Below are 56,295 nucleotides of genomic sequence, written 5' to 3'. Positions count from 1 at the left end.
ATCGAGGTCAGCCAGGCTGAAGTCGAGCTGGCACCAGCTGTGCGCCGCATCTACGATCACGTCGATACCCTTCGCCCGCGCCAGCGCGGCGATCTCGCGGACCGGAAGGACCAGCCCGGTGCGGTGGCTGAGATGGGTGAGCAGGATCAGGCGCAGGCGCGGATTGGCGGCCATCGCTTCGGCATAGGCCGCGACCAGCGTCTCGTGAGTCGCCGCCTCGGGAAGCGCGAGCCGCACGATCTCGACGCCGCGGCGGCCGCGCAGGCTCTCCATGCAATGCTGCATGCTGTCATAATCGAGATCGGCATAGAGCACCGCGTCGCCCGGCCGGAGCCGATTATAGCCGAGGATCAGCGTTTCCAGCGCCTCGGTCGCGTTGCGGGTAAAGGCGAGTTCCTGGGGCTTGACGCCCATCGCCGCGGCGACCTGATCGCGCACCGCGATCAGGTCGCGGGTCATGCCCCGGCGGGCATAATAGCTGGTATCGCGGTTCACACGCGCGACCGTCCCCTGATAGGCTTGGAGCACTGGCCGAGGCATCATCCCCCAATTGCCATTCTCCAGCTGAACGATACCCTCGGGCGGACCATATTCTGCGGCGATCGATCGCCAGAACGCCTCGCCGTCCCTATCCGCCGGAACCGTCGCGCGGGCGGTTGCGGCGACCGCGGGCAGCGCAAGGCCGCCCGCGAGCACCGACCGGCGATCGATGCCGGCCATCAGAAGCGCAGTCCGATGCGCGCGTAATACTGACCGCCGTCGGTATCGTAGGGGGCGTTGCGCGAATAGATCAGGCCCCGAATGGCCTGGTTGGTTGCTTCGTCGGGATAGCTGTCGAAGATATTCTCGGCTCCCACGCGCAACGACAGGTTCTCGCTGAATTTGTACGCAAGCGACGCATCGAACAGCACCGTTGACCCGAAGCGCTGGAAAAGCTCGCCCGTGGCATTGCCGGTCACGTCGGTCCACGATCCGTAATAACGACCACGGAGCATCAGTCCGAGCGCACCGATATCGTAGCCCAAAGTCCCGGTGGCGTTGTGCTGGGGCAGGCGTTCCTCGAAGATGCGCCGCTGGGTGACGTTGGGGATCGCAGCGGTGTTGCCGCTGCGGACGCGCGTCTGGTTATAATTATAGGCCAGACTCAGATTGGCCCGGCCGGCGCCGAGCGCCCGAACATAGCCGAGCACCACGTCGATGCCGCGGGTACGGGTGTCGAAATCATTGGTGAAATAACTGACCGAGGTGAACCGGTCCGGGTTCGGAAAGGCCGCCGGAACGGTGAAGGTCGCCGACTGGCCGAAGCGATCGCTCAGGTCGATCTGATACAGATCCACGCTGGCGCTGAGGCCGAAGTCGGTCTGCGCGGTCAAACCCGCGGTGAGCGTGCGCGATTCCTCGGGAGTGAGCGGCTTGGCACCCAGCGCGATCGCGATCGGGTCATTGGGTGAGAGGCGTCCCTGATTGAATATCTGCAGCGTGCGGGTGTCGAGGCCCTGAGTCACCTGGCGGGTGTTGAGCTGCGCTGGCGTGGGCGCGCGGAAACCGGTGGAATAGGTGACGCGCGCCGCGAGACCATGGACCGGCTCGACGCGGCCGGCGAACTTGTAGGTGAAAGTGTCGCCGAACTCCGAAAAATCCTCGTAGCGGCCCGCAGCGCCCAGCGTCAGCATCTCCACCGGCTTCCATTCGAGATCGACATAGCCGGCATAGCTGCGCTGACCCCACTCGCCCGATTGCGCCGGGCCGAAGCCGGGAAAGCCGTTCGAATTGGGGGCCAGTCCGGTCGCCGCGCCCGGGCCGACGGCATAGGAGGCAGGATCGCCCGGCGAGACTGCATAGGTCTCGACGCGGCGTTCGGCGCCGAACGCGACATTCACCGGCTCCGCCGTGCCTACTGGCAGGCGATAGACGAAATCGGCGTTGAGGTTGAATTCGCGCTGCTCGAGCCGGCCGAGATAGAAGCTTGTCGGGCTGTTGGGCCCAAGCGACGCGTTGAGGCTCTCGCCCAGCGTATATTCGATCCGGCTGCGGCCGAGCGAGGCGCTCAGATCGTAGTGGAAGCGATCGCTCAGATCGCCGCGCAGTCCGCTTACCGTCTGATAATCACTGAACTTGGTGCCGAAGCGCGGCGTGAAGCCGGTCGGATAGAGCGTGTTGAACGAGAAGCCCGGAAACCCGGCGCTCGCGCCATAGACGCTGGCCGTGCCTGCCGGGTTGCGCCAGTTGAAGTCGGTGACGCCTTCGCCCTGCTGGAGCGTGCCGAACACATAGAAGGTCGCTGCGTCTGCCAAATCGTAATGGCCATTTACCGCGCCGCTCACGCGCTCCTGGTCGGGCTGACCCCAGCGCTGCACCGGATCGGGGACGCGGAGCTGCGGATTGGCGGCCTGGAAGGCGATGGCGTCGGGCCGCTGACGCGTGCGCGACGTCGCTTCCTGACGATCGAACTGGCCCGTAAAGGCGATGGCGCCCCGGTCTCCAAGCGCGATCCCGGCACGCATGCCCCACTGATATTCGGTGCCGTCCTTGACATAATAACGCGAGACCTGGCCGAAGGCGTCCATCCCCGGTGCTTCGTCGAGGAGGATGTTGATCACCCCGGCAATGGCGTCCGAGCCGTATTGCGCCGAGGCGCCGTCGCGCAGCACTTCGACGCGACCGATGCCGGCGGTGGGGATGCTGGCGAGATCGGGTGCCTGCGCGCCGCGCGAGCCGAGCAGGGCGGAGCGATGATAGCGCTTGCCATTCAGCAGTACGAGCGTCTGATCGGCCGAGAGCCCGCGAAGTGTAGCGGGGCGGACAAAGGCCTGGCCGTCGGCCGCTGGAAGACGCTGGACGTTGAACGAAGGAAGCAGCTGAGCAAGCACATCGTCGAGATCGCCGGAGACGCTGGATGCCACCGCCGCCTTCGACAGCACATCGACCGGCGCCAGGGTATCGAACTGGGTGCGCGCGCGATCGCGGGTGCCGGTGACGACGATCGGGCCCTCATCGCCGGAAGCCTGACTTTCCTGCGCATCGACGGTCTCGTTCTGCGCCCAGGCGACCGTTGCGCACGCGAATTGCAGCGCGATCATCGCGCTACCGAACAAAAGCTTCATGGATACCCCTATGGAGTTTGTGGCGACCCGACTGGCGGACAGGGTGCGGCTAGGCGCGCCGCATGACGCGTGCGTTACGACTTGGCGTAAGCGGTATAAATTCCGGCGCAGAGCTCAGGACGCTAAACGGCAGGAAATGATTTGTGGGCGGCTGCTTTCAGGTACCAGCGCCCAGCTAGAACAAGCAGCGAACATCGTTCAGGCCCGTCTGGTTCCCGGATGGTGTCCGGGACCATCGTCGAGGTCTACCGGCCTCCACGCGCAAGTGCATCGCGATGGCCGGTGCTCGGTCCGCTAATGGGCCGGATTTCTGGATTGGCGCGCCGTGGAGAAACATTGTGGCCAGCCGCGTTGCGTCGTATGAACCGAGGACCAAAGGAGGCCGATATGCGATTTATGGAAGACGTCCCCGGCGGCTGATCGTCCGGTCCTGAAATCGGGCTGTTGACCTTTGGCTACTGCGCAGGCTGCCTGTCCCGCTATTCCAGACCGCAACTGGTGCGGCACTTTCGGCGCGCCGTGGCAAAGGCCTGGCTTGGCGGCTGCACCGTCCACGGCTTTGCGACACCGCGAATGAACACATTGTGTCAGCCCGGGCGGCGCGTCACGGGCGGCGCGCGCATACTCTGGATTAGCGTCGCAGAAGTTCGAGTCGTCAGCGCGAGTCAAAGTGGCGCGCCCGGTTCGGCGAACGCCGGCAGGTTCGCCACCTAGGCGGCAATCGCCGCAGGAGCGATCCGCGCCTCGGCCGCCACTAACCGTGCCTGCGCCCAGTCGACCGTTGCGGCCAGCGGGCTTGCTTCGACCGGATTGGGCGTTCGCCTCGTTCTGAGCAAGCTGACAAGCATAGCCGCCATTGCGCTCTGTCGGCTCGAAGTGGCCACCGGCCGCCGTCTGCACACAGCGGTACCCGGCGGAACCGCGGACATGGCCACGAAGGCCGGCGGTGCCGGCACGAGGTCAATCGGAACCTGCCTTCCTCCCTGGCCAGCTGACGGAGTCTCGTCCGGTTTCCACGCGGCCGGAAAGCCGGCGTGAGAATGGCGAGCCGTCGAAACAGTCGAGCCTGAGATCATACCAACCACCGGCTGCACCGATCCGGACCGTCCAGTTTGCCCCTTCCGGCAGCACCAGTAGACGAAACTCCCCAGCCCCGCCGAGCAGGTCGCAACACCGCAGCGCGATCGTCTCTGCCCCACGGTTGATCAGCTCGATCGCCAGCGCGTCGTCGTCCAGAGCGCGGCAGCGTACCGATAGCGGATCCGTCGCCCTGCCGCGCAGCTCGCGAAACCAGAGATTGGGGCCGCGCACGTCCAGGCGATAGCCCTGCTCGCGCACGGCCCATTCGTCGCTCAGCGTCTTGCCGGGCTCGACCGTGTAGTGGCGTGGCAGCGCGTCGAGATCATCGAGATCACGCACCTGATAGACCAGCCCGGCCTTTCCGGCATTGCCGAAGCGGAGCCGCAGAGTGCCGTCCGCGATCGCCTCTTCGAGAACCGGCGCATAGGGCAGAGCCCGCGCCGGGCGGATGCCAGGTTCCTGGGCCGGGAGCGTGCCCTGGGCAGGCGGCAGCGGCTTGGGCAGCTTGAGCGCAGCCTGCACCCGCGCGAGCGCATCGCTCGTGTCCGGAAGCGTCGCGCGCCACTTCTGCGGCCGGGAAAAGTCGAACGCCGAGGTCAGGTCGCCGCAGACCGCACGGCGCCACGGGGTGATGTTAGGCTCCTTCACGCCGAAGCGCGCCTCGACGAAACGGATCACCGATGTGTGGTCGAACACCTGCGAGTTCACCCAGCCGCCGGTACTCCACGGCGAGATCACCGTCATCGGTACCCGCACGCTGAGGCCATAGGGAAGCTTGTCGCTGTGGATGTCGTCGGTCGTGTCGACGGTGGACGCGCCGGCGCGGCTGCCGTCGGGATTGAAGGCAGGCGGCGAGGGCGGCGGGACATGGTCGAAGAAGCCGTCATTCTCGTCGAAAGTGAGGAACAATACCGTCCTCGACCATACTTCCGGATTAGCCGTGAGCGCGTCGAGCACCCGGGCGGTGAAGTTCGCGCCCTCGATCGGGCTCGATCCTTCCGGATGTTCGCTGTCCGATTGCGAGCAGGTGATCCACACCACCTGCGGTAGCCGGTCCGCGAGCACGTCGGCGCGCAGGTCGTCGATCGTCCAGCGCGACATCGCCTTGTCGTGGAGCGGCTCGCCCGGTCTCGCGTCGTTATAGGCCTGGAACGCGACCGCCGGGTTGGTGAGCCCCCAGAAATTGTCCTTGGGGTCCTGATAGACCTTCCAGCGGATCCCGGCCTGCTCGAGCCGTTCGGGATATGTGGTGTAGCGGTAGCGCGGACCTTTGCCGTAATTCGCCATGACTGCGGGATCGATGTTGTGGCGCTTCGCCGCCTCGGCCATTTCCGGCGTGAGCTCGATGCGCGTATCCAGCGCCACGCCCGAGCTGTTTGCCACTACGGGGCCGCCGCCGGTTCCGCGTGGATCGTTGCCGCCGGCCCAGATGAACAGACGGTTTGGATTGGTCTGGCCGTGAACCGAGCAATGATAGGCGTCACAGATCGTGAACGCCTCGGCCAGCTCGAACTGGAACGGAATATCCTCGCGCCGGTAGTGCCCCATGGTGAGCTGGGTCTTCGACGGGATCCATCCGTCCCACCGGCCCTGGCGCGAAGCGCCGTTGGCATCCTCCCAGCCGTGCGGCAGATCGGCCACCTTGAGCGCGGCGGTCGCTCTGGTGTCGAGATGGAAGGGCAGGATTGTCCGTCCTTCCTTGTCGCGCTGCTCCCATACCCGCCGCCCGCCGGGCAGCGGCACCGGATGCGGGTCGCCGAAGCCCTGCACCCCGCGCAGCGTGCCGTAATAATGGTCGAACGACCGGTTCTCCTGCATCAGGATGACGATGTGCCCGACGTCCTTGATCGTGCCGGTGCGACGGTGTGCGGGGATGGCAAGCGCGCGGGCGATGCTGGGATGCAACAGCGACCCCGCGGCGGCCACGCCGGCCCCCCGGAGGAAGCGGCGACGACTGGGCTGATTGGTCATGACGGGCGTTCCCTTCAGAAGTTCTGCGTGAAGCGCAGGCCGGCGATGCGCGGCTCGCCGCGGATCGCAGTGGGCAGGCCGAAGGATTTGCCGGTATTGCCGAGATCGAGCAGATATTCCTGGTCGAACAGATTGTTGACGTAAGCCTCGACGCTCCAGCCGCTCGCGCCCGAAAGGCCGATGCCGATATTGGTGAGCGCATAGCCGCCTTGTGATTCATAGGGCAGGTTGTCGGCGTTGAAGAAGGTCTCGGACTGATAGAATTCGGTCACGCGTGCCGTGAGGTTCAGCGTCTCGGTGACCGGACGCTCGTAAGCGAGGCCGAGCGAAGCCTTGTGCTCGGGCGACAGCCGGAAGCGATTGCCCGACAGATTCCTGCCCGACGCGTCGAAGAACAAGGTGTAGCCGGCATCGGTATAGGCATAGCTGGTGATCAGGTTCAGCCCGGGAACGACTTCGCCGCGCAGCGAGGCCTCGAAGCCTTTGCCCTCGGCCTTGCCGGCATTGGTGAGGCTGCCGAGGATGGTGCTCGGATCGCGTACCTGCAGGTTGGTATAATCATATTTGAAGAAGGTCAGGTCGGCGTTCATTGGGCCGAACTTCCACTTGATGCCGGCCTCGTAGTTCATCACCTCCTCGGGCTGGACGATGTTGAAGCTCGCGAGCGAGATCGCGGTGCGGCTCCAGGTCGCGTCGACCACCCCCGAGCGCAGGCCGCGGGCGACGCCGGCATAAACATTGAGGTCTGGCAGGATCTTGAACGAGACCGCGGCGCGCGGCGTCCAGAAGCTGAACTTGTTGTTCCTGCTGGCGAACACGCCGTTCGAATTGCCGAACAGGCCGAAGGGAAGCGCGATCGGCGCGACGCCGTCGAACGACTGGCGGATCGACGCGGCGTCCGTGGTCGCATCGTCCCGCGTATAGCGCAGCCCCGCATCAATGGTCAGGCGGTCGAAGAAGGTCTTCGAAACGTTGACATAGGCCGAGAGGCTGGTGCGGTCGTTGTTCCGCATCTGGGCGTTGTAATTCATCACTGTCACCGGGCGGCCGCCGAGACTGGCGACGGCGGTGATCGGCCTGGTCGGCGCGGCGATCGTTGGGAAGCTGCCGAGCATGTACTGCTCGTTGAGGCCGAGCGCGATCGTGTCCTCGACCTTCTCGTGGAACCAGCTGCCGCCGCCCGTGATGGTGAAGCCCGGATCGGGCTGCCAGGTGAGGCGCAGTTCCTCGCTATACTGTTTCTGCAGAGTGAACTGATTGCCGATTATGTAGGCGTAGGCCGTGCCGTCGCCGTCCCAGCGCTCGGCGGCCTTGACCCGGCGGAAGCCGGTGAACGAGCGCAGCGAAAGATCGTCTGCCAGCTCGATCCGGTTGTCCCAGGTCAGGCCCCACACGGTCCGGTCGATGCCTGCATCGGGACGATCCTGCGCGGCGGGAGTGAAGGGGCTCACGTCGCCGCCTGCCGGCGGCACCACGATCGACTTGAACTGTGTCGCCGGCGGATGATCTTCCTGATAGGTGAAGATCAGATCCGAGGTGATCCGGTCCGTCGGAGTGAAGCGGATCGTGCTGCGCCCGTAGAAGGTGTCGATGCCGTTGAGCCGGCCGCCGGGGATGGCGGTATTCTCGACCACGCCGTCGCGCTTCTTGAAGCGCACCGCGGCGCGAACCGCCAGCTTGTCGTCGACCAGCGGCGCATTGACGATGCCGGTGATGTTGAACAGGTCATATTCGCCGACCTCCGCCGATATCGAGCCGGAGAATTCGTTGGTCGGCCGCTGCGTCTCGATCGCGAGCACGCCGATCACCGAGCCCCGGCCGAACAGCGTGCCCTGGGGACCGCGGATTACCTGAATGTTGTTGACGTCGAGCAGTTCGGAGACGGCGCCCGCCTGGCGGCTATTGTCGATCCCGTCGACGAAGATCGAGATGCTGGGCTCGGAGACCGGGCTCGAATCATCCTGGGTCAGGCCGCGCAGGTTGAAGCCCGAGCGCTGCACGCTCTGCTCCTGAACCAGCAGGCCGGGCGTGTATAGCGAAAGCTCGCCCATGCCCTGGATCCTGAACGTGTCCAGCAACTCGCCGGACATCTGCGTCACCGGCACCGGCACGTCGACGAGCCGCTGCTCGCGCTGCTGCGCGGTGACGACGATCTCGTTCTCGTCGCGCTGCTCCGGCGGCTGGACTTGGCTGGCCGGCGTATCGCCTTCGGCGCGCTCGGCCTGGGCGTAAGCGGCGGGAGTGCTGAACAAAAGTCCAGCGGTGGCGACGCTGGACAAAAAGGCAATTGCACTCGGTAACGGCTTCATGGCTGCCTCCTTCTTGGGGTTGATGGAGCAGCTACCGGACGAATGTACAGTTTTTGTGACAGCAGAAGCAAAAGTTCAGGCCGCCGCACCTGCGGCGACCGCACCGGACTTTTCCCAGATTTTATAGAGTTATACGTCCCGGGCCTTGCAGTCCCTCTCGCTGACGCGCTGCTCTCGATTCGAATTCGAACAGATGTTCAGTCGATGTCCAGCAGGCTCGCGGCGGCGAGGCGCGCCTGCGACTCGAAGTCGTAGAGCGCCGATTCGCCGATCGCGGCGGCGGTCAGGAACGCTGCCGAGGACCAGAGCGCATGTGAGGCGGCGCGGGTGCGGGTGACGCCGCTGCGCACGCCGCGGCCGAGGCTCGCATGGGTGATGGTGCCGCGCTGCCGCCGCATCGCGATGCCGAGTGACTCGAGCGCGACGCTGCGCGCCGCTGCCAGCGAGATCTCCGCCATCCCGCGGCTGCGCAGCCGCTCGACTCCCGAAGGCTGGGATCGCCTGCGGACGCGCTCGATAATCGCCGCCGCTTCCGGCGCGTTGTCGGCATTGCGGACAAAGCCGGCGTTCACCTTCTCGAACACGCGCAGGATCCCGGCAAAGGCCAGTTCGGTCACGGACCTGAAATGATAGGTGGTGAGCGCGAGCGACACGCCTGCGCGCTCGGCCACGGCGCGATTGGTGACGGCGGCCAGCCCCTCCTCCTCGATGATCGATGCCGCGGCATCGACGATCCGCGCACGGCTCTCCGCCCCACGGCCCGCTTTGGCTTCGGGTTCGCCTGCCCTACCGTTTTCGGGATCTGCGAAGAACCGCGCCGCCAGCGCCGACACGCCCGACGATGCCTCGGCGCTGCCCAGTCGCGCGACGCGCGCCATCGCTTCGATGAAGCCCGCGCGCGCGAGCAGCCGCCAGGCGGCCGAGCCGTGGCAGCTCACGGCGAAGCTGCTCTCCGAGAGCAGGTGCAGGCCGAGGATATCGAACGCGAGCGGATCCGCACCGAACAGGCGGGCAAATGCGCGGAAAGCATCGCGCCGGACGCGCAGCCATGCATGGCAGATCTCGGAGAAGCGTGGCGTGACGGTGGCCGAGAGCCACAACTCGATCAGCACCAGCATGTCGGTACGCCGCTCGCCGCACGCCTCGTCGCACAATGTCCACAGGAACGGCCCGGCAAGCGTCGGCTCGATCGCCATCGCCTCGGCTTCCGCCGCCAGCGCTGCGAGCCGCACGCGATCGCGTTCGACTGCGAGGGTGAAGCATTCGGCGATCAGCCCATCCTTGTTGCCGAACATATAGGCGATGCTCGCGACGCCCGCGCCACAGCGGGCGGCGACATCGCGCAAGGTGGCACCGCGGATGCCGGCCGCAGCCACGAGCGTGGTCGCCTCCTCGACGATGCGCTGGCGCGTGGAATCGTCGTCGGATCCGGGCGAGGCGATTGTCGAAGCCATGGTGCTTGTTACGGGCGTCGTCCGCGGATCGCCAGTGGCGCGATCAGGAGATCGCCTCGCGCGGGGCGACCGGCGTCGCTGCGGGCACCGCAGTCTCCGGCGTCGCGCGCATCAGGATCACGAGGCCGAGCAGCCCGGCCAGGCACGGCGGCAGCGCATAGACCCATCGGATCGCCGTCACCACGGCCCCGGTTGCCGGCGAGCCGGGCACGAACCCCTTCCAGGCGAGCACCGACAGCGCCGCGCCGACGCCGAGCGCCGCGGCGAGCTTCAGCGTGACGTTGAACATCGCATAGTAGCTGCCCGATTTGCGCTCGCCGCTGACCTCCGCATCGCGCCCGGAGACGTCGGCGACCAGCGCCCGCAGCAGCATATAGTCGGCGCCCCAGGAGAAATTGCGGACGATGAGGAACAGTACGAGCGGCACCATCTCGCCGGCAGGCAGCAGCAGTGCGACGGGCGACAGCGCGGCATGCCAGGCGAACACCCCGGCGAGCGCGCGGCGCTTGCCGAACCGCCGGCTCACCGCCGCCCACACTGGAATCGAGACCAAAGCCACCAGCGCCTGGATCAGCATGAGACCGCTGGCGCCCCGCCCCAGAGCGAGCCCCTGCTCGACGAAGAATATGAAGGTGCCGGCGCTGGCGGCATCGGCCAGGCCGAGCAGCGCGTAGAGCATGAGAATCGTCAGCAGCGTCCGATCACGCAGCATCGTCCTGAACTGGCGCAGCGGATGCGCGGTGCGGCGTGCCGCATCCCGGTCGACCGGCGGCTCGGGGATATAGCGGAGCACCAGCGCCACCGACAGGGGCGTGATCAGGATCAGCATCCATCCCATCGCCGCCACCTGCCCGGCACGGCCGTCCCGGCCGAAATACTCGAGGATCGTCGGTAGCAGCAGGACGAACGGCATGCCCGCGGCGGCGAACCACACCTTGGCGCCCATGATCCGGGTGCGCTCGTGATAGTCTCCGGAGACCTCCAGCCCCCAGCCTCCATGCGGCACCAGCAGCAGCGTGTAGCCGAGGTGCATCGCTAGGCACCACAAAGCGAGCGTCCAGAGGCCGATGCCGGGTGCCGCAAAGAAGGTCTGCCACGTGCCGAGAAGGATCAGCGGCACGCTCGCGACCATCCAGGGACGCCTGAGGCCGATCGGTGTGGCAAAGCGGTCGCTGGCCCAGCCCACCACCGGATCGACGACCATGTCGAACAGGCGGATCCACATCATCAATGCCGCCACCGCAGCGAGTTGCAGCCCCAGTGTCTCCGAAAAGAATACCGGCAAGAACACCCGCCACGGCAGCTCCAGCGCCTGGAAGACCAGCACGGGCGACGAGAAGATGGCGAGCTGAACCATGTTCAGCCGCTCGGCACCGGAGCGGGACATGCGCAATTCCCTACGAGTGTACAGAAGGCGATTCTTGAGCAGCGAAAGTGCATATCCGCCCAAAGCATGACATTTGAATGACATGCTTGAACGGATGTACAGGAAGTGGGAAGAGCGATTCGACCACTGGAGAATCGCCATGCTCATCGTCCAGCTCACCGACACCCATGTCGTCGCCCGCGGGAAAGGCGCCTATCGGGACCAGATCGACACCAACGGAATGATCGCGAGCGCAATCGACCGCGTGAACGCGCTGCGTCCGCGACCCGACTGCGTGATCATCACCGGCGACCTCACCGATCACGGCACGCTGGACGAATATGCCGAACTCGTCCGCCAGCTCGAGCGGCTGGAGCTGCCCTTCTACCTGGTGATCGGTAACCACGACCATCGCGACACGATGCTGGCGGCGCTCGACTATCCGCATCTCACGGGCGTCGGTCCCTTCGTCCAGTACACGGTCGAGCATCATCCGGTGCGGCTGATCATGCTCGATTCGACCAGCGACGTGCACCACATGGGCGCGTTCTGCGAAGCGCGCCGGGCCTGGCTCGAGGCGCGGCTGGCCGAGGCTCCCGAGCGGCCGACGGTCGTCGCACTTCATCATCCGCCGTTCGACACCGGCATCACGTTGATGGACGCCGCCGGCCCGGCCTGGGCGCAGGGGCTTGTCGAGACCCTGGCACGCCATCCCAATATCGAGCGGGTGCTGTGCGGGCATATCCACCGCTCGATCCAGACGTTGGTGGGCGGACGGCTGGTCAGCGTCTGCCCCTCGACTGCCCACCAGGTGACGCTCGACCTCGGCGCCGAGCCCCAGGAGGGCGGCTTCTTCGAGATGGAGCCGCCGGGCTTCCAGATCCATCTGTGGCAGGACGGGCGCATGATCACGCATACCGCGCTGGTCGAGCGCTATCCGGAGGTGTTCCCGCTCTCGGCCGAGATGCTGGCGCGGATTCGCGAAATGACGCCGGGTCAGATGATGTTGAAGAAAGACCTCGCATTTTGATGCCAGCCAGCTGGACGGAACTCTGCGCGGCGGCCGGTCGCGCGGAGGCTGTGCTCTGCGACTGGGACGGCTGCCTCGCGCTGGGCAGTCGGCTTCACCCCGGAGCCGTCGCCTTTCTCCGCCGCGTCGGGCGGATCGCGATCGTCTCGAACAATTCGACCATGACGCGCGCCGAGTGCCGCGGTCAGCTCGTTGCTGCCGGGATAGCGGTCGCGTCCGACGACATCCATCTCGCCGGCGACGTCCTGCTGCGTGAGGCCGCGCGCCAGTTCGCGGGGCGGCCGGTCACGCTCGTCGCCGGCCCGGCCATGCGGCGCGAAGCGGAACGTCTCGGCCTGTGCCTGCAGGGTCGCGACGCTGCGGCGGTGCTGGTGCTGCGCGACCCCGGGTTCGATTTCGCCACTCTGTGCCGCGCCGCCAACCAGGTGCGCGACGGTGCCGCCTACTGGATCGCCAATCCGGACAATATGCACCCCGTGGCAAACGGCATCGCGCCCGAGACGGGAGCGCTTGCCGCCTCGATCACGGCGGCGGCCGGTCGGCGGCCGGACCGGATTATTGGCAAGCCCCATGCGCTGCTTTTCAACCGGGCAATGACAGGGCTCGACCTGCAGCCGGAAGCCCTTCTGATGATTGGCGACAATCCGGATACGGATGTGAAGGGAGCGAACGCGCTCGCGATCCACGCCCTCCTTGTCGGCCGGACGACATGGAAACAGTCTCCAGGTGCCCGCCTGTGCGATCGGGACGCAGAGACAGGATGATTCGCTGCCCGCGGGTGTCGGCACTTATTTAGAAGTGTCAGGACCTATTTAACAGTGTCAGAACTTACTTGTAATTTACCAAGTCGGAAAACCGAAACCGTCGCGCTATTCGACCGTAACCGATTTGGCGAGGTTGCGCGGCTGATCGACATCCGTGCCTTTCGCCACCGCGACATGGTAAGCGAGCAATTGCACCGGCACCGCATAAACGAGCGGCGCGATGAGCGGATGGACGCTGGGCATCTCGATCGTCGCGATCGCATCCTCGCCGGCCTGGGCCAGCCCCTCGGCGTCCGAGATCAGCACCACCCGGGCGCCGCGCGCCTTGGCTTCCTGCATGTTCGAGACGGTCTTGTCGAAGAGCGGACCCGACGGCGCGAGGACGATCAGCGGGACATGCTCGTCGATCAGCGCGATCGGGCCGTGCTTCATCTCGCCCGAGGCATAGCCTTCGGCGTGGATGTAGCTGATCTCCTTCAGCTTGAGCGCCCCTTCGAGTGCGAGCGGGTAATCGGGGCCGCGCCCGAGATAGAGCACGTCGCGCGCCGCGGCGATGGTGTGTGCCATCGCCTCGATCTCGGCATCGTGCGCCAGCGCAGCGTTGATCGCAGCGGGGGCCTCGAGCAAATGGCGGACGATCTCGCGCTCCTCGTCTTCGGCGAGCTTGCCCTTGGCGCGGGCGAGGTTGACCGCGAGCGCCGCCATCACCGCGAGCTGGCAGGTGAACGCCTTGGTCGACGCGACGCCGATCTCTGGGCCGGCATGCGTCGAGAGCAAAAGATCGACTTCGCGCGCCATCGAGCTGGTCGGCACGTTGATGATGCCCGCGGTGGTGACCCCGTTCGCCTTCATGTGGCGGAGCGCCGCGAGCGTGTCGGCGGTCTCGCCCGACTGGCTGACGACGACGCCCAGCGTGTTCGGCAGCAGGATCGGATCGCGGTAGCGGAATTCGGACGCGACATCGACTTCGACCGGCAGCCGCGCGAAACGCTCGATCCAATATTTGCCGATCATCCCGACATAGGACGCCGTGCCGCACGCGACGATCGCGACGCGCTCGATCTTGCTCAGGTCGAAGCTCATGTCGGGGAGCGCGACCTTCTGCTCGACCGGGCGGATGTACGACGCCAGCGTCTGCGCGACCACCACCGGCTGCTCGTAAATCTCCTTGAGCATGAAGTGGCGGTGATTGCCCTTGTCGATCAGCGCGGGAGATACGCCCGAGGCGACGATCGGGCGCGCGACGGGATTATTGTCGCGATCGAAGATCTCGATCCGGTCGCGGGCGACGGCGGCCCAGTCGCCTTCCTCGAGATAGGCGATGCGCTGGGTGAGCCCGGCGAGCGCATGCGCGTCGGAACCGAGATAATTCTCGCCTTCGCCATAGCCGACCGTCAGCGGCGCACCGAGCCGGGCGCAGATCAGCAGATCGGGCTCGTTGCGGAACAGAAAGGCGACCGCGAAGGCGCCGTGGAGCTGGGGGAGCACCGCAGCAACCGCTTCGCGCGGGGTCTTGCCGCGCTCGAGCTCGCGGCTGACCAGATGCGCGACGACTTCGGTGTCGGTCTGGCTCTTGAACTCGCGGCCTTCGGCGATCAGCGCGTCGCGCAGCGGCTTGAAATTCTCGATGATGCCGTTGTGGACGATCGAGACGTCGCCGACAATGTGGGGATGGGCATTGTCCTCGGTCGGCGCGCCGTGCGTGGCCCAGCGGGTATGGGCGATGCCGATCGTACCGGGCAGCGGGCTCTCCGCCAGTCGCTTGCCGAGATTGAGCAGCTTGCCCTCGGCGCGGCGGCGGTCGATCTCGTCGTCGTGCAGCGTGGCGATACCCGCCGAATCATAGCCGCGATATTCGAGGCGCTTGAGCCCTTCGAACAGCCGCTCAGCAACGCTGTCGGTACCGACGATTCCAACGATTCCGCACATATTGCTTCGAATTCCCGTGATGGCCGGCGATCAGCCGACGATTTCGATCTGGCTGGCGAGGTCGACGTCGATCCGCGTCTGGTGATAGCTGGTGCCGTCGCGCCGCGGGATCGGCACGCGCCGCGCCACGCCTTTTATCCGGATGTGCTTGCCGGCGAGCAGTTCGCGCGCCTCGCCGCCCAGCCGGGCTTTGAGCTCGGCGAGCGCCCCCGGATGCAGCTCGACCGAGAGATTGGCGGCATCGCGATAATCGGCGCTCGAGTTGAGATAGACGTTGAAGCCGGACTCGCCGACCGAGGCGACGTGCATCTCGAACACGCCTTCCACCGTGCCGGAACCGGCGGCAGCGGTCGCAGCGATCGCCTGGGCGGGGTTCATTGCGCGTCCGGTCTGCGCCAGCGCCGGTACGGCGGCCGTCAAGATCAGCGCCGCGGCTGCAATAATGTATCGCTTCATTCGGGCTTCTCTCCTCGTTTACGCGCCGCCATCGCCTCGCGGAAGCGCGTGCCCCAGCCGGGCCGAGCTTCCTGCCGGGCGCGTCCCAGCGCGAGCGCGCCGGGCTCGACATCCCGGGTCACCACCGAGCCCGCGGCCACGGTGGCATCCTTGCCGATCGTCACCGGCGCGACCAGCGCGCTGTTCGATCCGATGAACGCGCCTTCGCCGATGTTCGTACGATATTTAAAGAAGCCGTCGTAATTGCAGGTGATCGTGCCCGCGCCGATATTCGCCCCCGCCCCGACTTCGGCATCGCCGAGATAGGTCAGATGGTTGGCCTTGGCGCCTTTGCCGAGCACCGCCTTCTTGGTCTCGACGAAATTGCCGACCTTGGCGTCCTCGCCGAGCACCGTGCCGGGCCGCAGCCGCGCATAGGGACCGACCACCGCGCCGCTGGCGATCTGCGCGCCCTCGATATGGCTGAACGCGTGGATGGTGACGCGGTCGGCGACATCGACACCGGGGCCGAAAACCACATTCGGCTCGATCAGCACATCGCGGCCCAACCTTGTGTCCCAAGCAAACCAAACCGTCTCGGGCGCGATCAACGTGGCGCCGTCAGCCATCGCGCGGGCACGGCGCGCCTGCTGCCACGATACCTCCAGCGCGGCGAGTTCGCCGCGGCTGTTCACGCCTTCGACTTCATCCGCGGCCGCTTCGATCACTGCAGCGAGACGCCCGCTGCTCACTGCGAGACCGACCACGTCGGTGAGGTAATATTCACCGGCGGCATTGTCGTCCGTGACTTGCCCCAGCAATGCGAACAAGTCCCGCGCCCGGGCGGCCATCAGACCCGAATTGCACAGGGTCTCGGCGCGCTCCAGCTCCGATGCGTCCTTGAACTCGACGATCTTGACGAGGCTGCCGTCGGGATTGGCGATCACGCGCCCATAAGCGCCCGGTTCGGCGGGTCGGAAGCCCAGCACGACCAGTGCGGGTTCGCCGTCGCCATGGAGACGATCCAGCATCCGCTTCATCGTCGCGGTCGGCACCAGCGGCACGTCGCCATAGAGGATCAGCACGTCGCCGTCGAAGCCGGCGAGCGCCGCCTCCGCCATCCGCACCGCATGGCCGGTGCCGCGCTGCTCAGCCTGGTGCACCGTCTCGGCGCCGTACGGATGGACCGCCGCCTCGACCTGCTCGCGCCCCGCGCCGACCACGACGATCGTGCGCGCCGGATCGAGCGCCGCGGCGCTGTCGATCAGGTGCAGCAGCATCGGTCGCCCGGCGAGCGGGTGGAGCACCTTGTGCGTATCGGATTTCATCCGCGTGCCCTTGCCCGCAGCAAGGATGATCGCGGCTATCGGCGCTGTCATGAATACCCTCCGCGGAGACCCCTGCCATGACAAGCTTGCCAATTCCATAGCGTTGCTGGCAGCAGGCGCGCGATGACCAACTTCCCCTTCGACATAATCGGCTTCGACCTCGACGGCACTTTATTCGATACCAGCGAGGACCTGACCGATGCACTGAACCACGCGCTGGGCCTGCTGGAGCGTCCGCCGCTGAGCGTCGCGGCGGTCAGGCCGATGATCGGGCGCGGCGGCAAATATATGCTGCAACAGGGGCTGGAGGCCTCGGGCGGCTGCGACCCGGAAGTGCTCGAGCGCACCTATCCCGAACTGCTCGCTTATTATGGCGACAACATCGCGCGGGCGACGCACGCGTTTCCGGGGCTTGGGGCGGCGATGGACGCGCTCGATGCGCGCGGCGCGAAAATCGCGATCGTCACCAACAAGTCCGAGAGCCTGGCGGTGAAGCTGGTAGCGGAACTGGCGCTCGATCACCGCTTCGCCTGCGTGATCGGCGGCGACACGATGGGGCCGGACAGCCGCAAACCCTCCCCCGCGGGGATCCGCGAAATGATCCGGCGCTGCGGCGGCGGGCGCGCGGCGTTCGTCGGCGATTCGATCTTCGACATTCAGGCGGCGAAGAATGCCGGCATCCCTTCGATCGCAGTCAGCTTCGGCTTTCTGATGCAGCCGGTTGAGGAACTGGTGGCCGATGCAGTGATCGACCATTTCGACGAACTGGTCCCGAGGTTGGAAATGCTTGGGGGAAAGCCCGGCGCGTGAACGACGGTTCGTCGCTCGGGCTCGCGATAGAGACCTTCGCGGTCTCGGTCGCGCAGAGCGCGGCGCGGCCGGTGCGGCGTCCGCCCTGTGATTCACCTGACTACGCGGGGGTCTTGCATTTCTCGTACATCCGACCGAGCATATGGACGGGGAAAAAGCGTGAATCGCTTCGAGGGGATGTTGTTGCGGGGGTCAGATCAAGCCTCTCGGGTGGCGGATGACGGCCTGAATCCGGCTGGCGCAGTCGCTTCCGCCAGACTGGCCGAGCTCGTCCAGCTCACCCTGGCGGCCGACGGCGCCATCATCGATCTTCGCGCTTATGCCGAGCGCCAGCGCGCGCTGGGCGCGCCCGAGCGGCTGAAGACCGCCGGCATCTTGCTGGCCGGTGGAGAGGCCGAGCTTTCGGAAACACTGCTCTGGCGGATCGCCGATCCGGTCGAGGCCGGGGCGAGCGGCTTTCAATCCTATGCCTGCGTTCCGCTCCACGATCTGGACGGCGCGCCGCTGGGACGCATCGTCGCGATCCAGCGCGGACAGCGCCTGTTCGACGGGCATGATCTCAAGATCCTGCGCACCGTGGCCGATATCGTCGCGGATCTGACCCGCCAGCCTCAGCTCGCCAGCTGATGCGGCATCATCGGCGGATGGATCCGCGTCGACAATAAGGCGCGACCGCGCGCAGTGAGCGTCGCGTCGACGACCTGCGGACCACCCGGCCCGACCACGAACGCTTCGTAGCTGATCAGGCCGGCATCGCTGAGATCCTGGAAGTTGCGGATGAAATCAGTCATCCGGTCGGGGCTGACCATTCCGATATCGGCGGCACGCAGCGTCACGACGATAGGCCAGTTCGACCACAATGCATCGACGATCGTCTTAGCGTCGGCGGATTCCAAAGCCTGCGCGGGTGCGTCGATCACAAAAGCCTCACTGCCTTGAACTACATCAATCTGCGCCCCTTGCCGTTTGCCCCGATTGTTCCGGTCGCAAGTTAACTTTCGCTTGGGAAAGGTTAACAAACCGCTAACGCGGAACCCCCGCCCCCCGCCGGCGCTGGTGCGCCGAAAGGTTGTTTCGCCCGAAGTTGATTATTTTTCGGGCATAACCCGAGCGCATGTAATAGCCGACCAGCACACCTTCAACTGAAAATGGCAGCATGGGGCACGTGCCGTCAGAATAGATAGGCGGATTTTTACTAGCTATCCGCCCATAATTGGCGAACCATTCACACAACAACTATGATTAATAGTTTATTCAATTCTGATCTTTGCGCCATTTCTTGAACAAATGTTGTGCAAGCAACACGGGCGGCATCCGTAGCCAATGGCTGCGCACATAGAAGCCCAGGCGCGTGAACTTGCGGGCAGGCCGGCCCCAGCCGTCACGCGCCAGCAAGCGCCGCAGATACCATTGGTCCTTGCCCGCCGCCCCGCTGGCATGGTTGCCGGTACCGTAGAGCCGCCCGGCGAGGCGCAGCGCACGCTCGACGGCCGCCGTCAGGCCGTGAAGCGCGGCGCGTTCGGCGAGGCCTGCGGTGCCGCACTCCTCGACGAGACAATGGATGTCCCAGAGGTTGCGCAGCCCGCCGGCGAGATCGCCATCGGCGATCAGATGGGCGGCGGCATGGCAGATCCTGTCCGCGGACGCGAGAATGCGAAGACCATTTCCCAGTGCCACGCTGTCTGCGATCAGCGCATCCGCGTCGGGGGTGATGCGCGCAGTGAGCGGGAGGATGGTGTGGTGGACGTCGATCATCCGATCGCGATCGCGGTGGATCAGCGGCGGCAGCTCGTGCATCCAGCGGCGATAATAGAGATCGTCATAGGGATCGGGCTTCACCCATTCCCAGCCGGTGGCGAGCAAGGCAGCCTCGGCCGCGTCGAGCTGCGCGCGCGGGACGAGGATGTCGAGATCGCCGATCGAACGGCCGGCGCTGGCGGCGAACCCGGCCGCGGCATAGGCAGTGCCCTTGAGCAGGATCACGTCGATGCCGAGGGGGGCGAGCGCCCGGCGCGCCATTTCCGCTTCCCACAAAGCGGCGATCCGGCCCTGCTCCGCGGAGGCGCGCGCGTCCGAAAGAATGCGCGCCGCGGCGCCGGGCATCGGCAGGCCGTCGAGCCGATGCGAGAGGGTGCCGATCAGTTGCTCGGCGCGGGCGATGGCGAGCAATGCGGTCCAGCCCTCCGGGTCGAGGCGCGCGACCGTTGCCGGGTCGCGCAGCGCTTCGGTGAGGATGCGCGCGTCGGTCATGCCGCGTTCCACAACCGCTCGACCGCCGCGAGCGCGGTTACCGTATCGGGATAATCGAGCGCGCGCGCCGGGGTCTTGCGGACAAGATCGGTCAGCGCGTCGAAGCCCCGCTCGGCAAGCGCGACATAATTGGTCGAGGCCTGGGTCAGGCGGACGAAGGTCTCGCTCGGCAGCACTTCGCGCTCGGCGGCGGCGAATCCATAGCTGGGGAACAGGACCAAATGCGGCGCGGCGGGCTCGGCCATCGTAGCGATGGCATGCGCATCCGGGACGAGATGGCGAATACTGCCCTTCGGCGTGCCTTCGAGCAGCGGGCCGAAACGGGCGTGCGGCAATGCTGCTTCCATGACTGCGATCGCCTCGTTCTTGAGGCTGATCAGCCGCGGAAAGCCATGGATCAGCCCGGTCGCGGGATCGAGCAGCGCGAACTCGTCCCCTATCAGCCGCCAGCCCTTGGCCATCAGCAAGGCGGCGAGCGTCGATTTGCCCGCGCCCGACATGCCGGTCATCAGCAGCGCCTTGCCGTCGCGCTCGACCGCCGAGGCATGGAGCAGCAAATAGCGGCGCTGGCCGAGCGCCATTTGCAGGTTCATCCCCATCTCCGCGGCGAGCAGCCCCTGCGCGAGCGGCAACGGGGCAGCGTCGGGAATGACGAAGTCGCCGCCGATATGGACCGAGGGGCGCAGAAAGCGACGCCACGGCCGCGCGGCGAAGAGATGGACGTTGAAGTCGGGGATGCCGTCCTCGGGCGCCGGATAGTCGCGGTAGAGATCTTCGAGCACGGCGATCGGCGCACGCCAGTCGCTGCCGACACGGAAGCCGACCGGGCCGATGCGGAGTCGGGTCAGATGGCGCACAGCCGCTCCACGAGGCCGACCGCCGCGAGTTCGTCGAGCCGGGCGGCCAGCGCTTCGGCGTCGGCGTCCACCAGATCGAACCGCTCGCCGAGCCGCGCGAGCAAATCGGGCACCGCCAGCGATTCGGCAGCGAGCGCCTCGAGGATCTCGGGTACCGGGCTGTCGACGATATGGGTGATGCCCGAGGACCGATGATAGATCAGCGTCAGCGCATCGAGCGGCAGGATGCGCAGCGTCTCGGGGGCCGCAGCGCGGTACAGCGGGATCTCCACGGCCTCAGCCGCGCGGCATCTGCAGCGAGGCGAAGCAAGTGAAGCCGCTGGTGCCCGATTGCAGGCGGCGGATGTAATTGGTGTAGGCGCGGCTGCGCTCGTAATCGGTGCCCGGCAGCGTCCCGCCCGTAAGCGCGCGCTTGACGTCCTCGGCCTTGAAGGCGGTTCCCGCCGGCGGATAGGCGCCGGGGGTGCCGGCGGGCACCAGCGTGCCGTCAGCCGCAATGTAGCTGCCCGCGCGCGCCGGATCGGGGACCGGAATCTCGCAATTCATCACCGACGCGCTGGTCTGCGCGAGCGCCGGACGGATCGAGACGATCGCCGACGCACCCGCAGCGCCGAGCATCAATGCGCGGCGGCGCGAAGCGATGGGTCCGGAGCTTTCATCAGCCATGATGCCTTGTCATGCGCCCACGCGGCTTTCGCAATCGTAAATCCATGCCTAGAACGGGACATATGCATTCCTTTCTCGGGGTCCGGACAGCGTTGGCGCTCGTCGTCGCGGCAATCGCCGCGGGCGCTAGCCTGTTGCTCAATGGGGATGCGCAAGCGAGCCTCGTCGTTCTGGTCTGCGCGGCGGCGGCGGTGCTGATCGCGGCGAGCGGAAGCGACCACGCCCCTGCCTCGCCGATATCCGCCATGCCGTCCGCGGACAGCGAGCCGGCGATCGCGGAAGTGATCGAGGCGATCGGCGAGCCGCTGCTGGTGATTGCCGACAGCCGGGTCGAGGCGGCCAATCAGGGCGCGCGCGAGCTGCTGGGCGAGCATGTGCTAGGCGAGGACGTCCGCGTCGCGATCCGGCACCCGGCGGCCGCCGAGCGACTGATGCGTCCTGACGACGCCAACCCCGGCGCGCCGATCCATCTGGTCGGCCTCGGCACCCGCGACCAGCGCTGGGAGATGCGCGTGCGCACGCTCGGCGACGGGCGGCGTGTGGTCCATCTGATCGACCGCACCGGCAGCTATGCCGCCGAGCGGATGCGCGTCGATTTCGTCGCCAATGCCAGCCACGAGCTGCGCACTCCCCTCGCCTCGCTGCTCGGCTATGTCGAGACGCTGCGCGAGGACGCCGGCGACGATCCGGGGACCCGCGCCCGCTTCCTCAAGATCGTGTTCGGCGAGGCCCAGCGGATGCAGCGGCTGATCGAGGATCTGATCTCGCTGAGCCGGATCGAAGCCGAGAAATATCGCGCGCCCGACAAGGCAGTGAACCTTCCCGAGCTGATCGGGCAAGTAACGACGGAGCTTTCGGGCAGCCCGCGCGCTGCTGATCTGGTGACCCATATCGCCGACGTGGCGCCGGTCGCGGGTGATCCGACCCAGCTCAGCCAATTGCTCCACAACGTCATCGGCAATGCGATGAAATATGGCCGCGAGGGCACCCCGGTGACGATTCTGCTCCAGCCGGAGGGCGAGGCGATGGTGCGCCTCACCGTCTCCGACGAAGGCGAAGGCATCCCGCCGCAGCATATTCCGCGGCTGACCGAACGCTTTTATCGTGTCGATTCGGGACGCAGCCGCTCGCTGGGCGGCACCGGACTGGGGCTGGCGATCGTCAAGCACATCGTCGAGCGCCACCGCGGCCGGCTCGATATCGCGAGCGTCGTCGGCAAGGGCACGACCGTGACGATGGTGCTGCCGGTCCGGCGAGTGTCATAAAGACGTAACCGTGCTGAAAGACATGCGGCCTGCGTGCCGACGTGCACGACTCGGGGTTTTCGGGAGTTCGCGACATTTTCGGCAGGTTTGGCCTGATTGCAGCGGCGGCGCTCACGCTCGCCGGTTGCGACAGCAACACGGCGCGCGAGATCCGCGTCGTCGGCTCGTCGACGGTCTATCCGTTCACCACCGCGGTCGCCGAGACGTTCGTCAACCAGGGCGGCGGGCGCAAGGCGCCGGTGGTCGAATCGATCGGCACCGGCGCGGGGCTCAAGCGCTTTTGCGAAGGCGTGGGCTGGGAATTCCCCGACATCGCCAATGCCAGCCGGCGAATCAAGAAATCCGAATATCAGCTCTGCCAGACCAACCAGGTCGGCGAGATCATCGAAGTCCAGATCGGCGTCGACGGCGTGGCGCTGGCCGAGGCGAACAACGGCCCCAGGCTCGCGCTGAGCAAGCAGGACGTCTATCTGGCGCTCGCCGCCAATCCGCTGGGCAAGCCCAACACCGCGCGGACATGGCGCGACGTCAATCCGGCGCTTCCCGCGCTGCCGATCCAGGTAATGGGTCCGCCCGCGACCAGCGGCACGCGCGACGCACTGGTCGAACTGGTGCTAGAGCCGGGCTGCGCCAAGGCCGATCCGCAAGCCAAGGCGCTCAAGGCCGCCAAGGACACCGCGCCCTATGACAGCCGCTGCAAGCGGATCCGCGACGACGGACCCTATATCGACAAGGGCGAGAACGACAATCTGATCGTCCAGGGCCTTGCGGCGAACCCCAACGCGCTCGGCGTGTTCGGCTATTCGTATCTCGAGGAAAATATCGACCGGCTGCACGGCGTGCCGATCGAGGGAGTCGCGCCAAGCTATGCGACGATCGCCGACGGCACTTATCCGGGCGCGCGGCCGCTGTTCCTCTATGTGAAGAAGCGCCATCTGCGCGCGGTGCCGGGGCTGTCCGACTTCGTCGCGCTCTACGCGACGATGTGGAACCCCAAGGGCAAACTCACCCAGCGCGGGCTGATCGCGGCGCCCGATGCACTGCGCACGCATTCGGCGCAGGTGGTGGCGCAGCGCACCGCACTCGATCCGGCCGGGCTGCACTGATGAACGCCTTCGCACTTCTCTTCCTGATCGCCGGGCTCGGCCTGATCGGCTGGCTCACTGCCCGCGCCCGCGCCAACCGGTTCGACCGGGGGGGCGCCAAGCGGCTGCATTCGCTGCCGGGCCAGCACGGCATGTACGTCGCGATGTGGACCATCTTGCCCGCCTTGCTGTTCGTGGCGGTGTGGAGCGCGTTGAGCCCGGGGCTGATCAAACAGGCGGTGCTCGAGCATCCGGCGGCGGCTCAGCTCCCGCAATTCGCGTTCGAGCGCGATGCGCTGCTCGCGGAGGCCAAGCGCGTCGCCAGCGAACACGCCGCCACTGCGTTCGATCCCGTGGCCGAGCAGCTCGTCGCCCCCACCCGTTCGGCGCAGACCTATTATGGCTGGATGGGCACCGGTGTGGCGATCCTGCTCGCCTTTGCCGGCGCGGCCTTCGCGCTGACTCGCGTGGGCGCGCACTTCAAGGCGCGCAGCCAGGTCGAGCGCGGCGTGATGGTGCTGTTGCTGGTCGCATCGCTGATCGCGATCCTGACCACGCTCGGGATCTTCCTGTCGCTATTGTGGGAATCGCTGCGTTTCTTCCAGCAAGTGCCGATCACCGACTTCCTGTTCGGCACGCATTGGAGCCCGCAGGTGATCGACGCCGCCGATCCGGGCAAGTCGCTGGGCGCGGTGCCCCTGTTCTGGGGGACCTTCTTCATCGGTGCGGTGATCGCGATGATCGTCGCGATCCCGTTCGGGTTGATGAGCGCGATCTACCTCACCCAATATGCCGCGCCGCGCGTGCGCCGCTGGATGAAGCCGACCCTCGAGATGCTCGCCGGCGTGCCGACCGTGGTCTATGGCTATTTCGCCGCATTGACCGTGGCGCCCGCGGTGCGCGATCTCGCGGTGTCGTTCGGCTATACCTATGCGTCGTCGGAGAGCGCGCTGGCCGCGGGCCTGGTGATGGGGGTGATGATCATCCCGTTCGTCTCGTCGATGGCCGACGATTCGATCGCCGCGGTGCCGACCGCGATGCGCGACGGCAGCCTCGCGATGGGCGCGACGACCAGCGAGACGATCTCGCGGGTGCTGATCCCCGCCGCATTGCCCGGCGTGGTCGCAGGCGTGCTACTCGCGGTGAGCCGCGCGATCGGCGAGACGATGATCGTGGTGATGGCCGCATCGGGTGCCGCGAACATCACGCTCAATCCGTTCGAGAGCGCGACAACCGTCACCAAGCAGATCGTCGACCTGCTCACGGGCGAAAGCGAGTTCGACAGCCCCAAGACGCTCGCCGCCTTCGCGCTGGGGCTCACCTTGTTCGTGATCACGCTGCTGCTCAACATCGTCGCGCTCCGCGTGGTGAAGAAATATCGGGAAGCCTATGAATAGCGCCCCCACCCTCCGTGCGCCGACGGACTGGAACGCAACGACGATGCAGAAGCGCATCCGCCGGCGCTATGCCCGCGAGCGGCGCTTCCGCCTCTTCGGGCTGGCGGCGGTGACGCTGTCGGCGGCGTTCCTCGCCTTTTTGCTGATCACCATGGTCGCGAATGGCTGGCGCGGCTTCACGCGCACCGACGTGGCGCTGACGATCGATTTCCCGGCGTCGGGGATGGTGGTCGAGCGCACGCAGCTCGCCACGCCCGGCGCCGATCTCGCGCTGGCGGGTGCCGGGCTGGAGAATACCGTCAAGGGCGCTGCGGCGACAGCGTTCGGCGCGGGCGGCGAGGAGTTCATCTCGGAGAGCGCCTGGTTGCGCGTACGCGAGGCGATCAAGCACGATCCCTCCGTGCTCGACCGCAAGGTCACTCTCGACGTGCCCGCCTCGACCGAGATCGACCAGGCGGTGCGCGGCGACGGCAATGCCGAGGTGAAGGCCGCGGCGGCGAAGCTGCAACAAGCGGGTGCGCTGTCGCGGCACTTCAACATGGATTTCCTGTACGAATCCGACTCCACCGATCCGGTGGCGGTCGGCATCTGGGGGGCTCTCAAGGGCTCGCTGCTGACCATGGCGGTGACCTTCCTGATCGCCTTCCCGGTCGGCGTGCTCTCGGCGATCTATCTCGAGGAATATGCGCCGAAGAACCGCTGGACCGACCTGATCGAGGTTTCGATCAACAATCTCGCGGCGGTGCCCTCGATCATCTTCGGCCTGCTCGGGCTCGCGGTGTTCCTCGGCAGCTGGAGCCTGTTCGGCTATCAATTCGGCCCGCTGCTACCGCGCTCGGCGGCACTGGTCGGCGGGCTCACGCTTGCACTGATGATCATGCCGGTGATCGTCATCGCCAGCCGCAACGCAATCAAATCGGTGCCCCCCTCGATCCGTGACGCGGCGCTGGGCATCGGCGCGAGCCCGATCCAGGTGGTGTTCCACCATGTCCTGCCGCTGGCGATGCCCGGCATCCTGACCGGCACGATCATCGGCATGGCGCGCGCATTGGGCGAGACCGCGCCGCTGCTGCTGATCGGGATGCGCGCGTTCATCGTCACCCCGCCGGGCGGTTTCACCGATCCCGCCACGGTGCTGCCGGTGCAGATCTTCCTGTGGTCCGACGAAGTCAGCCGCGGCTTCGTCGAGAAGACCAGCGCCGCGATTATCGTGCTGCTGGTGTTCCTGCTCGCCATGAACGGGCTCGCAATCTATCTTCGCAACAAATTCGAGACCCGCTGGTGATGACCGACGTTACACATAAAATGTCCGCCCGCGGCGTGAGCGTCTTCTATGGCGACAAGCAGGCCGTTAAGGACGTGTCGATCGACATCGACATGGACAAGGTCACTGCGTTCATCGGCCCTTCGGGCTGCGGCAAATCGACCTTCCTGCGCACGCTCAACCGGATGAACGACACGATCGCCAGCGCGCGCGTGACCGGCGACATCATGCTGGACGGCGAGAACATCTATTCGTCGGCGATGGACGTGGTGCAGCTGCGCGCGCGCGTCGGCATGGTGTTCCAGAAGCCCAACCCCTTCCCCAAATCGATCTTCGAGAACGTCGCCTACGGCCCGCGCATCCACGGGCTGGCTGCGTCGAAGAGCGAGCTGGAGGCAGTCGTCGAGCGCTCGCTCAAGCGCGCCGGGCTGTGGGAAGAAGTGAAGGACCGGCTGCAGGACAGCGGCACCGCGCTTTCGGGCGGCCAGCAGCAACGGCTGTGCATCGCCCGCGCGATCGCAGTCGATCCCGAAGTGATCCTGATGGACGAGCCCGCATCGGCGCTCGATCCGATCGCCACCGCCAAGATCGAGGAACTGATCCACGAACTGCGCGGGCGCTATGCGATCGCGATCGTCACGCACAATATGCAACAGGCTGCGCGGGTCAGCCAGCGCACCGCCTTCTTCCATCTCGGCACGCTGGTGGAATATGGCGAAACCGACCAGATCTTCACGACGCCGCGCGAAGAGCGCACGAAAGATTATATTACCGGAAGGTACGGCTGATGGGCACGGGGCAGGAACATACCGTCAAGGCGTTCGACCAGGACATCAAGCAGCTCCGCGCGCTGATCAGCCAGATGGGCGGGCTCGCTGAACAGGCGATCCACGACGCGATGAAGGCGCTCCAGCGCGGCGATACCGCGCTCGCCGAGGAGGTCCGCAAGAAGGACAAGCAGATCGACGCGATCGAAGGCGAGGTCGAGAAGCTCGTCGTCCGGGTGATCGCGCTGCGCGCGCCGATGGCCGACGATCTGCGCGAAGTGATCGCGGCACTCAAGATCGCCGCGGTGGTCGAGCGGATCGGCGACTATGCCAAGAACGTCGCCAAGCGGGTGCCGCTGATCCACACCGCCGGCGAGGACCGGATCGAGGCGCTGTCGCTGCTGCCCGCAATGGCGCAGATGGCGAGCGACATGGTCCACGACGTGCTCGACGCGTTCGCCTCGCGCAACGCCGAGGTCGCCGCCGAGATCTGCGTGCGCGACAGCGCGCTCGATGATTTCTACGATTCGATCTTCCGCACTTTGGTGACCTTCATGGTCGAGAATCCGCGCACGGTGAGCCAGGTGGCGCATTTGCTGTTCGTCGCCAAGAACATCGAACGCATCGGCGACCATGCCACCAACGTGGCCGAGATGGTATATTTCGCCGCGACCGGCCGCTATCTGGCCGACGAAGCGGCAACCGCATGAGGACGCGTACATGGCCCGGGTAAAGATGCTTCTCGTCGAGGACGACGCCGCGATCGCCGAGCTGGTGACGTGGCACTTCAAGCGTGAGGATTACGAAGTCAAGCACACCCCTGACGGCGAGGAAGCCCTGCTGCTCGCCAAGGAAGCGACACCCGACATCGTATTGCTCGACTGGATGGTCGAGGGGCTTTCGGGGATCGAGGTGTGCCGGCGGCTCCGCCGCATGCCCGAGACCGCCAATATTCCGATCATCATGCTCACCGCCCGCGGCGAGGAAGAGGATCGGGTGCGCGGGCTCGAGACCGGGGCGGACGATTACGTCACCAAGCCCTTCTCCCCGCGCGAGCTGGTGGCACGGGTCGGCGCGGTGCTGCGGCGGGTGCGCCCGGCGCTGGCGGGCGAGGCACTGAGCTACTCGGACATCGAGATGGACACGGTGGGGCACAAGGTGCGTCGCGGCGGCGAAGTAGTGTCGCTGGGGCCGACCGAATTCCGCCTGCTCAAGCATTTCCTCGAGCATCCGGGCTGGGTTTTCTCGCGCGAGCGGCTGCTCGATGCGGTGTGGGGACATGACAGCGACATCGAATCGCGCACGGTCGACGTCCACATCCGGCGGCTGCGCAAGGCGATCAACAATGGCGACCGCCCGGACATCATCCGCACCGTTCGTTCGGCGGGCTATGCCCTGGACGCGGGGAACTGAGGAGCTAACCGGCTTTCTCCGGCGTTAATAATCCCGGACGCGCATGCTGCGTCCGAGGATTAATTCAGGAGAAGCTTTGATGAAGCTTATCGCATTGGCGGCCGCTCTCGCCGCTATCGGCGGCACGGCCGTCGCCCAAGAGACCCCGCAGCAGACCACTCCGCCTGCCACTACCACGGCACCGGAATCGCCTACGACGACCACGCCGGATGCCAATACGCCTCCCGCCGACCCGACGACCGGCACCACCGGTTCGGGCACGACGACCACCGACGCTGCCGCCGCACCCGACGCGACGGCCTCTCCCGATGCGACCGCCGCGCCGGCTGTGCCGCCGGCCGATGCGGCAGCTCCGGCGCCCGATACGACGACGGCCGCCGCCGCTCCCGCGCCGACGGCCGCGCCGAATGCCTATCCGCCGTGCTCGAAAACGGTGAAGGATCAGTGCCGCCAGCGCGGCGGGCGCTGAGGGCGAACCGCAGGCTGTTCAGCCTGAGATGAATAGGTCTAGGAAGCATTCCAGAGCATAGGGAGCGCTTCCGATGACCATTAGTTTCGACAATCGCGTCGCCATCGTCACAGGCGCGGGTGGCGGTCTCGGCCGCGCTTATGCGCTCGAGCTGGCGCGGCGCGGCGCGAAAGTGGTGGTCAACGATCTCGGCGGCGCGCGCGACGGCACCGGCCATTCGGACGCCGCCCTCGCGGTGGTTCAGGAGATCGAAACCGCGGGCGGCGAGGCATTTTCGAACGGCGGCAGCGTCACCGAATATGACCAGATGGTCGCGATGGTCGAGGCGGCGAAGGCGCGCTGGGGCCGGATCGACATATTGATCAACAATGCCGGGGTGCTCCGCGACCGCAGCTTCGCCAAGATGGAGCCCGAGGATTTCCGCTTCGTCGTCGACGTCCATCTCAATGGCTCCGCCAATTGCACCAAAGCGGTGTGGGACACGATGCGCGACCAGAATTACGGGCGGATCCTGATGACCGCCTCGTCGACCGGGCTGTTCGGCAATTTCGGGCAGGCCAATTATGGCGCTGCCAAGCTCGGGCTGGCCGGCCTCGCCAAGACGCTGCACCTCGAAGGCGCCAAATACGGGATCAAGGTCAACACGATCGCGCCGGTTGCCGGCACGCGGATGACCGAGGACATCTTCCCCGAAGCGGCATTCAAAGCCTTCGCGCCCGAGAAGGTCGCCCCCGCCGCGCTGTTCCTCGTCTCCGAAGACGCCCCCACCAACATGATCATCGGCGCCGGCGCGGGCGTGGTCCAGGCGGCGTATGTCACGCTGACCCCCGGCGCCAGACTGGCCGAACTGACACCAGAAAGCGTCGCCGTGCAGTGGAACGAAATTATCGACCGCAAAGGCGAGATCGTGCCCAATTCGGGGGCCGAACAGACGATGTCGATCATGTCGCAGCTGCAATAGCGCCTCACCGTATTGTTTCACTAATACACTTATGCTAGGCAGACCTCACAACAGGAGGATTGCCCATGTACAGCGAAAGCGACCTGGCAGGCGCGGTGGAGGCGGGAGCGATCTCGCAAGATGCCGCGGCGGCCCTGAGGAACCATGTTGCGGCAAGTCGATCGACGCCCACTGTCGACGAAGAGAGCTTCCGGCTGCTGACCGGCTTCAACGACATCTTCGTCGGTATCGCGGCGATCCTGATCCTCGTCGCGGTCGGGTGGATCGGCTTCTATATCGGCGCGCAGATCATGGATCTCGATGCGAACGAGGGGCCGCGTCAGGTCGGCGTCGCTGCGGCATTCGGCGGGTTTGCGGTATCGATCACCAGCTGGTTGCTCGCCGAATATTTCACCCGGCAGCGCCGCATGGCGCTTCCCAGCATTCTGTTGTTGCTCGGCTTCGCCGGCGGCATCTTCGCGGGGTTCGGGGCGATCTGGGGCGCGAACGCGCCTTGGCTCTCGGAGCAATTCGGCCTCACCACCGAACTCCAGCATCGCCAGCTCGCCGGCGCGATCGGGATCGTCACCGGGATCGTCACCGCGGGGGCGACCTGGCTGCACTGGCGGCGCTTCATGGTGCCGATCACCGTGGCGGTGGGCGCGCTCGCCCTCGTCGCGGTCGCAGTCGGCGCGATCACTGCATTCGTTCCCGCTTCGCAGGACTCGCTCAATCTGATGCTGCTGATCGCCGGCCTGCTCGTCTTCGGCTTCGCGATGCGCTGGGACATGTCGGACCGCGAGCGCCGCACCCGCCGCTCCGACGTCGCCTTCTGGCTTCATCTCGCCGCGGCGCCGCTGATCGCCCACCCGGTCTTCCACATGCTCGGCGTGTTCGACGGCGACATCGCCGCCCCGATGGCCGGCGTGGTGCTCGCGCTCTACATCGTCTTCGCCGCGGTGGCGCTGGCGGTCGACCGGCGCGCGCTGCTCGTCTCGAGCCTCGTCTATGTGCTCTGGGCGATGTATGCGCTGTTCGAGCAGAGCGGTGCTGTCGAGCTTGCCGCGGCGCTCACCGCATTGGTGATCGGATCGGCACTGCTCACGCTCTCGGCTTTCTGGCAGCCGATGCGGCGCAGCGTGATCGGTCTGCTCGGCAACGCGCTGGAGAGCCGACTGCCTCCCACTCAGCAGGTAGCGATCGCCTGAGATCGAAACCCGCTTGACGAGGGCCCGGGAGGCGACTCCCGGGCCTTTGGCAATGAATGGAGAAGGAAGAGGTCACGACGCAATATTCCGGCCCTGCGACGCGCGCTTTTGCCTTGGCTTCCTGGCGGTGCGATCGAGCGGCACATGGAAGCTCGCCTCGGCGCAATACACCCCCGAGCGGCCGAAGCCGGCCACGCCGGCGAAATAGCGGCTACTCGCCCACCAATTTCATCAGCCGGCGCTCGACCGGCGCGAGCACCGGGCCTAGTTCATGCCCGCGCTTGAGGATCATCCCGGCTTCGTTGACCAAAGCCCACATGCCCTGCCGATTGCGCAGCGCCGGGCGCTTTTCGATCCGATATTCGGGGCGCTCCGCCGCGCGGCGGAAGGCGGCGAACATCGCGGCCTCGCCATCGAACTGGATCGCGTAATCCTTCCAATGCCCCGCGGCGACCATCCGGCCGTAGAGATCGAGGATCCGCGTCAGCTCGATACGCTCGAAACCGACCTGCGAGGGGCGGCCGATCGGAAGTGGCGTCACGGTTCCCATCAGGCGCGGTCGCGACGCCCTGTCTTGCTGTCCGTCGCACCGGATTCGATCATCGCGTCGAGCCGCTTGCGCAGCGTCTCGAGTTCGCAGCGCATGATCTCGAGCTTCTGCGTGGCGGGATCGAACGTCTCGCTGCACGGCGTGCCATAAGGCACGAAATCCTTTTGCCATGTCGCCGCCTCGACGAGCATCGGCTTGGCCGGAATGCCGACCATCACTGCGCCTTCGGGCACGTCGCGGGTCACGACGGCATTGGCGCCGATCCGCGAGCGCTCGCCGACGGTGATCGGCCCAAGCACCTGCGCGCCCGAGCCGATGATGACGCCGTCGAGGATCGTCGGATGGCGCTTGCCGACAACGCCGTTGTCGGGGCTGGTGCCGCCCAAAGTGACGCATTGATAGATCGTCACATTGTCGCCGATCTCGGCGGTCTCGCCGATCACGACGAAGCCATGGTCGATGAAGAAGTTGCGGCCAATCGTCGCGCCGGGGTGGATGTCGATCGCAGTCATCCAGCGCGACCAGTGATTGACTGCGCGGGCGAGGAAGAACCAGCCACGCTTGAACAGCCGGTGCGCGATGCGATGATAGAAGACCGCCCATATTCCCGGGTAGAGCAGGATTTCGGCACGGCTACGCGGCGCGGGATCGCGCGCATGGATCGAATCGAGATAGGCCTTCAGACGACGGAACATGGCCGGGTTCCCCTTTGTCGCGTTCATTTAATGCACGTTGCGCCGAATTTCCAGAACGGCCCGTCTTCGCGCTTGTCCCGCCTAAACACGATGTATCTTGTAGGAATTCGATCGACGCGGCATTCCTGCGCGTCCAACAGGTGGATGCAGGGGCGCGGATGATCTTCGGAATTGACCTCACGGCGCTGCTTCCCTTCATCGCCGTGGGCTTTGCCGCGCAGATGGTCGATGGCGCGCTGGGCATGGCGTTCGGCGTCATTTCGAACACCTTGCTGCTGAGCCTCGGCGTGCCGCCCGCGATGGCATCGGCGGGCGTCCACACCGTCGAGACCTTCACCACTGCGGTCTCCGGGGTCAGCCACGCGCTCCACAAGAACGTCAACTGGAAGCTGTTCCTGCGGATCGCGATCCCCGGCGTGATCGGTGGGGCGCTGGGCGCCTATGTGCTCTCGAACATCGACGCGGCCACCGCCAAACCGTTCATCCTCGCTTATCTGACCGCGATCGGGCTGTACCTGCTCTGGCGCGCGCAGCATTATCCGCCGCAGGAGCGCAGCCCGAAGATCGTCGAGCCTCTCGGCCTCGCCGGCGGGTTCCTCGACGCTGCGGGCGGCGGCGGCTGGGGTCCGGTGGTGACTTCGAACCTGCTCGTCCAGGGATCGAGCCCGCGCATGACGATCGGCACGGTCAATACCGCCGAGTTCTTCGTGACGACGACCATCTCGGCGACCTTCATCACCCAATTGGGATGGGAGGCGTTCACGCTTGCCACGATCGGCCTGCTGATCGGCGGCGTGATCGCGGCACCGTTCGGGGCATTGCTGGCGAAGCGAGTCGAGCCCAAGCGACTGATGCTGATGGTCGGCGTGGTGCTCACGCTGACCAGCGTGTACAATCTTTATCTTGCGGTGCGGTAAGAAGCGGCCCGCTCCTAGTTTCCGTCATCCGGCAAACGCTGGGATCCAGAGTTGCCTTTCACAGACAGTCCTGCTTGGCTCTGGGCCCCCGCTTTCGCCGGGGTGACGGACGAGAGGCCTGTTCGATCAATTGCCCGCCATTGATCGCCTTACTCGATCAAAGCGAGTGAAGGTTCCCATTAGCATTGCGGTGCAGCGCGCCTATATCCCGCATTGCAACACAACGCCTTTGGAGGAAAATTCGCATGGCGCTTATCGGAAGCATGATTCTGCCTTTCACCGCACAGGCCTATAAGGAAGGCAAGTTCGTCGAGGTTACCGACGCCGACACCCGCGGCAAATGGGCCGTGTTCTTCTTCTATCCGGCGGACTTCACCTTCGTGTGCCCGACCGAGCTCGAGGACCTCGCCGACATCTATCCGCAGCTCCAGAAGATGGGCGTCGAAGTCTATTCGGTGTCGACCGACACGCATTTCAGCCACAAGGCGTGGCACGATACCTCGCCGGCGATCGGCAAGATCAATTACTATATGCTCGGCGACCAGAACCACAATCTCAGCACCAATTTCCAGGTGCTGCGTGAAGGTCAGGGCCTCGCCGACCGCGGCACCTTCGTGGTCGATCCCGAGGGCGTGATCCAGCTGGTCGAGATCACGTCGGAAGGCGTCGGCCGCAACGCCGCCGAACTGCTCCGCAAGATCAAGGCCGCGCAGTATATCGCCGCGCATCCGGGCGAAGTCTGCCCGGCCAAGTGGGAAGAGGGCGAAGCGACGCTCGCGCCTTCGCTCGACCTCGTCGGCAAGATCTAACCCCCAAGGCGCCCCTCCCTCCCCCCTTGTGGGGGCGCCCATGCGGCCCGGGGTGGATTTCGGTTCATCCCGGGTCGTTTTGTTTCAAGTTTCGGAGTTCGCCATGCTCGACGCCAATCTGACGCAACAGCTCAAGACCTATCTGGTCAACATCAAGCAGCCGATCGAGCTGGTCGCCAGCTTGGGCGACGATGCCAAGTCGGGCGAGCTCGAGCGACTGTTGAACGACATCGCGGCGCTGTCGGACGACATTAGCGTCGTTCGCAAGGACGATGCGCGCAAGCCCAGCTTCATGATCCGCCGCGCCGGCACCGATATCGGGGTGCGCTTCGCGGGCCTGCCGATGGGGCATGAATTCACTTCGCTGGTACTAGCGCTGCTGCAGGTCGGCGGGCATCCGTCGCGCGCAGCGCAGGAACTGATCGATCAGGTCAAGGACCTCGATGGCGACTTCGCATTCGAGACCTATTTCTCGCTGTCGTGCCAGAACTGCCCCGACGTGGTGCAGGCGCTCAACCTGATGGCGGTGCTCAATCCGCGGATCAAGCACGTCGCGATCGACGGCGCCTTGTTCCAGGACGAAGTCGAGAGCCGCAAGGTGATGGCGGTGCCGACGGTGTTTCTCAATGGTGAGCCATTCGGTCAGGGCCGGATGGAGCTCGAGCAAATCGTCGCCAAGCTCGACACCGGCGCCGAGGCGCGCGCGGCCGAGAAGATCAAGACCAAGGATGCGTTCGACGTGCTGGTGATCGGCGGGGGCCGGCAGGCGCCGCGGCGGCGATCTACGCGGCGCGCAAGGGCATCCGCACCGGCATCGCCGCCGAGCGCTTCGGCGGACAGGTACTCGACACGATGGCGATCGAGAACTTCATTTCGGTGCCGCATACCGAAGGCCCCAAGCTGGCCGCGCATCTCGAGCAGCACGTCAAGGATTACGATGTCGACGTGATGAACCTCCAGCGCGCCGAGAAATTGATCCCGGCACCAATCGAGGGCGGGCTGCACGAAGTGCGGCTGGCCAACGGCGCAAGCCTCAAGGCGCGGACGCTGATCCTGTCGACCGGCGCGCGCTGGCGGCAGATGGGGGTTCCCGGCGAGGACCAGTATCGCAACAAGGGCGTCGCTTATTGCCCGCATTGCGACGGGCCTTTGTACAAGGGCAAGCGCGTCGCGGTAATCGGCGGCGGCAATTCGGGAGTCGAGGCGGCGATCGATCTCGCCGGAATCGTCGCGCACGTGACGCTGATCGAATATGACACCGACTTGCGCGCCGACGCAGTGCTTCAGCGCAAGCTGGCTACTCTGCCGAACGTCAATGTGATCACCTCGGCGCTGACCACCGAAGTGCGCGGCGACGGCGAGAAAGTGATCGGGCTGGTCTACAAGGACCGCAACCACGGCACCTCGCACGAAGTCGCCCTCGAAGGGATCTTCGTCCAGATCGGGCTGGTGCCGAACACCGAATGGCTCAAGGACGCCGTGGCGCTGAGCCCGCGCGGCGAGATCGAGATCGACGCGCGCGGCGAGACTTCGCAGCGGGGGATCTTCGCCGCGGGCGACGCGACGACGGTGCCGTACAAGCAGATCGTCATCGCGATGGGAGCGGGATCCACCGCGGCGCTTTCGGCGTTCGACTATCTGATCCGGCTGCCGGCGGAGGAACTGATCGAAGCGGCGGCCTGACGCTTATTGTCATCCTGGCGAACGTTGGACCGGGGCTCCAACCATCATCGCCCGTGGCTCTGGATCCCGGCCTTCGCCGGATGACGTAAGAGAAAGAATCACTTATATACGCCGATACAATCGATAGAGGCGATCAGTGGCCGCAACCTACCTCCCGACGCTCAAGCAGCTCCAATACCTCGTCGCGCTGCACGATTCCGGCCATTTTGGCCGCGCGGCGGAGGCCAGCTTCGTCACCCAGTCGACTCTCTCCGCCGGGATTCGCGAACTTGAGACGCTGATCGGCGTGGTGCTGGTCGAACGGACCCGCCGGGTGGTCCGGTTCACGCCTTTGGGCGAGCGAATCGTCGAGAAGGCGCGGCGGGTGCTGCGCGAGGCCGACGAACTCGGCGATCTCGCGCGCGTTGCCGGGCGGCCGCTTTCGGGCGAGATGCGGATGAGCGTGATCCCGACGATCGCCCCGTTCCTGCTTCCGCGGATCCTGCCACGGCTGCGGCGCGAATATCCCGATCTGAAGTTGTTCCTGCGCGAGGAGACCAGCGGCCAGGCATGCGAGCAACTCCATCATGGGCGCACCGATTGCGTTTTGCTCGCCCTCCCCTTCGGCTGCGGCGAAGTCGAGGCGGCGCCTTTGTTCGACGACCGCCTGTTCGTCGCGTTTCCGGAAGGGGAGATGGACCCGACGCCAACGATCCGCCCCGCGGATATCGACCCCAACCGGCTGCTGATGCTCGAGGACGGGCATTGCCTGAAGGACCATGCACTGGCGGCGTGCAACCGCCCAGAATTGCGCGCCGAGGCGACGATGCTGGGAACGTCGCTGCACACGATGGTGCAGATGGTGGATAACGGCCTCGGCGTGACGATGCTGCCGCAGATGGCGATCGACGCGGGGATCCTCGAGCATACCCGCGTGACCGCACGACCGCTCGACGCCGAGAATGCATCGCGGCAAATCGCTTTGGTGTGGCGTAAGGCCTCTCCCCGCGAACGCGACTTTCGGCTGCTGGCCGAGGTTCTTGCGCAGACGCGGTAGGTTCTTGGATTAGCCCCAGCGCCCCGCAGCTTCCGCGTCGGTATGGCGCGCGTCGACCCAGCGGGCATCCTCGCCCCGCTGCTCGCGCTTCCAGAACGGTGCGTCGGTCTTGAGCCGGTCGATGAGGAATGCGCAGGCTTCGAGCGCCTCGCGACGATGATGCGCCGCGGTGCCGACGAAGACAATGCGGTCCCCCTGCACCATCACTCCGATGCGGTGGACCATCGTCACTCCGAGCAGCGACCAGCGCTCGGTCGCGGTTTCCGCGAGCGCGATCAGCGCCTGTTCGGTCATGCCCGGATAATGTTCGAGTTCGAGCGCAGTAACCCCGTCGTCGCCGCGGACCAGACCGGTGAACGTAGCGACGCCCCCTGCCCCGCGCTCCTCGAGCGCGGCGACTTCGACCGCCAGTTCGATCGGCGCGGGATCGACCGAGACGCGGATCATCCGCCGGTAACCGGAGGGAAAAGCGCGACCTCGCGGGCGTTGCCGAGCGGCGCGTCGAGCGGCACGAATTTCTGATCGATCGCGGCGCGCAACCGTTCGGGTTCGCGCATCGCTTCGGCATGGCCCGGGCTCAGCGTGGCGAGCCACGCGATCAGATCGGCGATACTCAGCACCGTCGCCGGGGGATCGCGCTGTTCATGGCCCGTTCCGACGCGCTCGCGCACCCAGGCGAAATAGAGCAGGTCCATCACGTGTCCATGTGCTTGAGGCCGACGCGCAGATAATCCCAGCCGGTGATCGCGGTGAGCACCGCGGCACTCCACAAGGTGACCAGCCCGAGCAACGCCACCCACGGATATTGCGGCAGCGCCTGTCCCAGGATCAGCGCGCCGAACGCGACGAGCTGGAGTGCCGTCTTCCATTTGGCGAGTTGCGACACCGGCACCGATACCTGGAGCTGGGCGAGGAATTCGCGCAGCCCCGAGACCGTGATCTCGCGCAGCAGGATGATCAGCGCGGCGATCAAGTGGTAATCGGCAATCACGCCCTTGCCCACCAGCATGAGGATCACCGCGGCGATCATGATCTTGTCGGCGATCGGATCGAGGAACACGCCGAGCTTGGAAACCGTGCCCTGCGCGCGGGCCAGATAGCCGTCGAAATAGTCGGTGATGCCCATCAGGCAATAGATCGCGAAGGCGATCGCATAGCCGGTTCGCCATTCGGGCCACCACAGGAATGCCGCGAGCAGCGGCACGGTCACGATCCTGGAAAGCGTCAGGATATTGGGGAGCGTCAGCATGCCACGCCTCCTAGCACTGCTCGTGGGGGCGCTGAAACCGTCTTGATCATGGACAGGGGACGCATATGGCGGTTGATACGTTCCTTGCCACTCGGCTATGCGGGCCCGTCGTTCGGCGGGGCATGCCTCGCGCTTCAAGGACATGGTACGATATGATCGGTGCGCTCGGGTTGATGAAGGAGCGCCGCTTCCTGCCGCTGTTCATCACGCAGTTTCTCGGTGCCTTCAACGACAATCTCTTCAAGAACGCGATGGTGTTCTTCGCAATCTATTACATCTTCGACTCGGTCGAGCAGGAAACGCAGTTCAGCGCGATCGCCACGGGCATCTTCATCCTCCCCTTCTTCCTCTTCTCCGCGCTCGCCGGGCAGATCGCCGACAGCTACGACAAAGCGAAGATCATGCGGATCATCAAGGCCGCCGAAGTGCTGATCATGCTCGTCGGCGCGCTGGGCATCCTCGTGAAGAGCCTGCCGCTGATGCTGGTCGCTCTGGTCGGCATGGGGATCCACTCGACCTTTTTCGGCCCGATCAAATATGCCGTGCTCCCGCAGCATCTGGAAGCGGACGAAGTTCTCGGCGGCACCGGGATGGTCGAGGCCGGCACCTATATCGCCATCCTCTGCGGTACGATCGCGGGCGGGCTGATCAGCCCGACCTTCGCGGCCTTCGCGGTGGTCGGCGTGGCGGTGATCGGCTGGTTCGCCTCGCTCCAGATCCCGCCCGCGCCGCCGCTGACCAAGCTGAAGCTCGACTACAACATCTTCCGCGCCTCGGCCCGGCTGATCCGCGCGACGATGCACATCCCGCGGCTCTATCTCGCGATCGTCGCGATCAGCGTGTTCTGGACGATCGCCGCTATTCTGGGGGTGCTGTTCCCACCGCTGGTGAAGAACGTCTTCCACGCGCAAAAGGACGTGGCGAGCGTATTCCTCGCAATCTTCTCGGTCGGCATCGCGATCGGCTCGATCATCATCAACCGCATGCTCAAAGGGCATGTCTCGGCGAAATATGCGCCGGCCTCGGTGCTGGCGATGTCGCTGTTCGTCGCCGACTTCTTCTTCGCCGCCGCTTTCTTCCCGGTGAGCGACGGCCCGCTGCTCAAGACTGCCGACTTCCTCGCATTGCCCTACGCCTGGCGCGTGCTCCTCGATCTCGGCATGATCGCGATTACCGGCGGCATGTTCGTGGTGCCGCTCTACGCTTTCCTCACCACGACGGTGGACAAGTCGCAGACATCGCGCACCGTAGCCGCAAACAACATCGTCAATTCGGGGGCGATGGTCGCCGGATCGGTGGGGATCCTCGGCTTCACCAACATCCCCGGCGTGGCCGTGGTTCACGCGATCTGGATCGTCTTCCTGCTGTGCCTCGCCTCGGCTTATTGCGCGTGGCGGCTCTACAAGGCCGAGGACCTGCCCCACGGGCTCGATCCGATTCCCTGAGGCGCTTGTGCTCCTGCGGAAGCAGGAGCCCAGGGTAACCGAGTGCACCGCCCGTGACTCTGGGCTCCTGCTTTCGCTGGAGCACCGGGACGGGACTTGGGACGCCTCAGGCGATAAAGGTCGAGAAGCAGACGAAAAACGCCGTGAAGCTCAGGGCGAACAGCTTCCAGTCGCTGTCGTCGCTGATCTTGCGCTCGATCGCGACGACGCGGCGCATCTGCACCCGGAAAGGATGGCGGCGGGCCTGGCCCTCGGCGACGAAACGAGTCTGCATGGCAGCAGTTAACGACTTGTTTACTTTTATTGCCAGCACGGAAGAAGGTTAACACCCGTCTATCCGTGGGACAGCTCGTCCCGGGACCGCTCGGACAGGATGGTTAACGCGGCGCAGGGCCGGTGGTCGAGCGCACCATGAGCTTGTGCTCGAGCGTGACTCGCTGCTCGGCGTCGGGCACGAGCATCAGATTGGCCGCGGCATAAGCGAGCTCGCGCACCGGCTGGCGCATCGTGGTGAGCGGCGGCCATACCGCCTTGGCGAGATCCGAATCGTCGAACCCGACGATCGACAGCTGGCGGGGCACGTCGACATCACTCTCGTGCGCCACCGCCAGCACGCCCGCAGCCATATCGTCATTGCCGGCGAAGATCGCAGTCGGCCGGGGCTCGCGTTCGAGCAGCTTCCGCGCCGCCTCACCACCCGACGTGAAGCTGTTCTCGCCGGCTGCGACCAGCTCGGGATCGAAAGCGATGCCGTGCGCCTCGAGCGCCTCGCGATAGCCCTGCAGCCGGTCCCAGGTCGAAACGTGGCTCTCCAGGCCGCGAATGAAGCCGATCGAGCGATGGCCGAGCCCGATCAAATGCTCGGTGACTTCGCGCGCCGCGGCGATATCGTCGATCGTCGCGGCCATGCCGGCTTCCTTGCGCGCTCCGGGCGCGATCCGGACATAAGGCAGGCCGCGGCGATCGAGTTCGTCGAGCAAAGCCGGCATCTCGGTCACCGGCGGCGACAGGATCACCCCGTCGAGATGCGCCTCGTCGATCAGCGCCATCACGTTCGAGACCAGATCGGGCGACTGGCTGTCGACCGGCTGGAGCAGCAGCCGATAGCCGAGCTCGCTGCAGCGCTTCTGCGCGCCGATCTGGATATGATAGACATAATAGGGACTGGGATTGTCGTAGAGCAAAGCCACCTGGAACGAGCGCCGCCCGGCCAGCGTGCGCGCGGCATGGCTGGGGCGGAAGTTCAATCGCGCGACGACTTCCTCGACGCGGCGGCGAGTCTCCTCGCTGACATGCTTTTCATTGTTTAGGACGCGGCTGACGGTCTTGAACGACACGCCTGCGATCTTCGAGACTTCCTTGATCGTCGGACGGCTGGACATGGCGGACCCCCGGCCGAAAGCGGCCCTGCACCCGGCATATTTGACAGCGCTGCCATCGTGCAAGCCAAGATATATGCTGCGGGTGCGTAGCCCGAGGCGGCTTCAGGCCGCAGCGCCCGCTCCCGCGAGGGCAAAGGCAAGGCCAACGATCGCCATCCCGATGGCCAGCACCGCACTCACTCGCGCGAGGCGCGGCGCGAAGGCGAGGCTCAACAGCACGATTCCGGCGGCGAGCGGCGCGAGGCCGAACCAGGTGACCAAGGCCCGCGACCAGTCCGGTGTCAGCAACGCCGCCACGAGCGACAGCGCGATCAGGACCCATCCGGCGCGTGGCAGGCGATCGACGCGGCGGGGCGCATGCCAACGGCCGAGCAACGCAGGTGCGTGGCGCGACATCCCCGCTGCCAGCGCGAACAGGCCGAGATAGAGGAGCCCGGCGGCAATCACGCGGCCGCTCTCCCAGCACGGCGCGCGCCAGATACGGCTGGACGCCGAGTCTGCCGCCAGACCAGCGGCAAGAGGGCCGCGGCGACTCCGAGCAGCATCAGGTTACCGATGAGGATCACTGCGTCCCCCTGCCCCAGCGGCACGAACAGGGGAGCAATCGCGCAGCCTGCGGCGACCAACCCGAGCAACAGCGGCCAGGTGATCGTGGACGGCAGCACCGCGCCGACGGCCAAAGCTGCCGCGGCCGTCCACAAGGCGATCGACACCTCCGCCTCCGAACGGCCCGACAGCCCCAGCGGCAGCAGACGATTGGCGAGCAGAAAAGCTACGCAGCCGAGCGGCACGCCGGCCAGCACGCCGACATTGAGGCGTTCGAGGATGCGGTTGGCCATCGACAGCGGGCCGCGCTCGCGGCGCTTGACGATCCACAGGGCGAGCCCAGTGGCGATCGCCAGTGTCAGCATCGCGCCGCCGAGGAAGTAGAGCCAGCGGGTCAGCGATGGCGCGAAGCGGCCCATGTGCAGCCCGTAGAGCACGTTGTACGTCTGAATCGCAGGCCGCGCCTCGGACCACTCGGCCAGCACACGCCCCGTCGCTCCGTCGAAGCTGATCTCGGCAGGCGTGTAGGCGATCTGGCTCGTATCGGCGCGAAACGCAGTCACCACTGCGTTCTTGTTGCCCGGATTGATCACATAGACGCGGCCGACCGCACCGCCGCCGAAGCGGCGCTGCGCCTCGTGCAGCATCGGGACGAGCGGGGCGAGCGGCGTCCTGGCGCCGGAGGCTGCGCGCTCGGCGATGCCGGGTATCTGCTCGCGGTATAGGGCCGCCACGTCCTCGCCATAGGCGGCGCTGATCGGCCAGGGCATGCTCAGCGACCCGAGCGTGATCAGCCCCGTAAAGGTGATCATCAGGTGGAACGGCAGCGCCAGCACGCCGAGCGCATTGTGCCCGTCGAGCCACGAGCGCTGGCCCTTGCGCGGGCGGAAGGTGAAGAAGTCACGGAAGATGCGGCGATGCGCGATGATTCCGGTGATCAACGCGATCAGCATCACTGCCGCGGCGAGCGAGGCGAGCAGTCGGCCCCAAGGGAAGGGCAGCTCAAGCTCGAAATGGAGCCGGTAGAAGAATTCTCCGCCCAGCGTCTCGCGCGCGACGGGCGCCCCCGTCGACGGATCGAGCGCGCGGTAGAGAAACGCGCCGCCGCTGTCATATGCCGCCTCGACCGTGTGCATCCGGCTGTCCGGTACGGTGAGGTACCAACCGGTCGCATCGGGGGCATTGCGCGAGAGCCAATCGGCTGTCGCGGCGATCGCTTCGGCGGGATCGGCAGTCGCGCTGGCCTCGGGGCGCATCCACCGCCCGATCTCGGGCTTGAACACGCTGAGCGTGCCCCCGAGGCACATCACGAACAACACCCAGCCGAGCAGCAGCCCGGTCCAGCCGTGCAGCCACGCCATCACTTGCCGCGCGCCTTCACGCACTGGGCTCATGCCGGCGGCCCCGCCGCCCAGACGATCGCGGCGAGCAGCAGCGCCGCGGCGACCACGCCCGCGACCGCGCGCCAGGGGCCCACGCGCGAGGAACGCCCAGATGGTGACGGCCGGCGCGACGAGGAAAGCGAGCAATGTCGCCACCGTCACCGCCTCGACTCGTGCCATCGGGAGCGTCCGCGCCAGCGCCATGGCGAGCAAGGCCGCGACCGCATAGGCCCCGACGCTGCCGGTCACTGCGCGCGCGGCGACGTTGCCGCGATAGCGCCAGCCTCTCCGCCCCGATTGCGCCCCGCCCACCACCGCCCCGCTATTCAATATGCGAAGCTGAGCGACAAGGTCGCACTGCGCGGCGGCGCGTAGAAGGCCTGTCCCCACATCAGACTGGCGAGATGCTTGTGGTCGGTGACGTTGCGGACATTCACCGCCGCGCGCACGCGATCGAACACGCGGATTCCGGCCATCAGATCGACCACGGCATAGCTATCCTGCCTGAGGACGACGTCGTTGCCGCCCGCATCCTGAATGTTCGCATCGGCATAGCTGATCGCGCTCTGCCAGCGCAGCTGCGCGCCGAGCTTGAGATCGTTGAGCGTCGGTTCGTTCCAGCTAGTGGCGAGCTTGAGCGTACGGCGCGGCAACCAGGTCCGCGTCGGGTCCCCCGCCTCATCCTCGAGCTTGAGCCCGGTATAGCCGCCGCTCAGGCTCCATTTGTCGGTGATCTTGCCGGCGATTTCGATTTCGAAGCCCTTCGAAACGGTGTCGACGCCGGTATAATAGCTGTCGCCAGCCTGCCCGGCATCGCCTTGTCCGAAGACACCGGCAAACGCCGCCAATCCCCGCTGCTTCGCGCGAAACAGCGACGCCGTGGCGTAGAGCCGGCCGCCGAACCACGTGCTCTTGATGCCGCCCTCGAGGCTGCTACCCTTGGCAGGAGCGAGCTTCGCATTGGTGGCGTCCACCTCGATCTGCGGATTGAAGATGTCGGTATAGCTCGCATAGAACGAGACATTAGGCGTGATGTCGAAGATCGCACCGAGATAGGGGCTCACCGCGCTGTCCTTGCGCGACTGGTCGGTGGCGTACGACGTGCCGCTCGAATCGATCCACATCGCGCTGGCGCCGACGACGGCCTTGAGATTGTCGGCGAGATTGAGGTGCGCGGCACCGTAAACGCGAGTGAGACGATCGGTATAGTCGGCCGCCAGATACTGATTGCCATAGGTCGGCTCGGCAATCAGGCCCTTGTCCCAGTCCTGCAGCGCGGGATAGACGACGGTACCCGCGAAATCCTCATATTCGAGTGCGTCCGAGCGCGCGGTCGAAACGCCGAATGCAAGGCTGTGCTCGCGCCCGAATAGCTTGACTGGACCCGAGGCGTAGAAGTCGCCGAGATACTGGTCGTAGATCGACGGATAGATGCCCGACGAGCCCTCGACGCCGAGCCCGGTCGCCTTGTCCGGATAGCCAAAGGCGTAGAGCAGTTTCGCATTCTCCTCGAAGCGCTTGTAGGTGAAGACGCCCTTGACGGACCAGCCGCCGGCGAACGCATAGCCGATCTCGGCAAAGGCGCTCTGATCTTTGACTTTCCAATAGGTCCAGTCGGCCGAGGTCGAGGCGGAGATCGGGTAATCGATCCGCGTGCCGTCGCTATAGGTGAGCGGCAGCGCGCCCCACAGCACGCCGTCGGCGTCGTTCTCCTGCCGCGTATAACCGGCGGTCAGAGTGAGGCTCGGCGTCGCCTTCCAGCTCAGGATCGCGCCATAGACGTCGCGATTGACGTGGTTGTAGTCGAGATACGAGTCACGCTCTTCGTGCGCATAGACCAATCGTGCCGCAACGGTATCGCGGAGCGGTACCGATACGTCGCCCTCGACCCGCCACTTGTCCCAAGACCCGCCCTGCACCGAGCCGCTTGCCTGCAAGCTATCGGTCGGGCGTTTGCGGATATAGTTGATCGTTGCCGACGGGTTGCCGATGCCGGTCATGATCGCATTGGCACCACGCACCGTCTCGACCCGATCGAACAATGCGGTATCGAGCTCGCCGAACTGAATGCCCCAAAATAGCGGCAGACCGATTCCGTCGACCTGGAAGTTCGACACGTCGAACCCGCGCGAATTGAAATAGGTGCGGTCGGTCTCGACGCGCTCGACGTTGATGCCGACAGTCTGGTCGAGCAGATCGTTGACGTTGGTCAGCGCGAAATCCTCGATCCGCTGGCGGTCGATGATGGTGATCGATTGCGGCGTCTCCTTTGGCGTGAGCGCCAGGCCGGTCGCCGAACTCGACTGCTGTTCGATCGTCCCGGTGACGACGATCTCGCTCTTCGACTGGTCCTGATCGTCGGACATCGCGGCGAGATCGGGAGCAGCGAAGGCGTGGGCTGGCGCGGCGGCAAGCAACGTGCTCGCCAGCAGGAGATGGCGCAGTGCCAGCTTCATCTGAATTCCCTTTTTGACCCGATAGTTTCGCGGGCGCCATAAGAGACGCCATAATGCGAGTCAATCTCAATAGCATTAATCGATGAACTAGTCCGGGGCGCGCCTACGGGAAGCAGGCCGCTCGCCTGACCTCGGCCTTGGCTAGTGTTCAGATTTTCAGCGGCGCGGCAACGTGCCATTCTAAACAACTGTATTTTATGAAAGAGATAAATTCGGACGACATCTTTGGTGCCGCAGGAAGGAGAGCAACTAATCGCTAAGAAATTGCGGACAACAAGAACAGACAAACTTGTTCATCAAAAAACTAACGCAGGTAGTCGACAAACGTGCGCCTTTCATTATGGTCCCGCCCCGGCGGTCGGAAAAGTGTCGCCCCAATCAAAAACAAGGAGTCGCCATGTCGGAAGAAAATAGCCTGAGCGCGGTCGAACTTGCCACCGAGCTGACGATTGCGTGGCTGGGCAATCAGAACAATCGCGTTTCGGCGGAGGATGTGCCGACATTCCTGCGAACGATGCACGCAACGGTAACTGAGCTCGCGGAGGGCGCAGCCACGACCGATGCGGAAGACGCCAGTCCCGTGCAGGAGTTCGCGCCGGCAGTATCGGTGCGCAAGTCGCTCGCATCGCGGGACCACATCCTGTCGATGATCGATGGCAAGCCTTATCGGACGCTGCGTCGCCATCTCTCCACCCACGGCATGACCCCCGAGGATTATCGGCGCCGGTACAATCTCAAGCCCGATTATCCGATGGTCGCCGAGAGCTATTCCGAGCAGCGTCGCGCGATGGCGAAGAAGATCGGCCTCGGTGCCAAGGGGCGCGCTGCCCGCTCGCAGAGCGCTCCCGCGACAGCAACGCCGCGCGGCCGCGCCAAGTCGGCCTGAGCGATCAGATGCCGCGCGTTCGGTCGCGCGGCATCAACCCATCCCGCAGCAACCTCAATCGTGCGCGTTTCGGGGCCGTGAGGGCTTGGCGCACGCGCCCGATCCGCACCAATGAACAACACCGCCGGCCAGAAGGCCGTGTTGAAAACGTCGCTCAGCGGGTCTGGCATCACTCGACCGTGCCCGAATAGTCCATGATCTCGTTGGCCCGCTCGGCAACGTAGATCGCGAGCAACGGCCAGCGCGTCGCCAGCGATCGGCGGGTGAGCACGCGCACGACCAGCAGGACCGCCATTCCGGCATGAATGTGGAGAATGGTACGGGCGCCCCGGTGCCGTCGCCGATCCCGAGGATGAGCCGGACATACAGGTCTGCGAGATTCAGGAGCGATCCCCATCCCCAAAGCGGTGTTCTTGCGGGTCGCAAGGCCGCCGAGGCACGATCAAGGACGCGCTTTCAAATAGATACCGCCGATCCGGCGGTTCGGTGCGGCGCCTGGATGCGCCAGCACGCGGGGGAATGGTGGAGCCGAGGGGGATCGAACCCCTGACCTCTGCAATGCCATTGCAGCGCTCTCCCAGCTGAGCTACGGCCCCAAACCCCGGGAAGGCAGGCCCATTAGAAGGGCCCTGCCGGTTTGGCAAGGACGCTTTTTCATCTGCGCCCCTGCCTCACCGATTTTCTTACTGCTCGTCCTCGTCGCTGTTGGTCTCGACGCCGAGATCGTCGTCGCCGCCCAGATCGACATCGTCGTCGGGGGACGGCTCTTCGTCCTCGGCGATGTCCAGATCTTCGTCACCCAGATCGGAGTCGACCGCCTCCGGCTTGGCCGGGCTGGCCTTGGCCGCCTCGAACGGCAAGGGCTGCTTCGACTTCAGGATCGGCTCGGGCTCCCACGAATAGGAGCAGCTGATGCACGTGACCGGCTCGTCCTTGGTCAGATCGTAGAAGCGCGTTCCGCACTTCGGGCACGCGCGCTTGGTGCCCCATTCCGGCTTCACCATGTGTTGCCTCTTGCCTTTCAAAATATCTTGGATTTTCGGGTGTGACCCGGAAAGTGGTGGGCGCCTTGCCATGACGCAAGGCGGCTGTCAAAGCCGCGCGCAATGTCGCACCCAGAGCCTCGCCCCCTCACTCTCTCCGCGCGCGGTCCGCTGCGCGGCACCGTCACCGTCCCCGGGGACAAATCGATCAGTCACCGATCGCTGATGTTCTCGGCGCTCGCGGTGGGCGAAAGCCGGATCGAAGGGCTGCTCGAGGGCGAGGATGTGCTTGCCACCGCCGCCGCAATGCGGGCGATGGGGGCGGATGTCACACGCGACGAGGATGGCGTGTGGCGCGTCCACGGCGTCGGCGTCGGCGGCCTGCTCCAGCCGCAAGCGGCGCTCGACATGGGCAATTCGGGAACGTCGACCCGGCTGCTGATGGGGCTGGTGGCCAGCCATCCGATCACTGCGACCTTCACCGGCGATGGGTCGCTTTCGGGGCGCCCGATGGGCCGGGTGATCGAGCCGCTGTCGCGGATGGGCGCCGACATCACAGCCTCGCCCGGCGGGCGGCTGCCGCTGATGGTGCGCGGGCTCAATCCCGCGGTGCCGATCGAATATACCCTCCCCGTCGCATCGGCGCAGGTGAAGTCCGCGGTGCTGCTCGCGGGGCTCAACACGCCCGGCATCACCCGCGTGATCGAGCCGGTGCCGACGCGCGATCATAGCGAGCGGATGCTCCGCGGGTTCGGCGCCGATCTGCGGATCGAGGATGGCGCCGACGGCAAGATCATCTCGATCACGGGCGAGGCCGAGTTGAAGCCCCAGCACATCGTGGTGCCGGGGGACCCCTCCTCCGCCGGCTTCTGGATGGTCGCGGCCTCGATCGTCCCGGGCTCCGAGATCCTGATCCGGAACGTCTGCATGAATCCCACGCGCGCCGGACTGATCACTGCGCTCAAGCTGATGGGCGCCGACATCTCCGAGATCGACGCGCGCGAAATGGGGGGCGAAGCGGTCGCCGATCTGCGCGTGCGCCACGCGCCGCTCAGCGCGATCGAAGTGCCGCCCGCGCTCGCGCCGAGCATGATCGACGAATATCCCATCCTGTTCGTGGCGGCGGCGTTCGCCCAGGGCCGCACCGTCGCGCGCGGCGCGCACGAGCTACGCGTCAAGGAATCGGACCGGATTGCGACGATGCGCATTGCGCTCGAAGCCGCAGGCGTCTCCACCATCGAGCACGAGGACGGGCTGACGATCGAGGGATCGGGGGGCGAACTTCTCCCAGGCGCCGCGCATATCGCCTCGAAGCTCGACCACCGGATCGCGATGAGCATGGCGATCGCCGGGCTCGGCGCCCGGCGCGCGATCACGATTGACGACGTATCGCCGGTCGCCACGAGCTATCCGGGCTTCTTCGGCGTTATGGAATCGCTTCTCGTGGCCTGACCGGTCACCTGATCTCTAGCAGGGCTACAGCGCCACCGGCTTCTGGCAACCCGCGGGACACGTCAGAATCCCCCGTCAAAAACCGGGAGGATTGAAAACGGCCGGTCTCCGGAACACGGGCGGTGGGCCAAACGATCGGGATGCTGTCCGCACCGAGCCCGCTGGCCTCGCTCGCCCGGGTCTCGTCGCGCAGCCTGACCTAATTCGCTCAACACCAATTGGCGGCAAATACGAGAGCCGGGCGACGCAATGCCGCGCGGGCACGAATCGTTGCGACATGCTGGTCTCGCCAGCCCCTTCGGATCGGTCCGTGTCTTGAGGATCCCCCTTGACGCACCGCCCGTGCGCGGCGAACGCGGGCGCATGATCATCGCCGTCGACGGACCGGCTGCTTCGGGCAAGGGCACCATCGCCCGCGCACTGGCGCGCCACTATAACTTGCCGCACCTCGATACCGGCCTGCTCTATCGCGCCGTTGCGGCGACCTTGTTGCGCGCTGGACTGGAGCCGGCCTCGGAGGCCGATGCGGTCGCTTCCTGCGGGTTCGAGGACGAGTTGCTCGGCGACCCGTGGCTGCGCACCGATGAGGTCGGCAGGCTGGCTTCGGTGGTCTCGGCGCACCCCCCGGTGCGCGCCGCCTTGCTCGAGCGCCAACGCAACTTCGCCCGGCAGCCCGGCGGCGCAGTGCTCGACGGACGCGATATCGGTACGGTGATCGCGCCCGACGCCGAGGTGAAGCTGTTCGTCAAGGCGACCCCGACGATTCGCGCACAACGACGCCACCTCGAACTGCGCAAACAGGGTGCCGACACCAGTCTCGACAAGGTGCTCGCTGACATCCGAACGCGCGACGAGCGCGATTCGCAGCGCTCCGAAGCGCCGATGCGTCAGGCCGAGGATGCAGCCGTGCTCGACACCAGCTTCCTCTCGATCGACGCGGCGGTGCAGCGGGCGATCGCGCTGGTCGAGCAACGGACGCGCGCCGGGGGCTGAACGTCACGAACGAAGGCGCGTTCGCCTTGCCTCATCGGCCCGGTTCGGCTATGGGCCGCCCGTCCTGCGAGCATGGCTCGCGGAGGTATGGCGCGGAGAAACGATTCTGCCGCGCCCTTTTCGCACTTGTCGCGTCTGGTCCTCCGCTGAGTTCTCGTCCGCACGGATGCCGCGACCGGCATTCGGCCGCCGCGGCAATTTCGGCCTCCAAGACCGCTGGATTCAACCAGCCGGCCGGAAAAAACGTGAAGTAGGAACTGAACTTTTATGGCCACTACGGCAAACCCCAGCCGCGACGATTTCGCGGCGCTCCTCGAACAAACTCTCGGTGGCGCAGAAAGCTTTGAAGGCCGCGTCGTCATCGGCACCGTCACCGGCATCGAAAACGACCTCGCGGTCATCGACGTCGGCCTGAAGTCCGAAGGCCGCGTGCCGCTGCGCGAATTCGCAGCGCCAGGCCAGAAGGCCGATCTCAAGGTCGGCGACGAAGTCCAAGTTTATGTCGACCGCGTCGAGAATGCGAACGGCGAAGCAATGCTCAGCCGCGACCGCGCCCGCCGCGAAGCCGCCTGGGACACGCTCGAAACCGAATTCGCCAAGACCGCACGCGTCGAGGGCGTCATCTTCGGCCGCGTCAAGGGCGGCTTCACTGTCGACCTTTCGGGCGCGGTGGCCTTCCTCCCCGGTTCGCAAGTCGATATCCGTCCGGTGCGCGACGTCACGCCGCTGATGGACATCCCCCAGCCCTTCCAGATCCTCAAGATGGACCGCAAGCGCGGCAACATCGTCGTGTCGCGTCGCGCGGTGCTTGAGGAAACCCGCGCCGAGCAGCGTTCGGGCCTGATCCAGTCGCTGGCCGAAGGCCAGGTGATCGACGGCGTCGTCAAGAACATCACCGATTACGGTGCGTTCGTCGACCTGGGCGGCATCGACGGCCTGCTCCACGTCACCGACCTCAGCTACAAGCGCGTCAATCACCCGAGCGAAGTGCTCAACATCGGTGACACGGTGAAGGTGCAGATCATCCGCATCAACCGCGACACGCAGCGCATCAGCCTCGGCATGAAGCAGCTCGAGAGCGATCCGTGGGATGGCGCCGCAGAAAAGTATCCGGTCGGCGCGAAGCTCACCGGCCGCGTGACCAACATCACCGAGTACGGCGCGTTCGTCGAGCTCGAAGCGGGCATCGAGGGCCTCGTCCACGTCTCCGAGATGAGCTGGACCAAGAAGAACGTCCATCCGGGCAAGATCGTCTCGACTTCGCAGGAAGTCGACGTGGTCGTCCTCGAGGTCGACGCCGAGAAGCGCCGCATCTCGCTGGGCCTCAAGCAGGCGATCTCGAACCCGTGGGAGGCCTTCGCGGCAGCTCATCCGGTCGGCAGCGAAGTCGAAGGCGAAGTCAAGAACGCCACCGAGTTCGGCCTGTTCATCGGCCTCGACAACGACGTCGACGGCATGGTCCACATGTCGGACATCGCCTGGGGTATCTCGGGCGAGGACGCGCTCAACCTGCATCGCAAGGGCGAGACCGTTAAAGCGATCGTGCTCGCGATCGAGCCCGACAAGGAGCGCATCAGCCTCGGCATGAAGCAGCTCGAGCGCGGCGGTCCTTCGGCGGCCGTGGTGGCTGGCGAAGGCGACAAGCTCAACAAGAACCAAGTGGTCACCGTCACCGTTCTCGAAGTCCGCGACGCGGGCCTTGAGGTTCAGGTCGGCGAAGACGGCGCGACGGGCTTCATCAAGCGGACCGATCTCGGCCGCGACCGCGACGAGCAGCGCCCCGAGCGCTTCCAGGTCGCGCAGAAGTTTGACGCGATGGTCACCGGTTTCGATCGTTCGAAGAAGCCGACCTTCTCGGTCAAGGCGATGCAGATCGCCGAAGAGAAGCAAGCCGTTCAGCAATATGGCTCGTCCGACTCGGGCGCGTCGCTGGGCGACATTCTCGGCGAGGCCCTCAAGGCCCGCAACAACGAGAAGAACTGACGCAGCTTTGGGGGAGCGGTTTCGGCCGCTTCCCCTTCGCCGTGTCAAATAAATCCCCTAAACTGTTAATCTTCGGGTTGATGCAAGTTGGGAAACGGCGCTAGAGCAGGCGCTGCGTTGGGGATTAGCCGCGTCGGACGACCGCGGTCCGCGTGTGCCAAGGGAGGGTGCGGATGATCCGTTCGGAACTCGTGCAATTGTTGGTGGATGACAATCCCGGCCTGTCGGCACGCGAGGTCGAGAAGATCGTCTCGGTCTTCTTCGATGACATTGTCGGCCGCCTGACCGAGGATGGCCGCGTCGAGCTGCGCGGCTTCGGCGCCTTCTCCACCCGCGCGCGCGACGGTCGCACTGGCCGCAATCCGCGGACCGGGGAAACCGTCGACGTCGCGCCCAAGCGCGTGCCCTATTTCAAGCCCGGCAAGGAAATGCGCGTTCGCCTCAACGTCTGAGCGCCACGCCATCTTTCGAAACGCAGATGAGGCCGGAACCGCTTGACGGTTTCGGCCTCATGCGCTTGGCAAGGCTAGCGTGCGGACGTGGCGGAACCGGTAGACGCCGGAGACTTAAAATCTTCTGCCCCTCGGGGCGTGCGGGTTCGAGTCCCGCCGTCCGCACCAATACCTACGGGCTGTCGGGATCATCATCCTGGGTGGCGATGATCACGCCGCCGGCGACGATCGCCGCCACGCCGAGGATTGCAATGATCGGCGCGCCCGCGAGATCCGATTCCTTCTCGCTGGCGGTCGACGCGCGAAGCGACAGCTTCGACGCCGAACCTTGTGCGGCGATCGCCGGCGTCGCCGCCAACGAGAGTGCCGCCACTGCAGTCGCGGCCATTCCGAATATACGCACCATCGAACTACTCCCTTGGGTCAGTCGGCGGAAAGAACCCTTCGAATGACTGCAGGTTCCCCGAGTCCGTGCCCCAACACCCCGCCGATCGGCTGACACGCGGCATTCGAGGGACGGGGGGTTGGCAGCGCGGAGCGCGGATCATACACCCGCCTCGTCTCCACCAGCGGAAGCCCCGATGCAGCGATCGACTCTCCTTGTTGTTCTGCTTGGCCTCGCGCTGGCGGCGGAAGGATGCAGCACCGGCCAGCGCAAGGACGACGCCCCCGTGGTGGTCAGCGTCATCGGCGGCGAGACGAAACTGGCCGATCCCAGCGCCGGACAGCTCGACTCCACCGAACGCGTGCTGATGGGCGCGACCGCGCAAGGGCTTGTGCGGTTCGACGCCACTGGGCAGATCGAGGCGGCGCTAGCCGAGCGCTGGATCGTCATCGACGACGGGCGCAGCTATATTTTCCGCCTGCGCGAGAGTTATTGGCCAGACGGTGCGCCGGTCACCGCGGCGCAAGTCGTGCGCGTGCTCCGGCGGGCCGCGGCCCCGGGCAGCCGCAACGCCCTCGCGCCGTTCCTCGCGGTCGTCGACGAGATCGTCGAGATGACCCCGACGGTGATCGAAGTGCGGCTGAAGCGGCCGCGGCCCGATCTGCTCAAGCTGTTCGCCCAGCCCGAGCTGGCGGTGTTCCGCACCGGCACGCTCGACGGCAGCGGCCCCTTCCGCGCCCAGTCGAGGGCGCGGGGCGTGCTGCTGAGCCCCGTACCGGACCCAGGCACCGGCAAGGCTGCGCCCGAACCGGAGGAAACCGTACACCTGCTGGGCGAACGCGCCGCGCTGGCGCTCGCACGGTTCAAGGCTCGCGAATCCGACCTGATCCTCGGCGGGAGCTTCACCGACTGGCCGATCGTGGCCCAGGCCGAGATCGCGCCCGCCAATCTCCACGTCGAGCAGCCGCTGGGGCTGTTCGGTCTCGCAGTGCTCCAACGCGAAGGCTTCCTTGCCGAAGCGAGCAATCGGGCTGCCATCGCCATGGCGATCGACCGGGCGGCGCTCACTCAGGCGGTGCGTCCCGAATGGACGCCGCTGGAGACGATATTGCCGAGCCAGCTCGACTCCGCCGCGCCACCCGTCCGACCCGATTGGGCGCCGCTCGCGCTCGATGCGCGACAGCAGACGGCGCGCGATCGAGTGGCGGCGTGGCGGCGGGCGCATCCCGAGCCGTTGACGCTGCGGATCGCCCTCCCCTCGGGCCCCGGCGCGACTCTGGTCTGGGCGCATCTCGCCGAGGCGATGCTGCGGATCGGCATCACGCCGCAGCGCGTCGGCCCGGCCGACTCTGCCGATCTGCGGCTGATCGACGCGATCGCGCCCTATGATAGCGGCCGCTGGTTCGTGCAGACGGCGTGCGTCGCCTGCTCGGAGCAGGCCGGGGCGCTGATTGCCGCGGGACGCGAGGCAGCCGATCTGCCGGCACGCGCGCAGCGGATCGCCGAAGCCGACGCGGCATTGACCGCCGATGGCGCCTGGATCCCGATCGCGCAGCCACTGCGCTGGTCGCTGGTCGCGCTGCGGCTCGGGGCATGGCAGGGGAACACGCGCGGCTGGCACCCGTTGAATCACCTGCGAAACGAGACGGAGTGATATGGTGGCAAGACCGGAGCGAATGGCAACGGGATGGGGCGCGGCGGCGAAGGATCTGCCGCTGGGCAAGGATCCCGCGCATATCCGCCGCCGGATCGAGGCGATGGAGCATCTGCTCGAGCGCAGCTTCACCATTCCCGGCACGCGCTTTCCGGTCGGTCTCGACGTAGTGCTCGATCTCATCCCCGGGATCGGCACCACCGTCGCCGCGGCGATGGGCGCCTATATGGCGTGGGAAGCGCGCAATCTGGGCATGTCGAAGACGCAGATCGCGCGGATGGCGGGCAATGTCGGCTTCGACTGGGCGCTTGGTATGATCCCGTGGGTCGGCGCGATTCCCGATCTGTTTTTCCGCTCGAACTCGCGCAATCTGAAAATCATCAGGAAGCATCTCGACAAGCATCACCCGGCGAGCGTGACCATCGAGCAGCCGCCAAAGGGATGAATGGAGGCTTGGCGACCCCGCTAAATTGACTCCGTTTGCGGTAACGCGAACAATCTCGACTGAAACTTACGCAAAGTTGAAACGATATTGCGCAGCGCGCTACGCGCATAGACAGGTTCAAAGAGCCAATCGCCCCGGGGCCAACCGACCTTGGGCAGCATATTGCAACAGATGAAGTCCTACATTGCAAGCCGTGCGCAGGCGGTGGTGAAGTCCAGTCCGATATCGGCGGCCGGCGCCGACTGGGTCAGGCGACCGACGCTGACATAAGTGACGCCGCTGGCCGCGATCGCGCCGATCGTGTCGAGGCGGACGCCACCCGACGCCTCGGTCGGCACCCTGCCCGCGACCAAAGCGACGGCCTCGCGAAGCATCGCAGGAGCCATGTTGTCGAGCAGCAGATGGGTGCCGCCGGCTTCGAGCGCGGGCGCGATCTGGTCGATGCGATCGACCTCGACGATGATGCGATCGATCCCCGCGGCGACCGCGCGGCGCACCGCCTCGCCGATCGAGCCCGCGACGCCGACATGATTGTCCTTGATCATCGCCGCGTCCCACAGCCCCATCCGGTGGTTCTGCGCGCCGCCCATGCGGGTGGCATACTTCTCGAGCACGCGCAGGCCGGGGATGGTCTTGCGCGTGTCGAGCAAGGTCGCACCGGTGCCGCCGATCGCATCGACATAGGCGCGGGTGAGCGTGGCGATGCCCGAGAGATGCTGGACGGTGTTGAGCGCCGAGCGCTCGGCGGTGAGCATCGCGCGGGCCTTGCCACGGAGCCGGAGAAGGTCGGTGCCGGCAGGCACGCTTTGTCCGTCCTCGACCAGCGATTCAATCTCCACTGTCGGGTCGAGCGCGCGGAAGAACGCTTCAGCGATCGGCAACCCGGCAACCGTGATCGCGTCACGGCTGTCCATGACGCCTTCGAAGACCGCGTCGGCAGGGATGACCGCAGCGGAAGTGATATCGCCGGCGGTGCCGAGATCCTCGGCTAGCGTGGCACGGACGAAGGCATGGAGGTCGAAATGGTCGAGGGTGAAGGGCATGCAGGGGCTCTACATCTCGGGGCATCCCGGCGGAAGTCGGGATCTCGACAGGTCGAAGGGAGGGTATCCGCCACGGGAGGGGCCTTGCGGTGAACCTGACCTGTCGGGGATCCTCAGATCAGGTTCAACGCGCAGTGGGCACAGACGCGTCATGGCGGGGGCCATGGAGACGTACAATGCAGTTTCAGAAACAGGCGTTTCGCGCCCTCGCCGCTTCGGCAGCGATCCTCGCCACTTGCAGCCCGGCAATCGCGCAGCAGCGAAACTGGGATTGGAGCGGCGGTCGCGCAGGTGACCGGGAATATCGGCTGGTCGGCGCCGGTGTGCCCCTGCTCCACCGCGAGTTGCGCAATACCAATCGTGGCCGCGCCTTCGTCATGCGCAATTTCGACACCAATCGCGACGGCCGGATCAATCGCCGCGAAGCCGAGCGGGCCAACCGGGTGTTCATCGAGATCGCGCGCCCGAGCCGCGGCGGATTCGACTGGTCGTCGCGCGACGAAGTCGTCGTAGTTCCCGATCGCGGCGGCGACTGGGACCGCGGCGCGATGCGCAACTACCGCTTTCGCCAGACCCCGCTCGGCGCAACGATGACGCTGCAGGAAGACGTGCTCTTCCGGACCGACAGCGCCGATCTGCGCCAGGGCGCGATCGAAAAGCTGCGGCCGCTCGCAGGCTATCTTCGCGCCAATTCCGGCGTCCGCGTCG

General features: G+C 65.9%; 55 protein-coding genes, 2 tRNA genes and 1 pseudogene (2 of these 58 cut by a window edge). 29 read left to right on the top strand and 29 right to left on the bottom strand.

The annotated features are described in order from the left end of the window. The 4 genes from CVN68_RS21390 to CVN68_RS21375 form a co-directional block, all read right to left on the bottom strand. A protein-coding gene (locus tag CVN68_RS21390; protein WP_100283983.1) for an aminotransferase class V-fold PLP-dependent enzyme crosses the window boundary here: on the bottom strand, positions 1–720 show its 5' portion. It extends 552 nt beyond the left edge of the window; only the first 720 of its 1,272 coding nucleotides appear in the window; its start codon is at positions 718–720; its stop codon lies off the left edge, out of view. Beyond that, on the bottom strand, positions 720–3,104 hold the full coding sequence (locus tag CVN68_RS21385; RefSeq protein ID WP_100283982.1) for a TonB-dependent receptor plug domain-containing protein: 2,385 nt from the start codon (positions 3,102–3,104) through the stop codon (positions 720–722). Before CVN68_RS21385 ends, CVN68_RS21390 begins: the two co-directional genes overlap by 1 nt. 960 nt (positions 3,105–4,064) lie before the next feature. Continuing rightward, on the bottom strand, positions 4,065–6,155 hold the full coding sequence (locus tag CVN68_RS21380; RefSeq protein WP_100283981.1) for a phosphocholine-specific phospholipase C: 2,091 nt from the start codon (positions 6,153–6,155) through the stop codon (positions 4,065–4,067). A gap of 14 nt (positions 6,156–6,169) precedes the next feature. Further along, on the bottom strand, positions 6,170–8,407 hold the full coding sequence (locus CVN68_RS21375) for a TonB-dependent receptor (RefSeq protein WP_158299004.1): 2,238 nt from the start codon (positions 8,405–8,407) through the stop codon (positions 6,170–6,172). 10 nt (positions 8,408–8,417) lie between these two features. Here CVN68_RS21375 and CVN68_RS23515 point away from each other — a divergent pair, with 10 nt between their 5' ends. Then, positions 8,418–8,591, top strand: coding sequence for a hypothetical protein (locus CVN68_RS23515; protein WP_158299003.1), 174 nt, complete (start codon positions 8,418–8,420; stop codon positions 8,589–8,591). Between the two features lie 70 nt (positions 8,592–8,661). Here CVN68_RS23515 and CVN68_RS21370 read toward each other — a convergent pair whose 3' ends face one another. Both CVN68_RS21370 and CVN68_RS21365 read right to left on the bottom strand, forming a co-directional pair. Next, on the bottom strand, positions 8,662–9,918 hold the full coding sequence (locus tag CVN68_RS21370; protein WP_100283979.1) for a TetR/AcrR family transcriptional regulator: 1,257 nt from the start codon (positions 9,916–9,918) through the stop codon (positions 8,662–8,664). 43 nt (positions 9,919–9,961) lie between these two features. Then, complete coding sequence (locus CVN68_RS21365) at positions 9,962–11,305, bottom strand: MFS transporter (RefSeq protein ID WP_158299002.1); 1,344 nt, start codon at positions 11,303–11,305, stop codon at positions 9,962–9,964. A gap of 139 nt (positions 11,306–11,444) precedes the next feature. Between CVN68_RS21365 and CVN68_RS21360 the strand changes: the two genes are divergently transcribed. Both CVN68_RS21360 and CVN68_RS21355 read left to right on the top strand, forming a co-directional pair. After that, on the top strand, positions 11,445–12,314 hold the full coding sequence (locus CVN68_RS21360) for a phosphodiesterase (RefSeq protein WP_100283977.1): 870 nt from the start codon (positions 11,445–11,447) through the stop codon (positions 12,312–12,314). Beyond that, positions 12,314–13,078: an HAD-IIA family hydrolase gene (locus CVN68_RS21355; RefSeq protein ID WP_100283976.1), complete on the top strand. Its 765-nt coding sequence runs from the start codon at positions 12,314–12,316 to the stop codon at positions 13,076–13,078. Before CVN68_RS21360 ends, CVN68_RS21355 begins: the two co-directional genes overlap by 1 nt. Positions 13,079–13,183: 105 nt before the next feature. Here the strand turns inward: CVN68_RS21355 and glmS are convergent, their stop codons facing one another. From glmS to glmU, 3 genes are read right to left on the bottom strand one after another with little or no spacing between them, the layout of a single operon-like run. Next, positions 13,184–15,007 carry a glutamine--fructose-6-phosphate transaminase (isomerizing) gene (glmS, locus tag CVN68_RS21350; RefSeq protein ID WP_100283975.1) on the bottom strand — a complete coding sequence of 608 codons (1,824 nt, stop codon included), beginning with the start codon at positions 15,005–15,007 and terminating at the stop codon, positions 13,184–13,186. Between the two features lie 30 nt (positions 15,008–15,037). Further along, positions 15,038–15,463: a hypothetical protein gene (locus CVN68_RS21345; protein ID WP_100283974.1), complete on the bottom strand. Its 426-nt coding sequence runs from the start codon at positions 15,461–15,463 to the stop codon at positions 15,038–15,040. After that, positions 15,460–16,821 (bottom strand): bifunctional UDP-N-acetylglucosamine diphosphorylase/glucosamine-1-phosphate N-acetyltransferase GlmU, encoded by a 1,362-nt coding sequence (gene glmU, locus CVN68_RS21340; RefSeq protein WP_100283973.1) that lies wholly within the window; start codon positions 16,819–16,821, stop codon positions 15,460–15,462. The genes CVN68_RS21345 and glmU overlap by 4 nt, the downstream gene beginning before the upstream one ends. Before the next feature lie 72 nt (positions 16,822–16,893). Here glmU and CVN68_RS21335 point away from each other — a divergent pair, with 72 nt between their 5' ends. Continuing rightward, entirely contained in the window at positions 16,894–17,580 is a 687-nt protein-coding gene (locus CVN68_RS21335) for an HAD-IA family hydrolase (protein ID WP_100283972.1), read from the top strand. Positions 17,581–17,790: 210 nt separating this feature from the next. Then, complete coding sequence (locus CVN68_RS21330) at positions 17,791–18,207, top strand: GAF domain-containing protein (protein ID WP_100283971.1); 417 nt, start codon at positions 17,791–17,793, stop codon at positions 18,205–18,207. On the opposite strand, the gene CVN68_RS21325 is transcribed toward CVN68_RS21330, so the two are convergent. The 5 genes from CVN68_RS21325 to CVN68_RS21305 form a co-directional block, all read right to left on the bottom strand. Then, positions 18,192–18,500 (bottom strand): hypothetical protein, encoded by a 309-nt coding sequence (locus tag CVN68_RS21325; RefSeq protein ID WP_100283970.1) that lies wholly within the window; start codon positions 18,498–18,500, stop codon positions 18,192–18,194. The genes CVN68_RS21330 and CVN68_RS21325 overlap by 16 nt on opposite strands. 334 nt (positions 18,501–18,834) lie before the next feature. Further along, positions 18,835–19,830 (bottom strand): nucleotidyltransferase family protein, encoded by a 996-nt coding sequence (locus CVN68_RS21320; protein WP_100284589.1) that lies wholly within the window; start codon positions 19,828–19,830, stop codon positions 18,835–18,837. Beyond that, a complete protein-coding gene (locus CVN68_RS21315) occupies positions 19,827–20,687 on the bottom strand; it encodes an HprK-related kinase A (RefSeq protein WP_100283969.1) in 861 nt (286 codons plus the stop codon). The genes CVN68_RS21320 and CVN68_RS21315 overlap by 4 nt, the downstream gene beginning before the upstream one ends. Further along, positions 20,675–20,959 carry an HPr-rel-A system PqqD family peptide chaperone gene (locus CVN68_RS21310; RefSeq protein WP_100283968.1) on the bottom strand — a complete coding sequence of 95 codons (285 nt, stop codon included), beginning with the start codon at positions 20,957–20,959 and terminating at the stop codon, positions 20,675–20,677. The genes CVN68_RS21315 and CVN68_RS21310 overlap by 13 nt, the downstream gene beginning before the upstream one ends. A 4-nt stretch (positions 20,960–20,963) precedes the next feature. Continuing rightward, on the bottom strand, positions 20,964–21,353 hold the full coding sequence (locus tag CVN68_RS21305; RefSeq protein WP_100283967.1) for a hypothetical protein: 390 nt from the start codon (positions 21,351–21,353) through the stop codon (positions 20,964–20,966). Between the two features lie 62 nt (positions 21,354–21,415). On the opposite strand from CVN68_RS21305, the gene CVN68_RS21300 reads away from it, so the two are divergent. The 10 genes from CVN68_RS21300 to CVN68_RS21255 all read left to right on the top strand — a co-directional run bounded on the left by CVN68_RS21300 (position 21,416) and on the right by CVN68_RS21255 (position 31,161). Beyond that, positions 21,416–22,618 carry an ATP-binding protein gene (locus CVN68_RS21300; protein WP_100283966.1) on the top strand — a complete coding sequence of 401 codons (1,203 nt, stop codon included), beginning with the start codon at positions 21,416–21,418 and terminating at the stop codon, positions 22,616–22,618. 41 nt (positions 22,619–22,659) lie between these two features. Continuing rightward, positions 22,660–23,724: a substrate-binding domain-containing protein gene (locus tag CVN68_RS21295; protein WP_407695521.1), complete on the top strand. Its 1,065-nt coding sequence runs from the start codon at positions 22,660–22,662 to the stop codon at positions 23,722–23,724. Then, positions 23,724–25,100 carry a phosphate ABC transporter permease subunit PstC gene (gene pstC, locus CVN68_RS21290; RefSeq protein WP_100283965.1) on the top strand — a complete coding sequence of 459 codons (1,377 nt, stop codon included), beginning with the start codon at positions 23,724–23,726 and terminating at the stop codon, positions 25,098–25,100. Before CVN68_RS21295 ends, pstC begins: the two co-directional genes overlap by 1 nt. 43 nt (positions 25,101–25,143) lie before the next feature. Continuing rightward, on the top strand, positions 25,144–26,385 hold the full coding sequence (gene pstA / locus CVN68_RS21285) for a phosphate ABC transporter permease PstA (RefSeq protein ID WP_233503470.1): 1,242 nt from the start codon (positions 25,144–25,146) through the stop codon (positions 26,383–26,385). After that, the gene (gene pstB, locus CVN68_RS21280) at positions 26,385–27,152 is read left to right on the top strand and encodes a phosphate ABC transporter ATP-binding protein PstB (protein ID WP_100283963.1); all 768 of its coding nucleotides are present in this window, start codon (positions 26,385–26,387) and stop codon (positions 27,150–27,152) included. Before pstA ends, pstB begins: the two co-directional genes overlap by 1 nt. Then, entirely contained in the window at positions 27,152–27,841 is a 690-nt protein-coding gene (phoU, locus tag CVN68_RS21275; RefSeq protein WP_100283962.1) for a phosphate signaling complex protein PhoU, read from the top strand. Before pstB ends, phoU begins: the two co-directional genes overlap by 1 nt. A gap of 10 nt (positions 27,842–27,851) precedes the next feature. Further along, a complete protein-coding gene (gene phoB, locus CVN68_RS21270) occupies positions 27,852–28,544 on the top strand; it encodes a phosphate regulon transcriptional regulator PhoB (protein ID WP_100283961.1) in 693 nt (230 codons plus the stop codon). Between the two features lie 79 nt (positions 28,545–28,623). Then, complete coding sequence (locus CVN68_RS23510) at positions 28,624–29,013, top strand: hypothetical protein (RefSeq protein ID WP_158299001.1); 390 nt, start codon at positions 28,624–28,626, stop codon at positions 29,011–29,013. 73 nt (positions 29,014–29,086) lie between these two features. Continuing rightward, positions 29,087–29,974: an SDR family NAD(P)-dependent oxidoreductase gene (locus CVN68_RS21260; RefSeq protein ID WP_100283960.1), complete on the top strand. Its 888-nt coding sequence runs from the start codon at positions 29,087–29,089 to the stop codon at positions 29,972–29,974. A 65-nt stretch (positions 29,975–30,039) separates the two neighbouring features. After that, the gene (locus CVN68_RS21255; protein WP_100283959.1) at positions 30,040–31,161 is read left to right on the top strand and encodes a hypothetical protein; all 1,122 of its coding nucleotides are present in this window, start codon (positions 30,040–30,042) and stop codon (positions 31,159–31,161) included. Between the two features lie 211 nt (positions 31,162–31,372). Here the strand turns inward: CVN68_RS21255 and CVN68_RS21250 are convergent, their stop codons facing one another. After that, on the bottom strand, positions 31,373–31,711 hold the full coding sequence (locus CVN68_RS21250; RefSeq protein ID WP_100283958.1) for a DUF2794 domain-containing protein: 339 nt from the start codon (positions 31,709–31,711) through the stop codon (positions 31,373–31,375). Next, on the bottom strand, positions 31,711–32,406 hold the full coding sequence (epsC, locus tag CVN68_RS21245) for a serine O-acetyltransferase EpsC (RefSeq protein WP_100284587.1): 696 nt from the start codon (positions 32,404–32,406) through the stop codon (positions 31,711–31,713). The genes CVN68_RS21250 and epsC overlap by 1 nt, the downstream gene beginning before the upstream one ends. Positions 32,407–32,564: 158 nt before the next feature. On the opposite strand from epsC, the gene CVN68_RS21240 reads away from it, so the two are divergent. From CVN68_RS21240 to CVN68_RS21225, 4 genes and pseudogenes are all read left to right on the top strand, one after another. Then, complete coding sequence (locus tag CVN68_RS21240; protein ID WP_100283957.1) at positions 32,565–33,323, top strand: sulfite exporter TauE/SafE family protein; 759 nt, start codon at positions 32,565–32,567, stop codon at positions 33,321–33,323. Positions 33,324–33,568: 245 nt separating this feature from the next. Next, positions 33,569–34,132 (top strand): alkyl hydroperoxide reductase subunit C, encoded by a 564-nt coding sequence (gene ahpC / locus CVN68_RS21235; RefSeq protein WP_100283956.1) that lies wholly within the window; start codon positions 33,569–33,571, stop codon positions 34,130–34,132. 103 nt (positions 34,133–34,235) lie between these two features. Beyond that, positions 34,236–35,815 (top strand): annotated as a pseudogene (ahpF, locus tag CVN68_RS21230) (alkyl hydroperoxide reductase subunit F). Positions 35,816–35,951: 136 nt separating this feature from the next. Continuing rightward, a complete protein-coding gene (locus CVN68_RS21225; RefSeq protein WP_100283955.1) occupies positions 35,952–36,851 on the top strand; it encodes a hydrogen peroxide-inducible genes activator in 900 nt (299 codons plus the stop codon). Positions 36,852–36,860: 9 nt separating this feature from the next. Here the strand turns inward: CVN68_RS21225 and CVN68_RS21220 are convergent, their stop codons facing one another. The 3 genes from CVN68_RS21220 to pgsA are packed head-to-tail and all read right to left on the bottom strand — an operon-like array spanning position 36,861 to position 38,100. Continuing rightward, positions 36,861–37,298 (bottom strand): molybdenum cofactor biosynthesis protein MoaE, encoded by a 438-nt coding sequence (locus CVN68_RS21220; protein ID WP_100283954.1) that lies wholly within the window; start codon positions 37,296–37,298, stop codon positions 36,861–36,863. Continuing rightward, the gene (gene moaD, locus CVN68_RS21215) at positions 37,295–37,546 is read right to left on the bottom strand and encodes a molybdopterin converting factor subunit 1 (protein WP_100283953.1); all 252 of its coding nucleotides are present in this window, start codon (positions 37,544–37,546) and stop codon (positions 37,295–37,297) included. Before moaD ends, CVN68_RS21220 begins: the two co-directional genes overlap by 4 nt. Next, entirely contained in the window at positions 37,546–38,100 is a 555-nt protein-coding gene (gene pgsA / locus CVN68_RS21210; protein ID WP_100283952.1) for a CDP-diacylglycerol--glycerol-3-phosphate 3-phosphatidyltransferase, read from the bottom strand. Before pgsA ends, moaD begins: the two co-directional genes overlap by 1 nt. A 152-nt stretch (positions 38,101–38,252) precedes the next feature. Here pgsA and CVN68_RS21205 point away from each other — a divergent pair, with 152 nt between their 5' ends. Then, entirely contained in the window at positions 38,253–39,545 is a 1,293-nt protein-coding gene (locus CVN68_RS21205) for an MFS transporter (RefSeq protein ID WP_100283951.1), read from the top strand. Between the two features lie 106 nt (positions 39,546–39,651). On the opposite strand, the gene CVN68_RS23745 is transcribed toward CVN68_RS21205, so the two are convergent. The 5 genes from CVN68_RS23745 to CVN68_RS21180 all read right to left on the bottom strand — a co-directional run bounded on the left by CVN68_RS23745 (position 39,652) and on the right by CVN68_RS21180 (position 45,311). Further along, entirely contained in the window at positions 39,652–39,819 is a 168-nt protein-coding gene (locus CVN68_RS23745; protein ID WP_199560155.1) for a hypothetical protein, read from the bottom strand. Positions 39,820–39,922: 103 nt separating this feature from the next. Further along, positions 39,923–40,927 (bottom strand): LacI family DNA-binding transcriptional regulator, encoded by a 1,005-nt coding sequence (locus CVN68_RS21200; protein WP_100283950.1) that lies wholly within the window; start codon positions 40,925–40,927, stop codon positions 39,923–39,925. A gap of 102 nt (positions 40,928–41,029) precedes the next feature. Beyond that, entirely contained in the window at positions 41,030–41,374 is a 345-nt protein-coding gene (locus CVN68_RS21195; RefSeq protein WP_100283949.1) for a DUF3325 domain-containing protein, read from the bottom strand. Then, entirely contained in the window at positions 41,371–42,867 is a 1,497-nt protein-coding gene (locus CVN68_RS21190) for a PepSY-associated TM helix domain-containing protein (protein WP_100283948.1), read from the bottom strand. Before CVN68_RS21190 ends, CVN68_RS21195 begins: the two co-directional genes overlap by 4 nt. Positions 42,868–43,181: 314 nt before the next feature. Then, positions 43,182–45,311 carry a TonB-dependent siderophore receptor gene (locus CVN68_RS21180; RefSeq protein WP_100283947.1) on the bottom strand — a complete coding sequence of 710 codons (2,130 nt, stop codon included), beginning with the start codon at positions 45,309–45,311 and terminating at the stop codon, positions 43,182–43,184. A 397-nt stretch (positions 45,312–45,708) separates the two neighbouring features. On the opposite strand from CVN68_RS21180, the gene CVN68_RS21175 reads away from it, so the two are divergent. Then, positions 45,709–46,197, top strand: coding sequence for a MucR family transcriptional regulator (locus tag CVN68_RS21175; protein ID WP_100283946.1), 489 nt, complete (start codon positions 45,709–45,711; stop codon positions 46,195–46,197). Between the two features lie 169 nt (positions 46,198–46,366). Here CVN68_RS21175 and CVN68_RS24230 read toward each other — a convergent pair whose 3' ends face one another. The 3 genes from CVN68_RS24230 to CVN68_RS21165 form a co-directional block, all read right to left on the bottom strand. Next, on the bottom strand, positions 46,367–46,492 hold the full coding sequence (locus CVN68_RS24230; protein ID WP_267893720.1) for a hypothetical protein: 126 nt from the start codon (positions 46,490–46,492) through the stop codon (positions 46,367–46,369). Positions 46,493–46,717: 225 nt separating this feature from the next. Then, positions 46,718–46,793, bottom strand: a tRNA-Ala gene (locus CVN68_RS21170). An 87-nt stretch (positions 46,794–46,880) separates the two neighbouring features. Continuing rightward, positions 46,881–47,201 (bottom strand): TIGR02300 family protein, encoded by a 321-nt coding sequence (locus CVN68_RS21165; protein WP_100283945.1) that lies wholly within the window; start codon positions 47,199–47,201, stop codon positions 46,881–46,883. A 102-nt stretch (positions 47,202–47,303) separates the two neighbouring features. On the opposite strand from CVN68_RS21165, the gene aroA reads away from it, so the two are divergent. The 5 genes from aroA (at position 47,304) to CVN68_RS21140 (ending at position 52,228) form a co-directional block, all read left to right on the top strand. Continuing rightward, positions 47,304–48,632: a 3-phosphoshikimate 1-carboxyvinyltransferase gene (gene aroA / locus CVN68_RS21160; RefSeq protein WP_100283944.1), complete on the top strand. Its 1,329-nt coding sequence runs from the start codon at positions 47,304–47,306 to the stop codon at positions 48,630–48,632. Between the two features lie 363 nt (positions 48,633–48,995). Beyond that, a complete protein-coding gene (locus CVN68_RS21155; RefSeq protein WP_100283943.1) occupies positions 48,996–49,625 on the top strand; it encodes a (d)CMP kinase in 630 nt (209 codons plus the stop codon). A 267-nt stretch (positions 49,626–49,892) separates the two neighbouring features. Continuing rightward, positions 49,893–51,608: a 30S ribosomal protein S1 gene (gene rpsA / locus CVN68_RS21150; RefSeq protein WP_100283942.1), complete on the top strand. Its 1,716-nt coding sequence runs from the start codon at positions 49,893–49,895 to the stop codon at positions 51,606–51,608. 173 nt (positions 51,609–51,781) lie between these two features. Next, on the top strand, positions 51,782–52,060 hold the full coding sequence (locus tag CVN68_RS21145; protein WP_100283941.1) for an HU family DNA-binding protein: 279 nt from the start codon (positions 51,782–51,784) through the stop codon (positions 52,058–52,060). Positions 52,061–52,141: 81 nt separating this feature from the next. After that, positions 52,142–52,228 (top strand) — tRNA-Leu (locus CVN68_RS21140). Between the two features lie 4 nt (positions 52,229–52,232). Here CVN68_RS21140 and CVN68_RS21135 read toward each other — a convergent pair. Further along, positions 52,233–52,466 (bottom strand): hypothetical protein, encoded by a 234-nt coding sequence (locus CVN68_RS21135; protein WP_100283940.1) that lies wholly within the window; start codon positions 52,464–52,466, stop codon positions 52,233–52,235. Between the two features lie 175 nt (positions 52,467–52,641). Here CVN68_RS21135 and CVN68_RS21130 point away from each other — a divergent pair, with 175 nt between their 5' ends. Together CVN68_RS21130 and CVN68_RS21125 are read left to right on the top strand one after the other, a co-directional pair. Then, positions 52,642–54,099 carry an ABC transporter substrate-binding protein gene (locus tag CVN68_RS21130; RefSeq protein WP_100283939.1) on the top strand — a complete coding sequence of 486 codons (1,458 nt, stop codon included), beginning with the start codon at positions 52,642–52,644 and terminating at the stop codon, positions 54,097–54,099. Positions 54,100–54,121: 22 nt separating this feature from the next. Beyond that, positions 54,122–54,544 (top strand): DUF4112 domain-containing protein, encoded by a 423-nt coding sequence (locus CVN68_RS21125; protein ID WP_100283938.1) that lies wholly within the window; start codon positions 54,122–54,124, stop codon positions 54,542–54,544. Between the two features lie 179 nt (positions 54,545–54,723). Here CVN68_RS21125 and nadC read toward each other — a convergent pair whose 3' ends face one another. Beyond that, complete coding sequence (nadC, locus tag CVN68_RS21120) at positions 54,724–55,587, bottom strand: carboxylating nicotinate-nucleotide diphosphorylase (RefSeq protein ID WP_100283937.1); 864 nt, start codon at positions 55,585–55,587, stop codon at positions 54,724–54,726. A gap of 176 nt (positions 55,588–55,763) precedes the next feature. On the opposite strand from nadC, the gene CVN68_RS21115 reads away from it, so the two are divergent. After that, a protein-coding gene (locus CVN68_RS21115) for an OmpA family protein (protein WP_100283936.1) crosses the window boundary here: on the top strand, positions 55,764–56,295 show its 5' portion. The gene runs 248 nt beyond the window's last position; only the first 532 of its 780 coding nucleotides appear in the window; it begins with the start codon at positions 55,764–55,766; the stop codon falls past the right edge of the window.

Source organism: Sphingomonas psychrotolerans, assembly GCF_002796605.1.
GTDB lineage: Bacteria > Pseudomonadota > Alphaproteobacteria > Sphingomonadales > Sphingomonadaceae > Sphingomonas > Sphingomonas psychrotolerans.
Note: the sequence above shows the minus strand (reverse complement) of the source record. Positions and strands in the feature narration are given on the sequence as shown.

Coding starts and splice junctions, on each gene's coding strand:
- CVN68_RS21155 (WP_100283943.1), top strand. CDS start 48,996: ATGATCATCGCCGTCGACGGACCGGCTGCTTCGGGCAAGGGCACCATC.
- ahpC (WP_100283956.1), top strand. CDS start 33,569: ATGGCGCTTATCGGAAGCATGATTCTGCCTTTCACCGCACAGGCCTAT.
- CVN68_RS21300 (WP_100283966.1), top strand. CDS start 21,416: ATGCATTCCTTTCTCGGGGTCCGGACAGCGTTGGCGCTCGTCGTCGCG.
- CVN68_RS21365 (WP_158299002.1), bottom strand. CDS start 11,305: ATGTCCCGCTCCGGTGCCGAGCGGCTGAACATGGTTCAGCTCGCCATC.
- pstC (WP_100283965.1), top strand. CDS start 23,724: ATGAACGCCTTCGCACTTCTCTTCCTGATCGCCGGGCTCGGCCTGATC.
- nadC (WP_100283937.1), bottom strand. CDS start 55,587: ATGCCCTTCACCCTCGACCATTTCGACCTCCATGCCTTCGTCCGTGCC.
- CVN68_RS23510 (WP_158299001.1), top strand. CDS start 28,624: ATGAAGCTTATCGCATTGGCGGCCGCTCTCGCCGCTATCGGCGGCACG.
- CVN68_RS21250 (WP_100283958.1), bottom strand. CDS start 31,711: ATGGGAACCGTGACGCCACTTCCGATCGGCCGCCCCTCGCAGGTCGGT.
- CVN68_RS21130 (WP_100283939.1), top strand. CDS start 52,642: ATGCAGCGATCGACTCTCCTTGTTGTTCTGCTTGGCCTCGCGCTGGCG.
- CVN68_RS21355 (WP_100283976.1), top strand. CDS start 12,314: ATGCCAGCCAGCTGGACGGAACTCTGCGCGGCGGCCGGTCGCGCGGAG.
- CVN68_RS21380 (WP_100283981.1), bottom strand. CDS start 6,155: ATGACCAATCAGCCCAGTCGTCGCCGCTTCCTCCGGGGGGCCGGCGTG.
- CVN68_RS21220 (WP_100283954.1), bottom strand. CDS start 37,298: ATGATCCGCGTCTCGGTCGATCCCGCGCCGATCGAACTGGCGGTCGAA.
- CVN68_RS21320 (WP_100284589.1), bottom strand. CDS start 19,830: ATGACCGACGCGCGCATCCTCACCGAAGCGCTGCGCGACCCGGCAACG.
- pgsA (WP_100283952.1), bottom strand. CDS start 38,100: ATGCTGACGCTCCCCAATATCCTGACGCTTTCCAGGATCGTGACCGTG.
- phoB (WP_100283961.1), top strand. CDS start 27,852: ATGGCCCGGGTAAAGATGCTTCTCGTCGAGGACGACGCCGCGATCGCC.
- CVN68_RS21360 (WP_100283977.1), top strand. CDS start 11,445: ATGCTCATCGTCCAGCTCACCGACACCCATGTCGTCGCCCGCGGGAAA.
- moaD (WP_100283953.1), bottom strand. CDS start 37,546: ATGGACCTGCTCTATTTCGCCTGGGTGCGCGAGCGCGTCGGAACGGGC.
- glmS (WP_100283975.1), bottom strand. CDS start 15,007: ATGTGCGGAATCGTTGGAATCGTCGGTACCGACAGCGTTGCTGAGCGG.
- CVN68_RS23745 (WP_199560155.1), bottom strand. CDS start 39,819: ATGCAGACTCGTTTCGTCGCCGAGGGCCAGGCCCGCCGCCATCCTTTC.
- glmU (WP_100283973.1), bottom strand. CDS start 16,821: ATGACAGCGCCGATAGCCGCGATCATCCTTGCTGCGGGCAAGGGCACG.
- CVN68_RS21335 (WP_100283972.1), top strand. CDS start 16,894: ATGACCAACTTCCCCTTCGACATAATCGGCTTCGACCTCGACGGCACT.
- CVN68_RS21370 (WP_100283979.1), bottom strand. CDS start 9,918: ATGGCTTCGACAATCGCCTCGCCCGGATCCGACGACGATTCCACGCGC.
- CVN68_RS21180 (WP_100283947.1), bottom strand. CDS start 45,311: ATGAAGCTGGCACTGCGCCATCTCCTGCTGGCGAGCACGTTGCTTGCC.
- CVN68_RS21190 (WP_100283948.1), bottom strand. CDS start 42,867: ATGAGCCCAGTGCGTGAAGGCGCGCGGCAAGTGATGGCGTGGCTGCAC.
- CVN68_RS21385 (WP_100283982.1), bottom strand. CDS start 3,104: ATGAAGCTTTTGTTCGGTAGCGCGATGATCGCGCTGCAATTCGCGTGC.
- phoU (WP_100283962.1), top strand. CDS start 27,152: ATGGGCACGGGGCAGGAACATACCGTCAAGGCGTTCGACCAGGACATC.
- CVN68_RS24230 (WP_267893720.1), bottom strand. CDS start 46,492: ATGGCGGTCCTGCTGGTCGTGCGCGTGCTCACCCGCCGATCGCTGGCG.
- aroA (WP_100283944.1), top strand. CDS start 47,304: ATGTCGCACCCAGAGCCTCGCCCCCTCACTCTCTCCGCGCGCGGTCCG.
- CVN68_RS21175 (WP_100283946.1), top strand. CDS start 45,709: ATGTCGGAAGAAAATAGCCTGAGCGCGGTCGAACTTGCCACCGAGCTG.
- CVN68_RS21200 (WP_100283950.1), bottom strand. CDS start 40,927: ATGTCCAGCCGTCCGACGATCAAGGAAGTCTCGAAGATCGCAGGCGTG.
- CVN68_RS21305 (WP_100283967.1), bottom strand. CDS start 21,353: ATGGCTGATGAAAGCTCCGGACCCATCGCTTCGCGCCGCCGCGCATTG.
- CVN68_RS21135 (WP_100283940.1), bottom strand. CDS start 52,466: ATGGTGCGTATATTCGGAATGGCCGCGACTGCAGTGGCGGCACTCTCG.
- pstA (WP_233503470.1), top strand. CDS start 25,144: ATGCAGAAGCGCATCCGCCGGCGCTATGCCCGCGAGCGGCGCTTCCGC.
- epsC (WP_100284587.1), bottom strand. CDS start 32,406: ATGTTCCGTCGTCTGAAGGCCTATCTCGATTCGATCCATGCGCGCGAT.
- CVN68_RS21260 (WP_100283960.1), top strand. CDS start 29,087: ATGACCATTAGTTTCGACAATCGCGTCGCCATCGTCACAGGCGCGGGT.
- pstB (WP_100283963.1), top strand. CDS start 26,385: ATGACCGACGTTACACATAAAATGTCCGCCCGCGGCGTGAGCGTCTTC.
- CVN68_RS21255 (WP_100283959.1), top strand. CDS start 30,040: ATGTACAGCGAAAGCGACCTGGCAGGCGCGGTGGAGGCGGGAGCGATC.
- CVN68_RS21345 (WP_100283974.1), bottom strand. CDS start 15,463: ATGAAGCGATACATTATTGCAGCCGCGGCGCTGATCTTGACGGCCGCC.
- CVN68_RS21145 (WP_100283941.1), top strand. CDS start 51,782: ATGATCCGTTCGGAACTCGTGCAATTGTTGGTGGATGACAATCCCGGC.
- CVN68_RS21240 (WP_100283957.1), top strand. CDS start 32,565: ATGATCTTCGGAATTGACCTCACGGCGCTGCTTCCCTTCATCGCCGTG.
- CVN68_RS21165 (WP_100283945.1), bottom strand. CDS start 47,201: ATGGTGAAGCCGGAATGGGGCACCAAGCGCGCGTGCCCGAAGTGCGGA.
- rpsA (WP_100283942.1), top strand. CDS start 49,893: ATGGCCACTACGGCAAACCCCAGCCGCGACGATTTCGCGGCGCTCCTC.
- CVN68_RS21205 (WP_100283951.1), top strand. CDS start 38,253: ATGATCGGTGCGCTCGGGTTGATGAAGGAGCGCCGCTTCCTGCCGCTG.
- CVN68_RS21125 (WP_100283938.1), top strand. CDS start 54,122: ATGGCAACGGGATGGGGCGCGGCGGCGAAGGATCTGCCGCTGGGCAAG.